The following is a 56,413-nucleotide window of genomic DNA, read 5'->3' as shown; positions in this document are numbered from 1 at the left end:
GACAGCGACGCGATCGTGAACGGCTACGAAGCCTTCGCCGACGAGTTTGCGACGATCCTCAGCCGCCAGTTGGACAGTTAGGCCATGGGCGCGGGTGTCATCAATTCGGGCGACGGAGGGGGCGGCCGCCGCGGGCGGCGCCGGTCCCGTCGCAGCCAGCCCATGTCAGAGATCAATGTCACGCCCTTCGTGGACGTGATGCTGGTCCTCCTGATCATTTTCATGGTGTCCGCTCCCTTGATGGTGGCCGGGATCGAGGTGGACACGCCGGACACCGCCGCCGGGGCCTTGCCCAGCGAACAGGAAGAGCCGCTGGCCGTCACGCTGACCGCCGATGGCCGCCTGATGCTGATGACCACGGAAGTGCCGCGCGGCGAATTGGTGGCGCGGTTGCGTGGGGTGCTGGCGGAACGCGAAAGCGACCGGGTCTTCGTGCGCGCCGATGGCAGCCTGCCTTATGAACAGGTGGCCCAGGTCATGGGCGCGCTGACTGCGGCCGGGATCACCAACATCTCGCTGGTTACCGATAGCGGCGGCCCCGCCCTGGATGATGCGGACGGCTAGGCCACGGGCAACATGAGTGTTGGAACCTACATATCGGGTGCGGGGCATGCGGTGCTGGTCCTCTGGCTGCTGGCCGGATGGGGGCTGGAGTCCGAGCCGCTGGATATGCAGGTGACCGAGGTGTCCGTCGTCTCTGGTGACGAGTTCGAGGCGATGATGCGGGCAGGGCAACCCGATGCCCCGACCGCAGACGTGGCGGCCCCGACGCCGCCCGAGATCGACCCCGAAGAGCCGCCCGCGCCGCAGGAGGACAGCGCGCCGCAAGTGGAGGATGCCCCCGCGCCGGTCGAAACGCCCGATCTCGAAGAGGCCCCAGTGCCGCCGGAACTTGACACACCCGAGGCACAGGTGACGGATACGGTGCCCGACCTGCCCGAGATCGTGGCCGAGCCTGCGCCGCCACCTGCGACCGAGCTGGATGACAGCCCCCGCCCCGTGCCACGCCCCTCGGACCGGATCGCGCCGGAACCTGTCGCGCCCCCGGAGCCCGATGCCCAGATCGACGACCAGGTGGCCGAAGCCACTTCGGACGAGGCCGCGCAGGACGTGGCCGTGGAAGAGGTCGACCAGACCACCGCCCCCGAGGAAGCGGCCCCAGAGATCGTGACCGAGGCCGAAACGCCCTCGGGCGCACCCGAGGTCAGCCTTCGTCCGCAGGCCCGGCCCAACCGTCCCGCGCCGCAGCCGACCGAGACCGCCGAGACCGACACACCGACCGAGGATGCGGTCGCCCAGGCCGTGGCCGAGGCCGCGGCGGAGGCCCCGCCGCAACCGACCGCCGGGGTGGCGGGCGGCGACCTGTCGGATGCCGCCAAGACCAGCTTCCTGCGCCAGATCGGCAATTGCTGGAACGTCGGCAGCGCCTCGACCGGGGCGATGCAGACCAAGGTGACGGTTGCCTTCTCGATGACCGAGGATGGCCGGGTCGATACCGGGTCCATCCGGATGTTGAGCTTCGAGGGTGGCAGTCAGTCCGATGCCGATGTGGCCTACCGCATGGCCCGTTCGGCGCTGGTGCGCTGCCAGAACGATGGTGGACGTTCCGGCTATGACCTGCCCGCCGACAAGTACGACCAATGGCGCGACGTGGAACTGACCTTCAACCCCGAGAACATGCAGTCATGGTAGGGGCGCCAAGCATCCTGCGCGGTCGGCGGAGTTTTTCCCCCCGACACCGCGTCTGTCATGCCGCTATTGCACTGACGGCCGATCCTGAGAGAATGGAGACGATATGATGATCCGGTTCCTGACCTTCCTGTTGGCGGTGCTTTTCGCCACGGTGGCCCATGCGCAAGATCCGCTGCGGCTGGAGCTCACCGATGGCGTGATCGAGCCTCTGCCCTTCGCCCTGCCGGGGTTCCACGCCGAAACCGCAGGCAGCGAGCAGGTCGCCGGAAGTATCACGCAGGTTGTGGCACAGGACCTGATGGGAACCGGGCTGTTCCGGCAGATCCCGCGTTCCGCCTTCATTTCCACCCCGGCCAGTTTTTCCGACCCTGTCGCCTTTGCCGATTGGCGGGCAATCAACGCGCAGGCGCTGATCCGGGGCGCGGTGGCGGTCACCGGGAGCCAGGTCAGTGTGAAGTTCCGGGTTTATGACGTCTTCTCGGGTTCCGAGATGGGCGAGGGCCTGCAATTCACCGGCACCACGGACGGCTGGCGCCGGATGGCGCACAAGGTGGCCGACGCGGTCTATTCCCGGATCACCGGCGAGGCGGGCTATTTCGACAGCCGCGTGGTGTTCGTGGCCGAGACCGGCCCCAAGGACAACCGCGCCAAGCGCCTGGCGGTGATGGATTACGACGGTGCCAACGTGCAATACCTGACGGACAGCAGCACCATTGTGCTGGCTCCGCGGTTCAGCCCCAACGGCGACCGGGTGCTCTATACCAGCTACGAAAGCGGGTTTCCGCGCATCAATGTGCTGGACGTGTCCACCGTGGGGCGTCAGCAACTGACCACCCAGCAGGGCGAGATGGCCTTCAGTCCCCGTTTCAGCCGCGACGGACAGCAGGTGATCTACAGCCTGGCCAATGGCGGCAATACCGATATCTGGCGCACCGACCTGCGCTCCGGCCAGCATACCCGCCTGACCAGCGCGCCTTCGATCGAGACCGCGCCCTCCTTCAGTCCCGATGGCAGCCAGATCGTTTTTGAAAGCGACCGGTCCGGCACCCAACAGCTTTATATCATGAGTGCGAATGGCGGTGAGGCGCGGCGGATTTCCTTTGGAGAAGGGCGCTACGGCACTCCGGTCTGGTCGCCGCGCGGAGACCTGATCGCCTTCACCAAGCAGAATGCCGGACGATTCCACATCGGCGTCATGCGCACCGATGGCAGCCAGGAACGCCTGCTGACCGCCTCGTTCCTCGACGAGGGGCCGACCTGGGCGCCCAACGGCCGTGTCATCATGTTCAGCCGCGAGACCCAGGGCGCCGGGGGCACATCCAGCCTGTTCTCGGTCGATATAACCGGGCGCAACCTCCAGCGCGTATCCACGCCCGCCGGTGCCTCGGATCCATCCTGGGGGCCGCTGCAACGCTGACGTTTTGGTGATTCCTATGACCCGCGCGCCATGCTATGCTGACCGCAACGAGCATAACCAAGAATGACAGGACCGAATTCATGACCCACGCACTCAAGGCGGCCTTACTTATCGGTGCCCTGGCGCTGAGCGCCTGCACCAATGCCGACCGTTTCGACAATCCCGACGCGGTAAACCTCAATGACCAGGCCGGGATCGGCCAGACTGGGCTGGGTGCCGCGGGCAATCCCGACAGCCCGGAATACTTCAACCAGACGATCGGTGATCGCGTGCTGTTCGCGGTGGACCAGTCCACCCTCAGCCCGCAGGCGCAATCGGTTCTGGCTGGCCAGGCCCAGTGGCTGATGACCAATTCCGACTACCTTGCGGTGATCGAGGGCCATGCCGACGAACAGGGCACCCGCGAATACAACCTCGCGCTGGGCGCGCGCCGGGCCAATGCGGTGCGCGACTACCTCGTGTCGCAAGGCGTCGCGGCCAACCGCATCCGAACCGTCAGCTACGGTAAGGAACGTCCGCTCGCGGTCTGTTCCGATGAAAGCTGCTATTCGCAGAACCGCCGCGCCGTGACCGTGATCTCGATCGGCGTGACGAGCTGATCGGAAAAAGGGGCAGGGGGTGACCATGCTGCGCAAGTTGCTTGTTTCCGCGGGTCTGGCCCTCGCCCTGTCGGGTTCGGCCGGGGCGCAAGAGGACGAGACGCTCGCCGATATCCGGTCCGAACTGTCCGCACTCTACACCGATCTGCAATCTCTGCGGCAGGAACTGACGGCCAGCGGGCAGGGGACGCAGGGGGTTGCAGGGGCGACACCCCTCGACCGTCTGAACGCGATTGAGGCAGAGCTGACCCGCCTGACGGCCAAGACCGAACAGCTTGAGTTTCGCATCGACCGGGTGGTCAGCGACGGAACCAACCGGGTCGGTGATCTGGAATTCCGCCTCTGCGAGCTGGAGCCGGGCTGCGATATCGGCAATCTCGGCAGCACACCGACCTTGGGCGGTGATGCAGCCGCCCCTGTCGGCCCCGCCCCGGCCGAGCCTTCGGCTGGTCCGGCCCTCGCCGTCGCCGAGCGCGAGGATTACGAGCGTGCCCAGGCCGCCATGAACGAAGGCGATTTCCAGACCGCCGCCGATCTGCTGGCCAGTTTCAGTGAGACCTATCCCGGCTCTCCCGTCGCGGCCCAGGTGCACTTGCTGCGCGGTCAGGCCCATGAACAGCTGGGCGAGACGACGAATGCAGCGCGCGGTTATCTCGAAAGCTTTTCCGCCGCGCCTGAAGGCCCCGTTGCGCCCGAGGCGCTGACGCGGCTGGGCACGACGTTGGGGGCACTTGGGCAGCAGCAGGATGCCTGCATCACCCTGGGTGAAGTGTCGGTGCGCTTCCCGGACAGCGACCAGGTGGACGTGGCCCGACAGGCGATGCAAACGCTCGGATGCAGCTAGATCCCGACTGGCTGATGGCGCAGGGCGAGGATGCCATGCTCCTGCATCGCGTCGATACGGCCTTTCCCGAGACACATCAGCCCGACACGGTCGGGATCGCGGTCTCTGGCGGTGGCGATTCCATGGCCCTTCTGCACCTGTTCTGGCGCTGGTCCGTTCAATCCGGCCGGCCGATTGCGGCTGTGACGGTGAACCACGGTTTGCGGCCCGAAGCGGCCGAGGAAGCGGCGCATGTGGCGGCTTTTTGCGCCGTTCATGGCATTCCCCACGAGACTCTGAACTGGTCCGGGGGCGGGGATGCGGGGAACCTGCAAGCCAATGCCCGCAACGCCCGCTATCGCCTGATAGGGAACTGGGCGCGGGCGAATGCGATTGGTGGCGTCGCCCTCGGGCATACGGCCGATGACGTGGCCGAAACCTTCCTTTTGCGGCTGGCTCGGAAATCCGGGCTGGATGGCCTTGCGGCCATGGATCAACGGTTCCAGCGCGATGGCGTCTTCTGGACGCGTCCGCTGTGGCAAGTCGGCCGGGCAGAGTTGCGGGATTACCTGAAAAGGCACAAGATTCGCTGGTGCGACGATCCGTCGAACGAGGATCATCGCTTTGACAGGGTTCGGGCCCGCAAGGCGCTGCAGGCGCTGGCGCCTTTGGGCATTGACGCGGAAACGATCATGGACTCGGCCCTTAATCTGCAGGTGGCGCGCAACACGCTCGATCATTTCACCCGTGAGGCTGCGCGGACCCGCGTTGTCGAGGATCGCGGCGACCTGTTGTTGCAAACAGGTGGTGATGCCGGATCGCTGCGTCCTGAAATCAAGCGCCGCCTCCTGACTGCGGCGATGCGCTGGTGCTCCGGGGCGGAATATGCGCCCCGCTACACCGCCATGCTGGAGATGGACGCCACGCTGGCCACGGCAAGAAAGCACACGCTGTCGGGCTGTCTTCTGACCCGGGACGACACCGCTATCCGGGTCACACGGGAATATAATGCAGTGCGTGCGGCGACCTGCCCAACGACCGAGGTTTGGGATGGGCGCTGGCAGCTGGATGGGCCGCATGCCGACGACCTGCATATCGCGGCGCTGGGCGTGGCGGTGAAAGACTGTCCCGACTGGCGTGAAACGGGCCTGCCACGCGCGTCGCTCTTGGCGTCGCCGGCGGTCTGGCAGGATGGGGCGCTGATCGCGGCGCCCCTTGCAGGGTACAATCCGGATTGGACTGCGCGGATTGTCACGTCTTTTGCATCTTACCTGCTTTCGCATTGAAGAACCGGTCACAGTCTCTATTTTAGACCAATGACCAAGGCGCCCGGGGCGCCCGTCACCGAAATCACGAGGAGTGTCGCCGTGGGAAACGCGCGCAATCTGGCCTTCTGGGTCGTGCTGTTCATCATCATTCTCGCCCTGTTCCAGCTGTTCGGCGGGGATCAGGCGACAAGCAGCAGCAGTTCCAGAAGCTATTCGCAATTCGTCCAGTCCGTGGAATCCGGCACCGTGACAGAGGTCACGATGGACGGGGAAAAGCTGTATTATCGCGGCTCGGATGACCGCAGCTACGTGACCATCGCTCCGTCGGATGCCGAGGTCACCAACCTGTTGATCGACAACGGTGTCGCTGTCGAGGCGCGTCCGCAGGAGCAATCCGGTTTCGCGACTTTCCTGCTTGGCCTCTTGCCGTTCCTGCTGCTGATCGGTGTCTGGATCTACTTCATGAACCGGATGCAGGGCGGCGGCAAAGGCGGGGCCATGGGGTTCGGCAAGTCCAAGGCCAAGTTGCTGACCGAAAAGCACGGCCGCGTCACCTTTGACGAGGTTGCTGGTATCGACGAGGCCAAGGAAGAGCTGGAAGAAATTGTCGAATTCCTGCGCAACCCGCAGAAATTCAGCCGCCTCGGCGGCAAGATCCCCAAAGGCGCCCTGCTGGTGGGTCCTCCGGGTACCGGTAAAACGCTTCTGGCGCGCGCCATCGCGGGTGAGGCGGGTGTGCCCTTCTTCACCATCTCGGGCTCCGACTTTGTCGAGATGTTCGTGGGTGTTGGCGCCAGCCGTGTCCGCGATATGTTCGAACAGGCCAAGAAGAATGCGCCCTGCATCGTCTTCATCGACGAGATCGACGCCGTGGGCCGGTCCCGTGGCGTGGGCTATGGCGGCGGCAATGACGAACGCGAACAGACGCTGAACCAGCTTCTGGTGGAAATGGACGGGTTCGAGGCCAACGAAGGCATCATCATCGTGGCCGCGACCAACCGTCCCGACGTTCTGGACCCGGCGCTGCTGCGCCCGGGCCGCTTCGACCGTCAGGTGCAGGTGCCCAACCCCGACATCAAGGGCCGCGAGAAGATCCTCGGCGTGCATGCCCGCAAGGTGCCGCTGGGGCCGGATGTGGACCTGCGCATCATCGCCCGTGGCACGCCTGGTTTCTCGGGCGCCGACCTCGCCAACCTGGTGAACGAGGCCGCGCTGATGGCGGCGCGGGTCGGTCGACGTTTCGTGACGATGATCGATTTCGAGAACGCCAAGGACAAGGTCATGATGGGCAGCGAACGCCGCTCCATGGTCATGACCGAAGAGGAAAAGCAGCTGACTGCCTATCACGAGGCGGGCCATGCCATCGTCGGGCTGAACGTCCCGCAGCATGACCCGATCCACAAGGCCACGATCATTCCGCGTGGCCGGGCGCTGGGCCTTGTCCTGTCGCTGCCCGAACGTGATCAGCTGTCCGTGACCTTCCGCAAGTACAAGTCCAAGATCGCCATGGCGATGGGCGGCAAGGTGGCCGAAGAGCTGAAGTTCGGCCCCGACAACGTGACCTCCGGGGCGACCTCGGACATCCAGCAGGTGTCCAAGATCGCGCGCGCCATGGTCACGCAGTTCGGCTATGATCAGGAACTGGGCCACGTGGACTATGCCAACGAACAGGAATCCTACCTGGGCGCCTATGGCGGTGGCACCAATCACAGCCCCGAAACCCAGAAGATCATCGACCAGAAGGTCAAGGAACTGATCGACGAGGGCTACGAGACAGCCAAGCGCATCCTTACCGAGCACAAGGATGAGTGGGAACGCCTGGCTCAGGGCTTGCTGGAATACGAGACCCTGACCGGCGACGAGATCACCAAGGTCATCAATGGCGAACCGCTCAACCGGGATGACGATGCGGATGACACGCCGCCCACCAGCGGCAGTTCCGTCACCGCCATTCCCAAGACCAAGGGCCGCAAGCCCAAGGGCCCGGAGCCTGAACCCGAGCCCTCGGCCTGACCCTATGCGAAAGCCCCGCCAATCCGGCGGGGCTTTTCATTTACCGGGCTTGCGCCGGGGCCAATTACGGCTGACGATGCCGTAAACGAGACCACCGAAGGCTTTGCCATGCCGGCCCTTATCCCGACAGACCATCACGCCACGATCACCTGGCTGGGCCATATGTCCGAGCGCACGGAAGCCGCCGTCAGCGGCGTGGCCCGCGACCGGTTGGAATTGGGTTTTGAGGGGCTGCTGGACGATGTGCCCTATGCCGGGCGCACCCGGCCTTCGTGCAGCCGCGTCACGGCGCAACACCCCAAAGGCACCGAGATCGCCAATACCCGTCAGCTTAGCCTTGTCAGCGCCGAAGAGCTTGACGCGATCGCCGCCGAGATCGGGCTGGACGCGCTGGACCCGACCTTGCTCGGCGCGACGGTGGTGGTCGAGGGGCTTGCGGATTTCAGCCATTTGCCGCCGTCCTCGCGGCTGCAGGCGGAAAACGGCACGACGCTGGTCATCGACATGCAGAACCGTCCCTGCCACCAGCCCGGGCTGAGCATCGAGCGCGCGCATCCCGGCCATGGCAAGGCCTTCAAGACCGCGGCCAAGGGCCGGCGCGGGGTGACCGCATGGGTCGAACGGCCGGGGGTGCTTGGCCTTGGAGACCGGTTGCGCCTGCATATCCCCGATCAGCGGGCCTGGGCCCCCTGAGAGGCGCAAAAGCGTTCCTATCGGAAACAGCCATTTCCCCGACCGACGATTCCGGGTGCGAAAATGTCGCAATCGCGGCGCAACGACCTCCCATGTCGTGATTAGGGTGTGCCAACACGTGACCAAGCGCCCCGCCGGGGCCGACCATAGGGAAGAGACCGCACCAATGGCATTCAAGACCGACATCGAAATCGCCCGCGAGGCCAACAAGAAACCGATCCAGGAGATCGGCGCCAAGCTGGGCATCGACAGCGACCACCTGCTGCCATACGGCCACGACAAGGCCAAGGTCAGCCAGGAGTTCATCAACTCCGTCAAGGGCAATGCCAAGGGCAAGCTGATCCTCGTCACCGCCATCAACCCGACCCCGGCGGGCGAGGGCAAGACCACCACCACGGTGGGTCTGGGCGACGGTCTGAACCGGATCGGCAAGAAGGCCGCGATCTGTATCCGCGAGGCGTCCCTGGGGCCGAACTTCGGCATGAAGGGCGGCGCGGCCGGGGGCGGCAAGGCGCAGGTCGTTCCGATGGAAGACATGAACCTGCACTTCACCGGTGACTTCCACGCCATCACCGCCGCGCATAACCTGCTCTCGGCGATGATCGACAACCACATCTACTGGGGCAACGAGCTGGAGATCGACGAGCGCCGGGTCAGCTGGCGCCGGGTCATGGACATGAACGACCGCGCCCTGCGCGACACGGTGACGTCTCTGGGTGGCGTGGCCAACGGCTTCCCGCGCCAGACCGGTTTCGACATCACCGTGGCCTCGGAAGTCATGGCGATCCTGTGCCTGGCGACGGACCTCAATGACCTTGAGAAACGTCTGGGTGACATGATTGTCGCCTATCGCCGTGACAAGTCGCCGATCTACTGCCGCGACATCAAGGCGGATGGTGCCATGACCGTGCTGCTGAAGGACGCGATGCAGCCGAACCTGGTGCAGACGTTGGAAAACAACCCCGCCTTCGTGCATGGCGGGCCGTTCGCCAACATCGCCCATGGCTGCAACTCGGTCATCGCGACGACGACGGCGCTGAACATCGCCGATTACGTCGTGACCGAAGCCGGGTTCGGCGCCGATCTCGGGGCCGAGAAGTTCATGAACATCAAGTGCCGCAAGGCGGGCCTCTCGCCCGACGCGGTGGTGCTGGTCGCCACGGTGCGCGCGATGAAGATGAACGGCGGCGTGGCCAAGGCCGATCTGGGTGAGGAAAACGTCGAGGCGGTGAAGGAAGGCTGCGCCAACCTTGGCCGTCACATCGGGAACCTCAAGCAGTTCGGCGTGCCGGTTGTCGTGGCCATCAACCACTTCGTCACCGACACCGATGCCGAGATCCAGGCCGTGAAGGACTACGTGGAAACCCAGGGTTCCGAAGCGGTGCTGTCGCGCCACTGGGAGCTGGGTTCGGAAGGCTCCGAAGATCTGGCCCGTAAGGTGGCCGAGATCGCCGATAGTGGCGCCAGCCAGTTCGCACCGCTCTACCGCGATGACCTCGGCCTGTTCGAGAAGATCGAGCGTGTCGCCACCGCGATCTACCGCGCCGACGAGGTGCTGGCCGATGCCAAGATCCGCAACCAGCTGAAGGAATGGGAAGAGGCCGGATATGGCAACCTGCCGGTCTGCATGGCAAAGACCCAGTATTCGTTCACCACCGACCCCAACCGCCGTGGCGCGCCCACCGGTCATTCGGTGCCGGTGCGCGAGGTTCGGCTATCGGCCGGGGCCGGCTTCATCGTCGTCATCTGCGGCGAGATCATGACCATGCCGGGCCTGCCCCGCGTGCCGGCCTCGGAGAACATCCGTCTGAACGAAGAAGGCCTGATCGAAGGCCTGTTCTGATCCGGCGTGACGACCCTGTTGCCTCCCCCCTGGCGGGGGAGGCAATGCGCCCCGCCCACCGTCCCTTTGAGAGGGTTTCATGACATCCACCCATCGCGCTGCCCTGATTGATGGCAAGTCCATCGCCGTTAAGATGCGGGCAGAGATTGCGCAAGAGGCCGGGGCGTTGGCCGCCGAGGGCTGGCAGCCGCGGCTGGTCTCGATTTCCGTTGGCGACACCGCCGCGGCCGAGCTCTATGTCCGCAACCAGCAGCGCAGCGCGGAAAGCGCCGGGGTGCAGTTCGAGGCGCGCAACTACGACGCCTCGATTTCCATGGAGCAGCTGGTGGGTGTGCTTCAGGGGCTGAACGCCGACCCGCGCGTCAACGGCATCATCATCCAGCGGCCATTGCCGGACCACATCCCGGTCAAAGCGTTGCAAAAGGCCGTGCATCCGCTGAAGGATGTGGAAGGGATGCATCCCGCGTCCATCGGCAACATCGTCTATAACGACCTGGCCCTTGGGCCCTGCACAGCCGTCGCGGCGGTGGAAATCCTCAAGACCCTGCCGCTGACGCTGGAAGGGCTGGACGTGACCGTGATCGGCCATTCCGAGATCGTCGGTAAACCCATCGCCTTCCTGCTGATGGGGCTGGGGGCGACGGTCACGGTCTGTCACCACATGACCCGCTCGGTTGCCATGCACAGCCGCGCCTCGGACGCGGTTTTCGTGGCCGTGGGCAAGCCGGGGTTGGTGACCGGCGACATGTTGAAGCCCGGTGCCGCCCTCATTGATATCGGCATCAACCGGGTGGACACGCCTGATGGCCCACGCACGGTGGGCGACGCCGATTTCCAAAGCTGCGCCGAGGTTGCGGGCTGGATCACGCCGGTGCCCGGCGGGGTCGGCCCGGTGACCGTGGCGATCCTGATGCAGAACGCGGTGCTTGCGACGCGGCTCCAGAAAGAGCACTACGCAGCCCAATACGCCAATACGGAGGTATGAGATGACGGCCAAGGTGATCGACGGCAAGGCTTTCGCGGCCACGGTGCGCGAGAAGGTGGCGGGCCATGTGGCACGCCTGAAGGAAGAACACGGGATCACCCCGGGCCTCGCCGTGGTGCTTGTGGGGGAAGACCCTGCCAGCCAGGTCTATGTCCGGTCCAAGGGCAAGCAGACGGTCGAGGTTGGCATGAACAGCTTCGAGCACAAGTTGGAAGCCGATACCTCCGAGGCCGATCTTCTGGCCCTGATCGACCAGCTGAACAATGACCCCAGCGTGCATGGCATCCTCGTGCAATTGCCGCTGCCGGGTCACCTCAACGAGGATCTGGTCATCAATTCCATCGACCCGGCCAAGGACGTCGATGGGTTCCATATCTCCAATGTCGGGCTGTTGGGCACGGGGCAGAAAAGCATGGTTCCCTGCACGCCGTTGGGCTGTCTGATGATGCTGCGCGACCACCACGGCAGCCTGTCGGGGATGAATGCGGTTGTCGTCGGTCGGTCGAACATCGTCGGCAAACCGATGGCGCAGTTGCTTCTGGGCGACAGCTGCACCGTGACGATCGCCCATTCCCGCACCAAGGACCTGCCCGGCGTCGTGCGCGGCGCCGATATTGTCGTCGCGGCTGTCGGACGGCCCGAAATGGTGCCGGGTGACTGGATCAAGCCCGGCGCAATGGTGATCGACGTGGGCATCAACCGCCTGCCGCCCGAGGAAGAGGGCGGAAAGGGCAGGCTGGTGGGCGATTGCCACTATGACAGCTGTGCCGAGGTGGCCGGTGCGATCACGCCCGTGCCCGGCGGGGTTGGACCCATGACCATTGCCTGCTTGCTGGCCAATACGGTGACCGCCTGCTGCCGTGCCAATGGCCTGGCCGAGCCCGAGGGCCTTACGGCCTGAGCGGCAGCATCGTGCCTTGCAGAAGGGCGACGAGGGTTTCCTTGTCGCCCGTGACTGCCTCGACCCGCGCGGTCACGACCATCAGCCGCCGTCCGGGCTTCTCGACCCGGCCCCGTGCGCGCAGGTAGTCGCCCTTGGCCGGAGCAACCAGGTTGATTTTCATCTCGGTTGTCAGAACCTCTTCGTCGGGCTGCAAGAGCGAAAGGGCCGCGTAGCCTGCCGCGCTGTCGCCGATGGAGAAGGTCAGCCCGGCATGGCCAAAACCCGCCTGCTGACGAACGCCGGGGCCGATCGGGGCCGTGATCTCGGCCATGCCATCCGCGGCCTGCTGCAATGTCGCGCCAAGGGTTTCCATCATGGATTGGGCGGCAAAGCTGCGTGCGACATGATGCACGACTTTTCCTGAACCTGAGGATTTGCTCATCTTGATGACCCGGTCTAACTTGGCGGCGGAATGGCATCGATATCATTCGATTGTTGAGTAGAGTGTGCAAGGGGCGGTTATGTTCATGCGTCATGTTTGGCGCGATTTTTGTCGCGAAATTACTGGTCTTCTGTCCGAAACCCGGCCGTCTTGGGGCATATCTTTCGGGCTTGTTATTCTGGCCCTTCTCGCCGACCCTTTCACTGCCATCTCGGAGTTCCCGACACTGCAAAAGGTCATCACATGGTGCCTTCTTGTGGGGGGTGGCGCGGTGCTGGCCATTCTTTTCCGCGGTTGTCTGAGGCTGATCCCCCGGGACATCAGCCAAGGACAGGAAACCGTCTTGGTTTCCGCGCTGCTGGGCATGTTGTATGCGCCGTTGATCTACCTGTGGCTTGCCTCGCTCGGGATGCCGCCGAACCCGGTCTATACGACAACCCTGGTCGTTGCCTCGGCGTTAATGGTGTCAAGTCTGCGGCAGGCCATCACGGAAACGTCTCCGGCCCCAATGCCGCGCCGCGACCGCTTCTATGATCGTTTGCCGAATGTCGGTGACGCCCATGTGATCCGTCTCAGTTCCGCGGACCATCATGTCATGGTCCGATTGTCGGACGGCCAGAGCCTGCGGTTGCGCATGCGGCTGCGTGATGCCGTTGCCGAGATGGACGAAACGCGGGGATTCTGTGTCCATCGTTCGCATTGGGTCGCCCTGCGGGATATCAAAGGGGTCCAGATCAGCGGGGCGCGCGAACGGGTGGTGCTGTATTCCGGGGACACCTTACCTGTTGGGCCGAAATACCGACCCAATCTCGTGAATGCCGGTTTCCTTCCAGACTAGCGCCGCCCCGTTCCCAGCGCTGCCATCGGCACGGGCAAGGCGCGTTGGCCCGTAAGCACAGCGATCGCATCGGCCTGCATCATCGTGGCGAGGACCGGGTCTGTAACACGCAGACCGCCGGTATAGGCGCCGAACGCGGGCAGGATCAGGCGGGTCTTGTCGGCAAGGAAGCAGGGTCGCGCCGAGACCATGCCCGATACCCGTGCCTTGGGATGGTAATGGCCGGAAATCTCGGGCACCGCCGGGGTGGCGATATGGCGAAAGGCAAGTCCGCCAATGGCCAGTTCCGACAGGTGCGTTCCGCCGAGATCGATCGGGCCGGGGTCGTGGTTGCCTTCGATCCATATCCAGTCCCGCCCGGCCTGAAGGCGCGACAGATGCAACCGCGCATCCTCGGCCAGACCCGAAGCCGCATCGAGATCATCGAAACTGTCCCCAAGGCAGATCACGCAGGACGGGTCATTCTCGCTTATTGCTCGGTCCAGACGTGCGAGGGTTTCTTGGGTTTCGTAGGGCGGGAACAGGCCACCACCACGACGCGCGATGCGTTCGGACTTTCCAAGATGCAGGTCCGAGACACAAAGCAGGCCCTGGTCGGGCCAGAACAGGCTGCCATCCGCGCAGGCATGCAGGGTTTGGCCTGCCAATACGAGAACATGGTGTGACATGGCGCCCGACTTGGCCCAACCCGGCCTGGCCCGCAAGGTCATAGTGCGCTCAAGCCCGCCTCGGCCATCAGTCGTTCGGTTTCAGCGGCCATCAACCGCTCGCGGCCCTCTCCGACGATCGGCACCTTGCCCGGTTCCAGGAACAAAGGTGCAGCGAGCGGTGAAACACGGGACAACCGCCTGTGGTCAATCCCGGCGATACGCGCCAGCATGTCCTCGATCCGTCCGAAATCCACCAGCCCATGCAGGGCTTCGTCCCGGGTGATGCGCATCAAGAGGTGCTCTGGATCGTATTTCGCCAGCGTGTCGTAAAGGATATCCGAGGAAAACGTCGCCTGCCGCCCGGTTTTCTTCGGGCCGGGGATGTTTTTTTCGATCAAGCCCGCAATGGTGGCCACACCGCGAAAGCTGCGTTTCATCACCGCATTGCCCTGCAACCACTGATCAAGCCCGGCACGCATATCCGTCGGGTCCAGCAATGCGGCGGGATCGTCCACGGGTTCGAGCCCCCAGATCAGCAGCGCGTAATCGGTCACGACGAAGCCCAGCGGCGAAAGCCCCGCCGCCTCCATACGCTGGGTCAGGATCAGGCCCAACGTGCGATGCGCGTTCTGCCCGGCAAAACCGTATAGGCACAGATGCTCCCGGCCCTCATGGGGAAAGGTCTCGATCAGCAGGCGGTCGGCCGATGGAATCTGGCTGACCTCGCCTTGCAGCATCAGCCATTCGGCAGTGTGACCCGGCAGGTTGGGCCAGCTGCCCTGGTTGAGAAGGCGCAGGATACGCGACGAGAGCTGCGTGGAGGTCGCAAATTTCGTTCCCGAGAACACGGCGACCTTTGGCTCGCGTCCCGGCGTGCGGCTGACCTCGACGGTCAGTTCCTTCAACCCCTCATAGCGCACCACCTCGCCGCCGATCAGGAACCGGTCGCCCGGCGTCAAGGACGCGGCAAAGCCTTCCTCCACCTCGCCCAGCACCCGGTTGCCCCGCCGCATCCGCACTTTCAGAAGGTCGGCATCCTGGATCGTACCGATGTTCATCCGGATGCGCTGCGCCGCACGCGGGTCGCGCAAGTGCCATAAGCCATCGGTCTGCTTCAGCCGCTGCCACTTGTCATAGGCCCGAAAGGCATAGCCCCCCGTGGCACAGAACGACAGGCAATCGTCGAAAGCGGCGCGCGACAGCCCGGCATAGGCCCCGACCGTACGGACCTCGGCAAACAGCTGATCGGCGTCGAACGGACCGGCACAGGCGCGGATCAGGATATGCTGGCACAACACGTCCAGCGGGCCGGGCCCACGCGGGTCTCCGTCAAGGTCATGGTCGCGCGCGGCCTCCAGCGCGGCGACGCATTCCACCACCTCGAAGCGGTTGGCCGGCACAAGCAGCGCCTTCGAGGGCGCGTTGTAGCGGTGATTGGCGCGTCCGATCCGCTGCACCAGCCGCTTGACGTTCTTGGGCGCCCCCACCTGGATCACCAGGTCCACATCCCCCCAATCGATCCCCAGATCCAGACTGCCGGTGCAGACGATGGCGCGCAGCTCGCCCGCCACCATCGCCGCCTCGACCCGTTCGCGCTGATCCCGGCTGAGGCTGCCATGATGGATGCCGATGGGCAGGTCGTCCTCGTTTTCCAGCCAGAGCCGGTGAAAGAAGATCTCGGCCTGCGCACGCGTGTTGTGAAAGATAAGCGTGGTCCTATGTGCCCTGACCTGTTCCAGGACCTCTCCAATGGCATATTGCGCCCCGCCGCCGGACCAGGGCGGGCGGGTCTCGGTCACGAGCATCTCGATCTGTGGATCGGGGCCGGGATCGGCCTGCAGAACGGGGCAGGGGTCGGGGTGCCGTGCGAGAGTCGCCGCGATCGCCTGTGGGTCATCCACGGTCGCGGAGAGGCCCACGCGCCGCAGCCCCGGCGCGAGCTGATCCAGCCGCGACAGGGCCAGCATCAGCTGGTCGCCCCGCTTGCTGTCGGCCAGGGCGTGAATCTCATCGACGATCACCCGTTGCAGCCCCGCGAATATCCGTGGCGCATCCTCGTAGCTGGTCAGAAGCGCCAGCGACTCCGGCGTCGTCAAAAGGATATGTGGCGGATCGGCCCGCTGGCGCCGCTTGGCGGTATAGCTGGTGTCGCCGGTCCGGTCTTCGATCCGGATCGGCAGACCCATTTCCTGCACAGGCGTCGTCAGGTTGCGCTTGATATCCGCAGCCAGCGCCTTGAGCGGTGATACGTAAAGCGTGTGCAGCCCGGCATGTCCACCGCCGACCAACTCGACCAGGCTGGGCAGGAATCCGGCCAACGTCTTGCCGCCCCCGGTGGGCGCGATCAGAAGCGTGGCGGGCGCGGCGCTGCGGTCCAGCATGTCCTGCTGGTGGGGATGCAGGGCCCATCCCCGGGTCTTGAACCAGTCAGCAATGATCGGGGGCAGGGCGGTCATGATCCGAAGCTAGTCCGCCGCGCCGGCCTTCGCCAGCGCGCCCGGCTTCTTTGGGTCAAAAATACCGCGGGGGGAGTCGCGCGGCCCGCGCGACGGGGGGCAGCGCCCCCCGCTTGATCGGACGGGCAACGCCCGTCCGATCCGAAAGTCAGTGCACGATTTCCTCTTCCTTGACGAACATGTTCGCCCAGGCCCGGTCGATGAGGTCCGGGCGCATCTGGTAGGGGATGCCCTCGAACTCGCAGATCGAAATGATCTGGTCGATCAGGAAGATCGGCTGGTAGTTGGCGTAGACGTTGTCGATGGTCGGATATTTTTCCTGCAACAGGTAGACCAGAGATTCCTCGTCCAGCGGCATGCCCTTCTTGCGGGCGACCAGGGCGAAAATCTTCAGGAAATCCTCCTGGCTGGGGCCGTCGATCTTGATCTTGAAGAAGATCCGGCGCAACGCCGCCTTGTCGAAGATGTCGTTGGGGTGGAAGTTGGTCGAGAAGATCACCAGCGTGTCGAAGGGCACCTCGAACTTTTCGCCCGACTGCAGGGCCAGGATGTCGCGGCTTTCTTCCAGCGGCACGATCCAGCGGTTGACCAGTTTCTGCGGCGGCTCTTCCTGGCGGCCAAGGTCGTCCACGATGAAAACCCCGCCAGAGGACTTCAGCTGCAAAGGCGCCTGGTAGGTCCGGGCGGTGGGGTTGTAGACAAGGTCCAGCATCGACAGCGATAGTTCACCGCCGGTGATCACGGTCGGCCGCTCGCAGCGCACGTAGCGTGTATCGAACCGCCCCGAGGTGCGGCGCAGGGAATTGGGGTCGTCCACCTCTTCCTCGGCGGCGGAATGCACGATCGGGTCATAGACGGTGATGACCTGGCCGGCATATTCGATGGCGCGGGGGATGTAGATCTTGTCCCCCAGCGCGTCACGGATTCCGTTCGAGATCGAGGATTTCCCGTTGCCCGGCGGGCCATACATCAGGATCGACCGGCCCGAGGACACCGCCGGCCCAAGCTGGTCCAGCAGGTCCGGTGGCAGGATCAGATGTCCCATGGCCGAGGTCAACTGGTCGCGGGTGACCTGGATGTTGCGGATCGACTGGCGCTTGACCTGTTCGGCATAGACTTCAAGCGGGACAGGCATGGCACCGTAATATTCGGACTGTGCCAGCGCATCCAGCGCGCGCGCCTTGCCCGCATCGGTCAGCTGGTAGCCCATCTCGCCGCCCGAGTTGGCATGGAGCGTGCCGGTCGATTCCAGAAGTTTCTGGCTGCGCGCAAGGTCCACAAGTTCTTGCGTCACCGGGATCGGCAGGCAGATGGCGCGGGAAAGAACCGATACCGTGTCCGCGTTCTTGCGGAACATGGTTTTCAGGACGATATCCCGCATCATGACCAGCGGCAGGCGCATCGCTTCGAGCGATTTCGGCGCAGGCGGGGCGACAACGTTGGGGTTTTGCATGTTCATGGCGGTCTGCTCGCATTCCCGTTGCATTTGTGGCCCATAGGCCGCGCTGGCCGGTTATTCCGGCATCTGGCCGCCAAGGGGCTATGATCGGCTTTGTGCCGCAGTATTGTGGCGAAAAAAGGGACAAACAGGTTCCAGAGGCAGGCATGAGCAGACCCAATCCAGTCGTTTTGACGGCGTTTCTCATGGGTATCTTGGTTCTCTTGGGCGGCGCGGCGCTGCTCAAGGGGGGACTCTATATCGGCAAGCATGAGGGCGACACGCTGCACCTGATGCAAATCGTCTTCCGTATGGCCGACGGGCAACTCCCGCATCTCGATTTCATGACGCCCATCGGCGCGCTGGCCTTCTGGCCCATCGCTCTGCTGGTCGAGGCCGGGCTGGGGGTCGGGATGGCGATCCTCTGGTCCCAGGTCATCGTGGCCGCGGTGTTCCTGCCCATCGTGGTCTGGGTTGCGTCCAGCCGGCTCAGCCCAAACACCGCGCTGCTTTTCGGGGCGGTCGTCATGGTGCTTCTTCTGGCGCTTGTCCATGGCGAGGCGCAGCGCAGTGTTTCCATCTCCATGCATTACAACCGGTTGGCCTGGGCCGCGGCCTTCGTGGCCATTCTGGCCGCCCTGATCCCTCCGGTGCATCCGCGCTCCGGCCTCGTCGATGGCGTGATCATCGGCCTGATGATGGTGATCATGGTGATGATCAAGGTCACCTATTTCGCGGCCTTCGCGCTGCCCGTGGTGGTGGCGCTGCTGCTGACCGAACAGCGCCGCGCGCTGGGCTGGGCCGTTTTGACAGGCGCATTTGCCGCCCTGGTCATTACCGCCTTCGTCGGTTTTGATTTCTGGCTGGCCTATCTGGGTGATCTGGCAACCGTGGCCGGGTCCGAGATCCGTGCCGCTCCGGGCGACCCCCTGACCGCCATCATGGGTGCCCCGGCCTATATCGGTGGATCGCTTCTGGCCGTCGCGGGCGTGATCCTGTTACGGCAGGCCCGGGTCGACACCGGAGGCCTGGTCCTGCTGCTGCTGTTGCCGGGGTTCATTTATGTCACCTATCAGAATTTCGGCAACGACCCGCAGTGGCTGATACTTCTGGCGGTGCTGCTTCTGGCGTTGCGGCCGGGGGCCGACAAGGTCATGCGCAATGGTTTTGGCTGGCCACTTCGAGAGGCTCTGGCTGTGACAGCCGCAATGGCGCTGGCCCTGTCGGCGCCGTCCTTCTTCAACCTGGCTTACAGTCCCCTGCGCCATTTCAAGCTCGACACGGCGGACTACACGCCGCTCCTGCCGCGGGGCGGGGTGCATTCCGACCTGCATTCCACCAAGCTGAGGGTGGAGCGTGTCTTTGCGCGGGTGGCATTGGACGGGCCCGGAACGATGCTGGAAAGGACCCGCCCGCCCGAAGATGACACCGCCCTCCCCAGGTTCCGGGGTGAGACCTTCGATCATTGCTCGGTCGAACTGGGCCTGCCGTCGGTCATGGACGCAATTGTGCGTGACCTCGAAGAGGCCGGGTTGGCCGCGGGCAAGAGCCTCTTCGCGGCCGACATTTTCAGCTCTCATTGGCTATTCGGCGACTTGGAACCGATGCAGGGCGGGGCGCCGTGGTATTACGGCGGCTTGCCCGGATGGGCCGATGCCGATTACCTGCTTATCCCGCTTTGCCCGGTCGTGCCCGATGTGCAGGCCCGTATCCTGAGCCAGATCGAGGAACAGGGCGCCGAGGATCTGGTCGAGATCCGGCGGACACCCCTCTACATCCTCTATTCGAAGGGCTGACCGGCTAGCCCTGGATCAACGGGTGAGCGAGGTACAGGATCAGCGTCACGCCCAGCGGGAACCCCATGGGAAAGCGTCGCTTTTCCGTCCAGCTTTGCCAATCGGGAACCAGGTTGCGAATGGCGGGGATGGCCCGGCAAAGGCGATGCACGGCGAAGGCCGCGATGAAACTGGTCGCCAGCAGGAACAGCACGGCCCAGGCGTCTTGCAGGGCCACGAAGGGCGCGGCCGAGGCGATGAACTTGCTGTCTCCAGCCCCCATTGCGCCGATCGCGTTCAGCGCCATGCCGATGACCAGTACCACCCCGAAATGCGCGAAGCGCATGACGTAGTCGGGCCAGAACGGCATCAGGAAGATGCCCACCACAACGAAGATGAGCGCCAGCAGGTCCGTGGACCAGGTGGGGATTTTCATCGCGCGCAGGTCGTTCCAGGCGACATAGAGGCACACGGGCGCGACGAAAGGCAGGAACCAGGCGGCCTGGGTCGCGGTCAGGGATGTCTCGACCACGAGATCAGTTCGTCACGTTGTCTTCGAGCGCCCGAAGCGACCGCGCCGCGGCCTCGAAATGCTGCGGGTGGGTGTCGATCGCCTCGCGCAGCAGGCCGCGCCCGATCGTCACGTCGTTCTGCTTGATCGCTGTCAGGGCCATCGTGTGCAGAAGTTGCGCCCGTTCGATCTGGGTCATGGGAATGACGGGCAGATCGTAATTGCGCTGCGCGCCGCGGGCCATGACCAGGTTGTTCTTGGCTGTGAACAGGTCCCGGTCGTTCTGGATGGCATCCAGGAACAGCTCTTCGGCCCCGGAATAGTCGCCGCGAGTCAGCTTGGAAAACCCCCAGTTGTTCAGAACACCAGCCGGGCGGGTCGTCAGGCCTGCAGCGGTTTCGTAGAAGCTGTCGGCGTTGTCCCATTCTTCGTTGCTGTCAGCGACCATCGCTTCAAGGCGGTAGCGTTCATAGGTCTCGTGCGTGGGCGGGATCGCGTCCAGAACCTGTTCGGCCCGGTCCCACTGGTTCGTGCGGATCAGCGCATCGGCCAGGTCGACCTGGTCGTCGAGGCCGCTGTCCTCATGGTCGGTCACGTCCGTCCAAGCGGCCACCGCGCGGTCATAGTCTCGCGCCCGAACGAGGGATTTCGCCAAGCCGCGCATCAGGTCGATCCGGCCGGGATCGTTGGCGCTGGCGCGGGAAAAGTAGTTCACTGCCTCATCGGGGTCGCCGACCGTCAGCATCACATCGTTGAGGTTTGTTTCGTCGACGACATTCACGTCCTGCAGAGCGCGGTTGACCTGGGCCTCGCCGGAACGTTCGCAGGCTGCCAGTGACATCGCTCCCAACAGGGCCGCGGAGAAAAGGATGGGGTGGCGCATGGTTTTGCGTCCTTTTGCTGCTCTTGCCTCTAGGGTTCGCCCAGCAGCAGGTAATCCCCGGTGCCGCGTCGAACCAGTTGGAACTGTTCGTTCTCTTGGACGACAGAATAGCCGGGGTTTTCCAATTTTGCGAGTGCCAAGCGCAAGTTATCCCGAATCAGGTCGGAATCGCCGTTATCCGTTGCATAGGCGCGACGAAAAATCTGGGCCGCCTCGGCAATTTCTCCGCGTTCCATCAGGATGACGCCAAGATTGTTCCATGCGGGGACGAAGCTCGCGTCCTCCTCGACGGCGCGGCGCAAGAGGTCTTCGGCCTGGTTCAGACGGCCCAGACGCAGGTTGGCCGACCCCAGCGCCGACAAGGTGTCCACGTTCAGCCCTTGGCGTCCGGCGGCGCGCGTATAGGCTTGAAGGGCCAGTTCGAATTCGCCCGCGGCCATGAGCCTGTGGCCAACGGTCAGCCCATCGACATCCGCTTCTCCGGCAACGCCGGGCGCGAAGACCCGTTCGCCCGTCGGCGTGAAGCCACGAGGGCCGCATGCCGCGAGGGCGCAGAAAAGGGCGATGATCCAGAGGGCGCGGCGCGTCATGGTGTGGGCTACTTGGCCTGTCTGCTCTTGTCTTCTTGTTGCCCAATGGGTCGCCCAAAGCGCCTGCTTGTTCAAGAAAATATCGGCGTCACGGGAAAACCGCCCGGTGACCGGGCGGTTTTTGCCACGTGTGGCATCCCTCAGAAGTTGGCGTTCGAGAGCGTGATGTAGATGTTGTAGACCGACGGGCCGATCAGGATGATCAAAAGCGGCGGCACGGTCAGCATCATCGTCGCCAGTGTCATCTTGGTGGGCAGGGTGTTCGCCTTTTCCTCGGCCCGCATGACGCGCTTGTCGCGCATCTCGGACGAGAAGACCCGCAGCGCCTCGGCAATCGAGGTGCCGAATTGCTGGGACTGGATCAGCACGGTGACGAAACTGGCGATATCGGGCACGCCCGCGCGTTCGGACATGTCGCGAAGCACTTGGGTCTTGTCCTTGCCGGCTTTCATTTCGTTGGCAACGATCTTGTATTCCTCGGCCAGGGCGGGAAAGCCCGATTCAAGTTCGCGCGACACACGGATGATGGCCTGGTCCAGCGACTGACCCGCCTCGACGCAGACAAGCATCATGTCGAGGCTGTCCGGAAAACCGTTGACCATCTGTTCCTGGCGTTCCTGCTGGCGCCGGTTGACCCAGTATTTGGGCAGCATGTAGCCCACGACGCCCGGCAGAAGGATGGAAAGGATCGTGGTCCTCGTCGTAGGATCGCCCGTCGAGGAGGAGTAGATCGCATACGCCACGCCGAGAACCAGCAGACCGATCCCGAGGGCGAACTGTGCGAAGTGGTACATGCGCACGGCGTTCTTGCTGCGATAGCCTGCCTGGACGAGTTTGAGCTGGATCGAGGAGAATTCCTCCTGGTCCTGGGGTTCAAGGAAGTTGGAATATTTCTCCAGCTTGTCCTTGCCACCGCCCATGCGCAGCTTGGTGCCTTCCTTGGCGACCATGGCGGCCTGGTTGGCGGATTTGAGTTTCTCAAGCGGGTCCTCTTCCTTCTTCAGTAGGGTCGGCAGGACCAGCAGGATCAGCAGGACCCCCAGCATGCCGATGACCATGAGTGGCCCGAACGGGCCCAGCATGTCGATCAGCATTTGGTTGATGGTGTCGAGAATCTGCATGGGGGACCTCAGACCTTGATATTCACGAGCCGGCGCATGACGATCACGTTGGCCACCAGGAAACCGGCCACGACAAGGGCAGCCGGGATGAAGGCCGACGTTTCGCGCACGTCGTCATAGTAGTTGGGCTGGATCACGTTGATCATGACCAGTGCCACGATGGGAAAGCCGGACAGGAACATGCCCGACCATTTCGCCTCGGCGGTGATGGCCTTGACCCGGCGGAACAGCTTGAACCGGGCCCGGATCACCTTGGCCAAGCCGTCCAGGATTTCGGCCAGGTTGCCACCCGCCTGCTGCTGGATCGCGACCGCCACGGCCAGGAAGCGCAAGTCCTGCATGTCGATGCGTTCGGCCATGGCCTTGAGCGTATCGCCCATGTCGCGGCCATAGGCGGCCTCGTCCGAGATCACACCCATTTCCGAGCCCAGCGGATCGGGCACTTCCTTGGCCACGATGGCCACGGCAGAGCTGAACGGGTGACCGACACGCAGGCTGCGCACCATAAGTTCGACCGCGTCCGGAAGCTGCTCTTCCAGCATCGACATCCGTTTCTTGGCCTTGGAATTGATCCACACGTAGACACTGCCCACACCCATGGCGATAGCAACAGCCACACGAACCGGTGCCGCTGCGGTGGTCCCGAAGGTCAGTGCAAAGAACGCCACCCCCGACAGCACGCCCATGAGGATCATCAACTGAGCCGGGGTGAAGGCGATATTGGCTTTCTGCGCCTTGGTCGCCAGCAACGAATAGAGCGGGATCTTCTGGCTCTGCAGGTGCTGGGTCATCTCCTTGCGGAGTTGTTCGAGCACCTCCTCGCGGTTGTTGCCCTTCTCCAGCATTTCCAGCCGGCGATTGACCCGGTTGTTGAGGCTGATCGATTTGCCGAAGGCGACAAGGTAGATGCCGTTCACCAGGACAAGGATCGAGATGAAGATCAGGCCGTAGATTATCGGTTCTGCTGAGATGGTCATGTTACTGCGCCGCCACGGGTTCGAAGATTTGCGCGGGCAGGTCGTAGCCCCAGAGCTTGAAGCGCTCCGAGAAATGCGACCGCACGCCAGTGGCCGTGAAATGGCCGATGATCTTGTTGTCGGGGGTCAGGCCCACCCGCTGATAGCGGAAGATCTCTTGCATGGAGATCACGTCGCCTTCCATGCCGGTCACTTCGGTGATCGACACCATGCGGCGCGACCCGTCCTGAAGGCGGCTGGCCTGCACGATCAGGTGCACAGCGCTGGCGATCTGTGAGCGCACGGCCTTCAGGGGCATCTCGATCCCGGCCATGGCGACCATGTTTTCCAGTCGGCTGACCGCATCGCGTGCGTTGTTGGCGTGGATCGTGGTCATCGATCCGTCATGGCCGGTGTTCATGGCCTGCAGCATGTCGATGACTTCCTCGCCCCGGGTTTCCCCTACGATGATACGGTCGGGACGCATCCGCAGGGCGTTCTTGAGACAGTCCCGCTGGCTGACGCCGCCCTTGCCCTCGACGTTGGGCGGGCGGCTTTCCATCCGGCCCACATGGGTCTGTTGCAGCTGAAGTTCCGCCGTGTCCTCGATGGTGAGGATGCGTTCGCTGTCGTCAATGAAGGACGACAGGGCGTTCAGGGTGGTCGTCTTACCCGAACCGGTCCCGCCGGACACGATCACGTTGAGCCGGGTCGAAACGGCGGCCTGAAGGTAGGCGGCCATTTCCTCGGAAAAGGCGCCGAAGTTCACCAGGTCCTGGATGCCCAGCTTGTCCTTGGTGAATTTCCGGATCGACACCAGCGACCCGTCGACCGCAATCGGCGGAACCATCGCGTTGAAACGCGATCCATCCGCCAGACGGGCGTCGACATAGGGGTTCGACTCGTCCACGCGACGACCCACGGCCGACACGATCTTGTCGATGATGCGCAGCAGGTGACGTTCATCCTTGAACGTGATGTCCGTCAGTTCCAGCTTGCCGCCGCGTTCCACGAAGATCTGCTTGGGACCGTTGACCAGGATATCGTTGACCTTGTCGTCCTGAAGCAGGGTTTCGAGCGGGCCAAGGCCCTTGACCTCGAAATATAGCTCTTGCGTCAGGGTGGTGCGCTCCTCGCGGTTCAGCACCACGCCCATGTCTTCCAGGGTTTCGGTCGCGATCGCGCTGATCTCGGCCTTGAGATCCTTTTCGGTCGCCTGTTCCAGGGCGGCAAGGTTGAGATTGTCCAGCAGCGCCTTGTGCAGTTCCAGCTTGATTTCGCCCAGGCGTTCCTTCCGCTTGACTTCCTTGTCCTTCGGCACCGGCTGCGCGGCGGTTTTGTGCGCCTCCTTCATCAAGGTCGTCTTGACCGCCTCGGGGGCAGGGGGTGCTGTCGGCGCGCTCGTGGCGCTGTCGGGGGCGGGGGCGGCCTTCGGGGCCGGTGCCGTCTTCTTGTATTTCGAAAACATCTGGCGGGCTCCTTATGCGGTTGCCGCGTCCTCGGACACGTTGTGTTCGTGCACCGACGTGGCGAGCTTGAGGATTTCCTTGCGCAACGGGTTCTTCGCGAGGCCTTCGGCGAGGGGCACGCCGTGATCGGCGTTCTGCGCCACGGGTCGGCCGCCATCGGGCAACCGCACCTCGATCGAAATGCCAAGGCTTTCCGACAGTCGCTTGATCCGGCTCTTGCCGTTCAGGTCGGTGAATTTTGGTGCGCGGTTCAGAACGAAACGCAGCTTCTCGAAGGGCAGCTGTTCCGCCTGTAGCGCGCGCTTGACCCGGAGCGTGTTCTGGGCCGAGCGCATGTCCAGCTCCAGCGTCGCGAAGAAGACATGCGCCGCGTTCAACACGGTCTCGGTCCACTCCACAAAGGTCTTGGGCATGTCGATCACGACGTAGTCGAAATTCACCCGGGCGGTCTCGATCAGCCGGTTGATATCCTCGGAGGTGACAAGGTCCAGCGGGATCAGGTCCGTCGGCGCGGTCAGGACATGCAGCTTTTCCTCGAAACCCAGCAGGGCCTGCATGAAGCTTTCGCTGTCCATGGCCTCGGTGTCCTGCAGTAGCTCGAACACGGATTCGCGGCGCGGCAGGTCAAGGAAAGTCGAGGTGCTGCCGAACTGGAAGTCCAGGTCGATCAGACAGACCCGCGGCGGCTTGTTCTTGTCGGCATTGGCAAGCTCCCAGGCCAGGTTGACCGCAAGTGTGGTGGCTCCGGTTCCGCCGGCCATGCCCTGGATCGGGATCACGACGCCGCTTCGGTCGTCGGTTGCCTTGAGAACGGGCGTGTTTTCGGGCGCGGGCGGTTCCGGCGGGGCGAGAACCCGCTCAATCGCCTGGGCCAATTCGCCTTCGGGAAGCGGGTAGGGAACGAACTCGTCGCCGCCCTCGCGCAGCAGCATGTGCAAGGATGCCGGCGAGACCTCTTCGCCGATGATGATGATGATACGGATCGAACGGGTCTTGGCGGCCCGGACGATATCGACGATGAGGCCGATATCGCCTTCATCCTCCTCGTCGAGAGCGATGGCCAGGAACTCCAGTTCGTCGGCTTCGGGTTGTTCGAGGAAGGCCAGAGCGTCTTCGAAGCCCAGGTCGCCCCAGCTTTCGCCCATGCAGCTTTCCATATCCTCGATGAGCAGGTCGAAATTCTGCACGTCACGACTCACGGTGCATGCCGTGATCGGTTGTGGGTCTGGCTGCAGCATTGCACTACTCATGCCTGGTTCCGTCCTTCTTTACCTTGCCCGTCTCATTTCACTGCGCGGGGCCGATTGCTCGTAATCTTCGGGCCCTGTCTCAAGACGCACTCGGGGCCGTGATCGCGTTGAAATTCACCGAGAAACATGTCGAGAATTGGGCCGAATTTCCGCCATTGTGCGAAATCATGCGACGATCACGGCAGAGGGCGATCTCTGTTTCCGAGGCTTTGCAACGAAAAAGGGGCCGCTGGGGCCCCTTCTTGATGATGCTTCTTCGCGTTCTGTGCCGGCAAATCAGTTGCCGCCGCCACCGCCACCGCCCGTCGGCAGATTCGTCGAATGACCAAGGCCCGCCGGGTTGGCGTCACCCAGGCTTCCGGAAACGCCGGTCGATACGTAATCACGGAAGATCACGGCGGCATATTCACCATTCAGGACGGTCGGGTGATTCTGAACGAAGCCCGTCACCTCGGTGACCGTGCGGCGATTGCGGCGTTCGCGCCCCTCGGTCACGATCAGAGGCTGCGTTTCGCCTTGGCTGACCACGGCCTCGAGTCGGCCGCGATCTACGCCTTGGCTGACCAGGTAGGCCACGGCCGCCTGGGCCCGGCGCAGACCCAATCCGCGGTTATAGGCGCGCGATCCGACCAGGTCGGTATGGCCATAGACCTTGAAGCGGACCTCGGGGAACTGGTTGATCCAGGTCGCCTGTTGGCGCAAGATCTGCCGGGCTTGCTGGTCCAGCGCGGTCGAGTTGAAGGCAAAGTTGATCGTCGGCTGAACCTCGTTCGAGAAACGCTGGTTCAGGTTGATCACGTAATTCGCCTGTCCGGTTCCGACGAGCACATTGTTCATCGTCGCGTTGCCGAAATAGCCGGTGTCGAGCTGCGCGCCCGCCTCGCGGGTGTTGAAGTCACGCCATTCGCCGGCACAGCCGCTCAGAGCGATCAGGCCGGAGGCCGCGATGAAGGTGAGGGGTCGTTTCATGGCCTCGCTCCTCAATTGTCCATGACGTAGCCGTAGGACCCGCTGAAGTCCTGGCGTGCCACTTCACCTGCGCCGCCCGATGTGGGGGCGTTTTCCGATGCGACCCGGCCGAACAGGAACAGGTCGCGTTCCGAAGGCGGGCGGACCCGATCCGTCGGCAGGGCCAGCGCCTCGCCGCGGGTCGGTGTCACCAGATGAGGCGTGACGATGATGACCAGCTCGGTCTGCTGACGCGAATATTCGGCGCTGCGGAACAGGGCGCCCAGCACCGGGATATCACCCAGCCACGGCACCTGGCCGTTCAGGTCGGTGAAGTCATCCGACAGCAGCCCGGCAATGGCGAAGCTTTCGCCGTCGCGCATCTCGACCGTGGTCGAGGTTTCGCGGGTGCTGAAAGCGTCGATGGAAAAACCGTTCTGGTTGAAACCGTTGGTCGGATCGATCGCGCTGACCGACGCGTTGAGTTCCAGGTTGATCACGTCGCCGTCGATGACCCGCGGGATGAAGTTCAGCTCGATGCCGAAGGGCTTGTATTCCACGGTGATCGTGTCGTCGTCCTGGGCGATCGGGATCGGGTATTCGCCGCCCGCCAGGAACCGCGCCTCCTGGCCCGACAGGGCGGTCAGGTTCGGTTCGGCCAGGGTGCGGACCACGCCGCGCTGCTCCAGGGCCTCCATCAGGATACCGACTTCGAGGCCGCCGGCGTTGAACCCGAAGAGCATGGCGCCCTGGTTGTCGTTCGATCCCGGAAGCGCGCCGCTCAGAGCGCCGGTGCGACCACCCTCGGTGACGGCGGCACCGGTGCCGCCGGCCGTGCCGAGGTCGCCGCCCAGAAGATCGCCGCCGATGGCGAGGGAAGAACTCAGCTGCTTCGAAACCGAACGCTGCATCTCGGCAAAGCGCACGCGCAGCATGACCTGCTGCGTGCCGCCGACGCTCATGAGGTTGGACACCCGCCCGGCTGCGTAGCGTTCGGCCAGTTGCAGGGCCCGGTCCAGCCGTGCCGACGAGCTGACCGTGCCGGACAGCACGATACCGTCATTGGCGGTGCGCACCTCGATCGGTTCACCGGGCAGGATCTGTTCCAGCCGTTCCTTGAATTCCGCGATATCGGGGGTGACATGAATCTCAACGTTGGTGATCAGCCGCCCGTCGCCGCCCAGGAGGGTAAGTGTGGTGCGGCCCGGCTCCTTGCCCAGAACGTAGATCGTGCGCTCCGACAGGGACGAAATGTCGGCGATCCCGGGGTTGGCGATCGACAATTCGCTGAAGGGGACGTCGCTTTCGACAACGACGGCCCGGTTCATCGGCACGTTCAACGCACGCGAGGGCGAGCCTGTCATGACCCGCAGGGTTTCGGCTGGCGCGATAGATGGCGCTGCCATTATTGTAAGGGAAAGCCCGGCAAGGGCTGCCTTGATGAGTGTCTTGATTTTCATGTGACCTGCCTCTCGATCACGCCCAGTGAAGGGCATTTTTTGCCCGTTATTGTCGAGACCGTGCACCGAAACGGCTTTTTTTGCAAGAATCAATGCTGTGGGTGCGCTTGTTCATGTGGATAACCAGCAACATCCGAAGAAATGCGAACGCCCGGCTCCAAGCGGGACCGGGCGCGACGCGGTGAAGGCTTCTGGTCAGTTCGTGCAGGGAATGACCACTTCGATCTGCTCGGTCCCGCGGTTCTGGCGGATGGTGCAGACACGTTCCTGTTCGACCGGTTCAGGCGCTTCGCGCGGCGTGATGCCGAGCAGGGTGGCCTGGTTCACCTCGATCTGGCTGGTAAGGTCCGAGGGAGCATCGTCGCCCACCAGGGCCAGCGACAATTCTCCGGACCCTTGTGCGGTGGCGAGCGCGGCCACCTGCGCACTGTCGGCTTCGACAGTGACGGTCCGCACTCTGTCCGATGCCGAGGAACGGCCGCTGTCGGTGCTCTGGTCAACGGCAACGATGGTCAAGCCGCTTTGGATCAGACGGGTCGTCACGCCGTTCGTGCCGCCCATCTCGCCAAGGTTGACCTGGCCGGTCCAGTAGACGTCGACCCGGTCGCCGGGCCGCAGGAAGCCGGACACGGCCGAGCGCACGTTCACGTCGATCGCGTAGGCCTGCATTCCGGGCGTCAGAAGGGCATTGATGCCGGCGCTTTCGCCCGGTGCGGTGACCTTGATGGCCATAAGCGGTTCGTTCGGTTCCATCTGGCGCACGGCCACACGCAGCTTCTCGGGACCATCGGGGAAGAACTCTTCCTGGGTGCGGAAGACGCCCTCGGGCAAGAAGGGTTCGGCGTGCTTGATGATGACGACATCCTCGGGATTGATCTGTTCGCCGTATTCGACGGTCCGGTTCACGGCCAGCACATCGACCGTGGGAACATTCTGAGCCATCGCAGCGCGCTGTGCCGCGAGCTGGGCGTTCTGCTGTTCGAAATAGCCCTGAACCATGTAGATGGCCGCGCCTGCCAGGCCGACCCCGATGATCAGGACAAGACCAAATACTGCTCGCATCGTCTTTCCTTTCGGTTTTGGTGCCCCTGCGGCACCCACTCACTCACGACCTTAGATGCCTGACGAATACGGCTTTTTTTTGCCGCCTTGGTGGTCGCTTCGGGACAAATGCCGGTTCGCGGTGAGCGGGCGCGATAGGTCGCGCGATCAGAAGCTCTGGATCGACTGGTTGCTCAGGTGGGCGCCGAGCCCGGTGGACTTGTCAGTCGCGCCCTGGCCAATCACCGCGATGACGCCGACGCCAAGTCCGACCAGCGCCGCGGTCAGAACGACCCAATCGACTGTCACAGCGCCGCTTTCGTCGCGGCGGTATTTCTTGAAAATTCGGGTCATCCAGGTCTCCCAGGTCAAATTGGATTTCCCCCATTGCCTATAGAGGGAATGTGGCGGCTTGTGGTCGCAACAATGGTGTTTCAGAGATCAATCAAACGGCGCAGACGCGCCAAATGAAAAGGGCCACCCGCGATACGGGCGACCCTTTTGTAGGATCCGGTCGCGATTAGTAGGTCGCGATGGTCTGTGCGCTCAGCTGCGCTTCGATCTTGTCGGCCAGGTCGGCGGTGCCACCACCCACGGAAGCCAGCACGGCGATGCCGAGGCCAACGATGGCGGCGGTCAGCACGACCCAGTCGACGGTCACGGCGCCGTCTTCGTCACGGCGGAAGTTCTTGATGAAGTTCAACATGGAGTTACTCCGTTCTTCAACTCTTCAACGGGTATCGCGATTAGTAGGTCGCGATGGTCTGTGCGCTCAGCTGCGCTTCGATCTTGTCGGCCAGATCGGCGGTGCCACCACCCACGGAAGCCAGCACGGCGATGCCGAGGCCAACGATGGCGGCGGTCAGCACGACCCAGTCGACGGTCACGGCGCCGTCTTCGTCACGGCGGAAGTTCTTGATAAAGTTCAGCATTGTATGTCCCTCCTCAGGGGTATCGCTCAGTTTCTGTTCCCGTTGCGGATCTACCTGCGCCGGCCTCTCAATGGCACAGTCCCCGTTTCGGATGGGCCAATATGGCCATTGGATTGGGGCAAGATTTGGACGCCTTTCGTGCATTTTTGCATCCGATTAACTTTTTGCCTGGTGGGAGTTTAAAGTTCTGAAAACAAATCAAAAAAACTTTCTTTTTCTTTGACCGACACCACACTTTGTTGATCTTGGCGCGCCAATTCGACAACACAGCTGCTGACTGTTCACGCGAATACTGGCCAGCTTGCGGCCGACGCGATAGAGTTTCTGAAAACCCGAGGCAGGCGGAGACCGCACCAATGCGGCGCAGTATGATTTTGGCGGGGCTGTTCGGCCTGGCGACGACCGGCATGGCCGGTGCCGAGCAGGACAGGCTGCAAGAGGATTTCACCTTCAAGAGGATCGGTGTGCCGCCCGCCGGCGCCACGAACCGTATTACGGTGCAGATCGCCCCGGGTCGGCCCACCACCCCTTCTGCGCCGCCGTCGGCGGGACAGGCCGCCGCCACCACCCCCGGTGCATCGGCCATTGCCGGACTGGCACCGGCACCTTCAGACGTGGCGTGGTTCTGGGACGCGGTCTCGCCAAGTCTGGACCTGTCCAGCCCGGCCAGTTTCGTGACCGCTGAAAACGCGCTGCTCAATGCACCTGACGATGCGGCGGTGCCCCAACCCAGGTTACAGGCCATGAGCGAGCTGGCCGCGCGCTACGGCGTCGATATCCTGGCGGCCTCCGTCGGAAAGGACGTGTCGCCGGCGCTGGTCCTTGCCGTGATCTCGGTGGAAAGCGCGGGGAAATCCGATGCGGTGAGCCGCGCGGGCGCACGCGGGCTGATGCAATTGATGCCCGCCACCGCAGACCGCTTCGGCGTGCGCGACAGTTTCGACCCCAAGGACAACATTGCCGGCGGCGTTGCCTACCTGGACTGGTTGATGAAGGAATTCGACCGCGACCTGCTGATGGTTCTGGCCGGATACAATGCCGGTGAAGGGTCCGTGCGCGAGAACAACGGCGTCCCGCCCTTCGCCGAAACGCGGGCCTATGTGCCCAAGGTGCTTGCCGCCTGGCAGGTGGCGCGGGGGCTGTGCGTCACGCCGCCGGAGCTGCCGACCGATGGCTGTGTCTTCAACGTGAATGCGGAGGGCTGAGATGTCCGACAAGCCGCTTGTCGTGGATGCGGATGGGACCTTGTTGCGCACCGACATGTTGCTCGAATGCGCCTGGAAGGGGTTGGGAACCGATCCGCAGGGAACCTTGCGGGCGATACGCCATCTTCCGGACAGGGCAGCTTTCAAAGCTGCACTTGCCCGGATCGCACCGCTGCGGATCGACCTGTTGCCGGTCCATGAGGAAATCGTTGCGCTTGTCGAACAGGCCAAGGCGCAGGGCCGCGAAGTGGTTCTGGCGTCGGCTTCGGACAGGTCGCTGGTGGACCCGCTGGCGCAGCGGTTCGGCTTCGACAGGGTTTTTGCCTCGGACGGCGGGAAGAACCTGAAAGGTGCCGCCAAGGCGCGTGCGCTGGTCGATGCCTATGGCGAACAGGGGTTTGACTACGCGGGCAACGATGCCTCTGACATGGAAATCTGGAGACATGCCGATCGTGCCATCGTCGTGGGCCGGGCCGCCGGGGCCGTGCACAAGCTGGACGATCCGGTCCGGATCGCAGGCGGCTGGTCGCCGCGGGCCCTGATCAAGGCATTGCGTCCGCATCAATGGGTCAAGAATGTCCTGCTGTTCCTGCCGATGATCGCGGCGCACGCCTTCCATTTCGACACCTTCCTGCGGGTCTGTCTCGGGATCGTGGCGTTCTCGGCGGCGGCTTCGACGATCTATATCGTCAACGATCTTCTGGATATCGAGGCCGACCGGTTGCACGCTACCAAGAAAAGGCGCCCTTTCGCCGCCGGAACCGTGCCCATACCCGTCGGCATGGCCGCCTGCCTATTGCTCGCCATTGTGGCGCTGGGGGTCGGTGCGGCCCTGTCGTGGCAGATGTTCGGGGTTGTGGCGTTCTATATGGCGCTGTCACTGGCCTATTCCATGCGGCTCAAGCGGCTGCGCTGGATCGATATCGCGACACTGGCCTCGCTCTACACGCTGCGGGTTGTGGCCGGTGCAGCGGCGAGCGAGGTCTATGCCTCGGTCTTCATGCTGATTTTCATATTCCCGATCTTCCTGACGCTGGGCTGCGTCAAACGCATGACCGAACTGGCCCTGGCCGCCGACGACAAGCCGCTGCCCGGCCGCGGCTATGCGCGGGGCGACCGGGGGGATCTGCTCAACATGGCGGTGCTGGGCATGGTGGGCGCTTTGGTGATCTTCTTTCTGTATTCCTGGTCGGATCAGGCGCGGATCCTCTATCCCGATCAATGGCTGCTCTGGGTGGCTTTGCTTCCCATCGCGGCCTGGCTCTACCGGATGATCCGGCTGGGCTATTTCGGCAAGCAGGACTACGATCCCATCGTGTTCGCCCTCCGCGACATTCGCGGCATCGGTTACCTGCTGATCACCCTGTCCCTCATGTTCTATGCGGCCGGTCTGTGGACCGAGTGGTATTTCAGGCTGGTGGGCTAGATCGACATCTTCTTGAAGACAGGTTCGGGGATCGCCCGGATCACGGTCATGATCGGCCACCAGATGCGCCGGGTGTAAAGCACGTTCTTGCCACGCTTGAGACCGGCGAGGATGTCGTCGGCCACGGCGTCTGGCGTCGTCATGAAGGGCAGGTCGTCCATGCCTTGGGTCATGGCGGTGTCCACGGGCCCGGGCTTGACCGTCATGACATGGACGCCTTCACGGCCCAGTCTGTTCCGCAGCCCTGACAGGTAGGTGGCGAAACCGCCCTTTGCCCCGCCATAGACGTAGTTCCCGATCCGGCCCCGGTCGCCCGCGACCGAGCCGACGCCGACAATGCTGCCCGATCCACGCGCCTCAAGGTGCGGCGCCAGCATCTGCAGGAACCGCGCGGGGCCGGTGAAACTGTCTGCGATTACACCATCGAGCATGGCGGGGTCTGCGTCGATCTCTTCCTGCGGGGGCATGGAGCCGACGAAAACCGCGCAATTGATCTGGCCGGCCTGTTTCAGGGCCAGATCGATCACGGGCTGGAAGGTGCCGGGATCGCGCGCATCGAAAGCGATAGGCTCTGCCATGGATGCACCCCGGGCCAGCGCATCGCTGGCGTTGGTCTTCAAATCATCCATCCGCCGCCCGGCCAGGATCAGCCCCGCGCCCTGTTCGGCCAGTTTCTGCATGAAGGCCCGCGCCATGGTCGAGCTTGCCCCCAGAATGATCCAGGTCTGTTCCATCATAACCTCCGCAGGTCCAATCGGCGGACCATATCCGTTGCCAGTTTTCCATCTGGATCCGCCTTCATGACCTGCGCGACCCATTCGGGATGTTCGGGATACATGGCCTTGACGCTCGGGCCCTTGGCCAGCCCGTCCTTGGCCAAATAGATGCGTCCTCTGGCGGCGATCGCCTGATTCTCCAGTCGGGCGATCAGGTCACGTGCGGACTCCCGGTTGGGGAAGTCTACCGCCAGGGTATAGCCGGGCATCGGGAATGACAGGTAACCGGCGCGGCCATCGCCCATGCGTTTGAGCACGGCCAGCGGCGAGGCAAGGCCGCTCTCGGCGATCTCCGCCAGCATTGCCCGCAAGGTATCGGCCCTGTCCAGCGGCACGACGCATTGGAACTGGTGAAAACCGCGCTTGCCGTATAGCCGGTTCCAGTCGTGGATCTTGTCCAGCGGAAAGAAGAAGTCCTCGAAGGCGCGCACCACCGTCCGGCCCGTTGCCGGGACCCTGTGGTAGTAGACGCTGTTGAAGGCCCGCACGACCGGGCCGGACAAGGCCCAGCTTGGTGCGTCCAGCGGCACGCTGCGCCGCTTGGGGCGGGCCGGGGCAAGTCCGGAACCGATCTCGGCCTCTTCCAGGATGCCACGTCCCAGCTTGGGGCCGGTCGCGGTCGCGTCGATCCAACCGACGCAATAGGTCGCGTCCGAAGCATCGAGATGGGCGATATGCTCGGCCCAGTCCTCGACCCGTCGCTCCGTGACGACCATGACCTCACCGGGACAGCGCTTAAGCTGGATGGTGACTTGCGTGATGATGCCGGTCTGACCCAGCCCGCCGCAGGTCGCCGCCCAAAGCCGCTTGTCGCGGTCGGGCGTGATCTTGCGCCGCTTGCCGTTCTGCAAAAGGGTCAGGGCGGTCACGTGCTGGCAAAAGCTGCCCGTATTGTGGTGGTTCTTGCCATGCACATCCATCGCCACCGCCCCGCCCACGGTGGCGATGCCGGTGCCGGGCATCACCGGGGGCAACCAGCCCTGCGGCGGCAGGATGCGGGCCAGCGCCCCGATGGTTACGCCGGCCTCCACGGTGATCAGGCCGGTCTTGCGGTCAAAGGCGAGGATCCGGTCCTGCGCGGTCATGTCCAGCACTGCGCCGCCATCGTTGAGCGGGGCATCGCCATAGGATCGCCGGTTGCCGAAGGCCGGCGCGATGGTGTCGATCTCCTGCTCCGTGACAGGGCGCGCGACGCGGCCCGAGGCGGTCAGCGCCCGCCCCCAGCCGGTATAGGCGATGTCCTTGCGCCAGCGCATCGCGATCATCCCCGGGCTCGCGCGGCGCAGCGTTCGGCCAATGGAAAGACCGCCAGCCCTATGCCGATGGCGAACCACAGCGTGGTCAGCCGGATCACGGCGGTGGCGGGGATCGAAACCTCCAGCGGGACGCCTTCGATGGACAAGAGCGCGACCATCGCCGCCTCGGCCCCGCCGACGCCGCCCGGTGCGCCGGTCAATCCGCCCGCAAGTGTGGCGAAGGTGAAGATACCCATCGCCGTCCAGAGGCCGATATCCGCCCCCATCCAGCCCAGAAGGAGGTGAAACGCGTAGCCTTCCGCGCCCCAGCCGATAAGCCCCAGCAGGATCGACAGCGACAGGGTCGGTCCGGTCGAGAAAACTGCCAAGGACCGTGCTGCACCCCGCACGCGCCCCATCAGGCGCGGCAGAAAGCCAGTGAGCCGGTAGGCCCATGTGACGCCCCCGGCCAACAGCCGCGGCCGGGTCGCGATCCATGCCGCGGCAAGGGCCAGAAGAGCAACCGGGATGGCCAGTGTCGCACCCCCGGCCGAAAGGCCCACGGACAGCGCAAGGATCAAGGCCATTGCGGCGAGGTCCGAGGCGCGATCAACCAGCACCAGAGGCGCTGTGCGTTCTACGGACCAGCCGGTTTCCCGTTTGAGCCACCGCATGCGGATCAGTTCGCCCACCCGGCCCGGTGTCACCGACATGGCGAAGCCGCCGAGGAAGTGCCGGATGTCCTGCACAGGACCCGTCGGCAGGCCCAGCCGCTGGGTGAAAAGGTGCCAACGCGCGCCGCGAAAAAGGTAGTTCACCAGGCTCAGGGCCAACAGGATCGCAACCTGCGCGACGGTCAGGCGCATCAACTGGTCTCGGGTCTCGGCCCAGCCGGTGGCGGCGGCCAGCCCGGCCAGCCCGGCGATGACGACGGCAAAGAGCCCTGCCAGCAGGGCGATATCGCGCCAGCGGCGGGCGGCGGGGCGCGACGGACCGGTTGGTGCCGCCGCGGCGTTTGGATAAACGGACAAGCTCATTACCGGCCCATCTAGACACAGATTGGGGCGATATTATGAAACCGTTTCGCAAACCGAAACGGTTTTGACGGGTTTATGGGCGACGGTTACGCCTTCTTGCGACCCTTGCCCTTCTTGGCGGATTTCTCGGCAATCCATTGCACCGCCTGGTCCATGGTCACATCGGCGGGCTCGGTCCCCTTGGGGATCGTCGCATTGACCTTGCCCCATTTGACATAAGGGCCGTAGCGGCCATCCATCACGTTGACCGGCCCACCCTCGGACGGGTGTTCGCCCAGCTCCTTGAGGGGTTTGGCGGCCGCGCTTCGGCCCCGGCCGGGATTGGCCCGCTTCTCGGCCAGCATTTCCACCGCACGGTTCATGCCGATCTGGAACACGTCATCGGGGTCCTTGAGGTTGACATAGACCGGCTTGGCCTCATCCGGCAGCTGGTGCATGACATAAGGACCAAAGCGCCCGAAATTGGACTTGATCTCGCCGCCCTCGGGGTGAGTGCCGATCTCGCGCGGAAGGCTGAGCAGGGTCAGGGCCTTTTCGAGGTCCATCGCGTCCTTGTCCCAGCCCTTGGGCAATGAGGCGCGCGGCGGCTTCTTGTTTTCCGGCGTCGGTTCGCCGCGTTGGACGTAAGGTCCGAAACGGCCCGATTTCAGCCAGATCTCATCGCCCTGATCCTCGCCCAGGACTCGTTCGTCGCCATCCGCGCCTTCACCGGCGATGGGCCGGGTATAGGTGCATTCGGGGTAATTGCCGCACCCCACGAACCCACCTGTGCGCGAGGTCTTGAGGTGCAAACGCCCCTCGCCGCATTTGGGGCAGATGCGCGGGTCGGACCCGTCCTCGCGGGGGGGATACAATTGCGGTGCCAGAACGTCGTCGAGCACGTCCAGCACCTCGGTGATCCGCAGTTCCGAGGTTTCCTCGATCGCCTTGTGGAAGTCCCGCCAGAAGCCCGAAAGAACCTCTTTCCAGTCGCGCTGCCCGGCCGAGACATCGTCCAGCATCTCTTCGAGATTCGCGGTGAATTCGTAGCCCACATATTTGCGGAAGAAATTCAGCAGGAAGACCGTCACGATCCGGCCCTTGTCCTCGGGGATCAGGCGGTTCTTTTCCTTGCGGACATATTCGCGATCCTGGATGGTGGTGATCACGCTGGCATAGGTCGAAGGCCGTCCGATCCCGAGCTCTTCCATCCGCTTGACCAGTGTTGCCTCGGTATAGCGGGGCGGGGGCTGGGTGAAATGTTGCTCGGGGCTGACGGAGGTCTTCTTCGCCGCGTCGCCTTCGGCCATCTGGGGCAACCGCTTGTCGTCATCATCGACAACGTCATCGCGGCCTTCCTCGTAGACGGCGAGAAAACCGTCGAACAGCACCACCTGGCCATTGGCCCGCAGCACGACCTGTCCATCTGCGCTGCCGATATCGACGCTGGTGCGCTCCAGTTTGGCCGCTTGCATCTGGCTGGCCAGCGTGCGTTTCCAGATCAGGTCATAGAGCTTCTGCTGGTCCTGCTCGCTGATCTTCGCCTCGGCCACGGACTTGCTCATGTCCGTGGGTCGGATGCATTCGTGAGCTTCCTGCGCGTTCTTGGCCTTGTTCTTGTAGACGCGGGCGTCGGCGGGGACGTAATCCTTGCCATAGCGGGTCTCGATCGCGCCCCGCGCGTCTGCCACGGCCTCGGGCGCCATGTCGATCCCGTCGGTCCGCATATAGGTGATCAGGCCGGCCTCGTAGAGGCGCTGGGCGGCGTTCATGCATTGCCGGGCGCCCATGCCGAACTTGCGGCTGGCTTCTTGCTGCAAGGTCGAGGTCATGAAGGGCGGCGAGGGGTTGCGCGTGCTGGGCTTGGCTTCGACCTTGAGCACCGAAAGGTCACGCGACGTCACCGCCTGAACGGCCATTTCGGCCTGGGTCTCGTTCTCGATGTCGAACTTTTCCAGCCGCTTGCCGGCCAGCGTCGTCAGCCGCGCCTCGAAACTCTGGCCGCGCGGGGTTTCCAGCACCGCCTTGACCGACCAGTATTCGCGCGGATTGAAGGCTTCGATTTCCATCTCGCGTTCGACGATCAGCCGCAGGCAGACCGATTGCACCCGCCCGGCACTGCGTGCGCCCGGCAGTTTGCGCCAAAGGACCGGCGAGAGGTTAAAACCGACCAGGTAGTCCAGCGCGCGACGGGCCAGGTAGGCCTCTACCAGGTCTTCATCGACCTGGCGGGGATGCTGCATCGCCTCGGTGATGGCTTCCTTGGTGATCGCGTTGAAGGTCACGCGGCTGACGGCGGTGTCCTTCTTGATCGAGCGCCGCTTGGTCAGGGCCTCTTGCAGGTGCCAGCTGATCGCCTCGCCTTCGCGGTCGGGGTCGGTGGCGAGGATCAGTTCGTTGTCGTTTTTCAGCGCGTCGGCGATGGCCTTGACGTGCTTGCGGCTGTCATTGCCGACCTCCCAGACCATGTCGAATCCGTTGTCCGGGTCGACCGATCCGTTTTTTGCAGGCAGGTCACGGACATGGCCGTAAGAGGCCAGCACGGTGTAGTCGGAGCCCAGATATTTGTTGATTGTCTTGGCCTTGGCCGGGGACTCGACGACGACAACGGGCATGAAAACTCCTTGAAAAAGCAATGGGCCTTGGGCGGCGCATAAAGGCCGTGCACCGCCGGGTTTGTCAATGCGTTGACTTGGGACGGGCGGTCGACCGGGTCAAGTCGCTGGTCGAAATATGATGGCAAGGGGCCGCGGAGTCGGGCGGCCAAGCGGCGTGTTTGGAGGGCGGTGGGCCGTGCTAGACGGCCTTCGACAAGAGGCCGCCGGGCTGGCGCAGGATCTTGCCGTCCAGCTCAAGGTCGACCAGCGCCGGGGCGACCTGGCCCGGTGCGGCGCGCAGGTCGCGGATCAACTGGTCCTCGGCCACGGGACTCGGGCCGAGACGCGCCAGGATGTCCTGGTGCAGGCGCGCCGTGTCGCGCAGGCTGCGGCGTTCGGGGGGCGGCGCGGGCGCAATATCCATTGCCATCTGCACATCATTGTCCAGCGCTGGCCGGTCGATCGCCTCGATGACGTCCTCTGCGCTGCGCACGAGATGCGCCCCATCGCGGATCAGCATGTTGCAGCCTGCTGCGCGGGCATCGAAACGGTGGCCGGGCACAGCCATGACATCGCGGCCCTGGTCCAGCGCGTTGCGGGCGGTGATCAGGCTGCCGGATTTCGCCGCGGCTTCGACAACGATCACGGCACTGACAAGGCCCGAGATGATTCGATTGCGGGCGGGAAAATGCCGGGCTTGGGGCTGCAGGCCCATGGGTTGTTCGGACAGGCGCAGGCCGGTTTCGGCGATCCGACTGGCCAGGGTGGCGTTTTCGGCGGGGTAGATCACATCGACACCGCCTGCCTGCACGGCGATCGTGCCGCTCTGAAGGGTGGCGTCGTGGGCCACGGCGTCAATCCCGCGCGCCAGGCCCGAAACCACGCAAAACCCCGCGTCTCCCAGTTTGGCGGCCAGTTTGCGGGTCATGCGGGTGCCCAGGGAAGAGGCATTGCGCGCGCCCACAAGGGCGACTTTCGGGCGGCCCAGCAGGGATGCGTCGCCAAGCAGCCAGAGGGCGACCGGCGCATCGGCGATTTCGGCCAGGTCGGTCGGGTAGGCCGGATCGCCTTGAAATGTCAGCTGTGCCCCGGCAGAGGCGCCGGCTTTCATTTCGTTGACGATCACGCCCTCGGGGCAGGGTTCGTAATTGTCCACGCCGGCGGCGCGGGCAATTTGTGGCAAGGCGGCGAGTGCCCCGGTCGCATCCCCGTGTTCGGCCAGCAGTCGACGATAGGTCGATGGCCCCACGCGGCGCGAGCGCAACAGGCGAAGGGCGCTGAACCGTTCGTCTTCCGTGGTGGGTGGGAGTGGGGGGTGAGTGGAAGAGCGTGTATCCCCGGTCATCCTGTCCTCCGCCTGTTGCGGGATCAGGTTTAGACCGCCAAGGGTTAACCGCGGGTAAAGGAAAATGCCGATCTGTTGGGTTTCGCCGGAACGCTCAGCTGCTTTGCCGACCGGCCCGCAGGCGCGGTTCGAGCAGCCAGGCACCGGTCCAGAACAAAAGTGCAAACGGCATTGCCGCAACCGACCAGAGATACATGATATACAGTCCGCCGTTCAGGAAGCCGGCCGTGCCGAAGAAAACCGCCGCCGCCACAATCGCCGTGCCCGGGCCGGCCCAGCCGCTGCGCGCGGCGGGAACCGCCAGCAGGCAGGCCGGGACAAGCCCGATCCATGTCACAAGCGGCGACATCAGCATCATGGCCGACATGTTGGTGAATACAGAATCGACAAAACCGGGCGGGCTGGCCGGTGGCGGTGCGGTCAAGATGGCCAGGCCGTGAAAGACTGCACCCAGGACAAGTGCGCCCAGAAGCACCCCCAGAACGCCACCCAAGAGCAGCCGCCAGCTGGTTCCAGCCACGGGCGGGCTGCGAAACAGGTTCATGCCGCGGCGGCCCCGCCCACGGTAAGCCCACCGATCAGAAGGCTGGGCTGTCCAACGCCCACGGGCACCCATTGCCCGGCCTTGCCGCAATTGCCCATGCCTGGGTCGAGGGCCATGTCATTGCCGATGCCGCGGATCTGTTGCAGGGCCGTGGCTCCGTCGCCGATCAGGGTCGCGCCCTTGACCGGCGCACCGACCTTGCCATCCTTCACCCGGTAGGCCTCGGTGCAGGAAAAGACGAACTTGCCGCTGGTGATGTCGACCTGCCCGCCGCCGAACCCCACGGCATAGATGCCGTCCTTCAGGTCGGTGACCAGCGCCTCGGGGTCGGCATCGCCACCCAGCATGTATGTATTGGTCATGCGCGGCATGGGAATATGGGCATAGCTTTCGCGCCGTCCGTTGCCGGTGGGGGTGACTCCCATCAGGCGCGCGTTCTGGCGATCCTGCATGTAGCCCACCAGCGTGCCGTCCTCGATCAGCACGTTCCGGCCCGAGGGCGTGCCCTCGTCATCCACCGTCAGCGACCCGCGCCGGTCGGGGATCGTGCCATCGTCCAGCACTGTCACGCCTTTCGCCGCGACCTGCTGGCCCATCAGCCCTGCAAAGGCGGAAGATCCCTTTCGATTGAAGTCGCCCTCCAACCCGTGGCCAACGGCCTCGTGCAGCAGGATACCGGGCCAGCCGGGGCCAAGGACCACGTCCATCACGCCTGCCGGGGCCGGTTCAGCCACAAGGTTGACAAGCGCAATGCGCAGCGCCTCGCGCAGCTTGGGCTCCCAGCTTTCGCGGGCGATCACCTGTGACAGCCCCAGCCGACCGCCACCACCCGCTGCCCCGCTTTCGCGGCGGCCGTTTTCCTCGACGATGACGGAAACGTTGAGGCGGCTCATGGGCCGCGTGTCGGAGACCACGGTGCCATCCGGTCGCAGGATGACGACTTCCTGGTGCGAGGCGGCAAGGGTCGCGGAGACCTGAACGACACGGGAATCCATCTGGCGTGCGACCGCGTCGATTTCGGCCAGCAGCTCGATCTTGGCGGGGAACGCGGCCTCGGCCATCGGGTCCGCATCGGTATAAAGGTGCCGGTTGGTCCGTGCCGGGCCCTCTGCCATCGTGCCGCCGCCATCGCCGACGGCCAGCCGCGCGGTGGCCACCGCACGCTTTAGCGCCTGTTCGTCGATCCGGGTAGAGTGGGCATAACCGGCGGTCTCGCCACGCACGGCGCGCAGGCCGAAGCCTTCGGACGCGTCGAAACTGGCGGTTTTGACCCGGCCGTCGTCGAAAGAGATCACTTCGGACTTGCGCCGTTCGAGGAAGAGCTCTCCGTCGTCGGCCCCCGCGACGGCGGCCTTGACCTGTGACAAAGCCGTTTCGCGGTCTATATGGGTTTCGAAGGGGCGAAAGGTCGTGTCTGACATGGGACTCCTGTGCTCTGGACTTGATCCAGATCAAAAAAGCGACCGTTTGCCACAATGGCCGCGCTTGAGTTGGTCCTAAGATTATGGGATGACCGCAATCGAATACAACGGGATTCCGTGATCCCATTGTCCGAACTGCTTTAGGGAATGACATGCGACTGAACAATCTTGTCAGCAAGCTGGGCCTTGCCGCCACTTCGGCCACCGCGTTTGCCGGGGCTGCCTCGGCCCAGCAGGCCTTGAACGACCTCGAAATCGTCGGCCGTCCGGTTCAGGGCGGCACGGGGTTCCAACCCGCCGCGACCGAGCTGGCCCGCGATCTGCAATGGCTGGATGGCATGATCCTGGTGATCATCACAGCGATCACCCTGTTCGTCGTCGGCCTGCTGGCCTGGGTCATCCTGCGCTACAACCGGCGCGCCAACAAGGAACCCGCGACCTTCACGCACAACTCGCCGCTCGAAGTGGCCTGGACGGTGATCCCGATCGTGATCCTCGTCTTCATCGGGTCGTTCTCGCTGCCGACGCTGTTCAAGCAGCAGGAAATCCCCGAGGGCGATATCAATATCCTGGTCACCGGTTACCAGTGGTTCTGGTCCTACGAATATACCGACGAGGACATCTTCTTCGAAAGCTACATGATCGGTTACGGCGAGGGGAACCTGAACGACGGCATCCGTGAGCAACTGGTCGAAGCCGGCTATTCCGAGGACGAGTTCCTGCTGGCCACCGATACCGCCGTTGTCGTGCCGACGGGGGCGACCGTTGTCATGACCGTCACCGGCGCCGACGTCATCCATTCCTGGACGGTGCCCGCTTTCGGTGTGAAGCAGGACGCCGTGCCGGGCCGTTTCGCCCAGCTGTGGTTCGAGGCCGAAGAGGAAGGCGTCTATTTCGGCCAGTGTTCGGAGCTTTGCGGCAAGGACCACGCCTACATGCCGATCACGGTCAAGGTGGTCAGCCCCGAGGTCTATGAAGAGTGGCTGGCCTCCGCCAAGGAAGAATTCCCGGCCTGACCGGCCGGGGCGGCCCCTCCGGCCATACCCGGGCGGGCCGCTGCCCCTAACCTGACGGGAAAGAGATGACAGACGTCACGCAACAAACCGGCACATACGAGGCACGGATGGGGGATTACTTCGCCCTCATGAAGCCGCGCGTGATGCAGCTTGTCGTCTTCACGGCTCTGGTCGGGCTGCTCGTCGCGCCGGTGCCCGTTCATCCCTTTATCGGGTTTGTCGGCATTCTGTGCATCGCCGTGGGCGCTGGCGCCTCGGGGGCGCTGAACATGTGGTGGGACGCCGATATCGACGCGGTGATGAAGCGGACGCAATCGCGCCCCATCCCCTCGGGCCGGGTGCAGCCGGGCGAGGCACTTGGAATCGGGCTCGCCCTGTCGGGCTTCTCGGTCATCTTGCTGGCGCTGGCCACCAATCTGCTGGCCGCCGGTCTGCTGGCCTTCACCATCTTTTTCTACGCGGTCATCTACTCGATGTGGCTGAAGCGTTCGACGCCGCAGAATATCGTGATCGGTGGTGCCGCGGGGGCCTTCCCCCCGATGGTGGGCTGGGCCGTGGCGACGGGCGGCATCGCCCCCGAAAGCGTATTGATGTTTGCGCTGATCTTCATGTGGACACCGCCACATTTCTGGGCCTTGGCCCTGTTCGTGAAATCCGATTACGGCAATGCCGACGTGCCGATGCTGACCGAGACCCACGGCCGCCGTGTCACCCGTAACCATATTCTCGGCTACACGATCGCACTTGTGCCGGTGGCGCTGGGGATCGCCTTTACCTCGATCGGCGGTCCGGTCTACCTGGCCGTGGCACTGCTGCTCAATGGATGGTTCCTGAAAGGGGCCGTGGACATCTGGCGTCGCGACGATGCCGACAGCGAGGCCGACCAGCACGCCGTCGAGAAACGGGTGTTCAAGATTTCCCTTTACTACCTGTTCGGCCATTTCGGCGCTCTGCTTGTCGAGGCCGTCCTTCGGACCAATGGGCTGGGGGGCTGGTAAGGCATGGTGATCAAGGTCGAACATGAACTTCACAAGCGCCGCCTGGACCGCAATGTCGGGGTCGGACTGCTGTTGATCGGCTTCGTCGTGATTGTGTTGGTTCTCACCGTGGTGAAGGTGCAGGGCCTCGGTGACATCCGCGAGATGGAGCGCTTCGATCACGTCGCACGTCCCGCTCTTGAGCAGGCGGCAGGCGCATCGGAAGAGGAGGGCACCCAATGAAGCTGTTTTCCCGTATCCAGGACGGCCCCAAGCGCACCGCCGCGCAGGCGGTGACCGTTGTGCTGCTCATGGGTGGCCTGGCCTGGGCCTCGGTTCCGTTCTACGACTGGTTCTGTCGCGTTACCGGTTTTGGCGGGGCGACCGGCGTGGCCGAAGTCGAAAGCGATGAAATTCTCGATCAGACCATTCTGGTCCGGTTCGAGGCGTCGGTCGAACGGGATATGCCCTGGCAGTTCAAGCCTGCGCAGCGCGAAATGGAAGTGCGCATCGGGGAAACCGCGCTGGCCTTCTACGAGGCCACCAACACCAGCGACGTGCCCGTCGCCGGGACCGCCAGCTACAATGTCGCCCCTTACGATGCGGGCGGCTTCTTCGAGAAGATCGACTGTTTCTGCTTCGAGATGCAAGTGCTGCAGCCGGGGCAGACCGTTCAGATGCCGGTCAGCTTTTTCGTGGACCCCGATATCGTGGATGACCGCGAAGGCCAGTATGTGCACACGATCACATTGGGGTATACATTCCACAAGGCGGACCTGCCCGAGGAAGAACAACAGGCATCGCTGGATGCCGAGCTAACAACGCCAGCCTTTCCGGCCGGCTTGAACAAAGACCAATAAAATCGCGCGAGGGAACGCATAAAATGGCGCACGAAAAGAACCACGACTACCACATTCTCAACCCCTCTATCTGGCCCCTCCTGGGCGCGATCGGGGCCTTCGTGATGCTGTTCGGGGCGGTGCTCTGGATGGATGGCTCGGCGCCCTGGATGTTCCTGATCGGCCTTGTTGCCGTTCTTTACACCATGTTCGGCTGGTGGGCCGAGGTCGTCGCCGAAAGCCAGCAGGGCGACCACACGCCGGTTGTCCGGATCGGCCTGCGCTATGGCTTCATCATGTTCATCATGTCCGAAGTCATGTTCTTCGCGGCCTGGTTCTGGAGCTTCTTCAAGCACGCCATGTATCCCATGGGCCCGCAAAGCCCCGCTGTCGATGGTGTCTGGCCCCCGGCCGGGATCGAGACCTTCGACCCCTGGCATCTGCCGCTGATCAACACGCTGATCCTGCTGTGTTCGGGCGCGGCAGCCACCTGGGCGCACCATGCGCTTGTGCATGAGAACAACCGCGAAGACATGAAGCACGGGCTGATCCTGGCCGTACTGCTTGGTGTCATCTTCACCGGCTTCCAGGCCTATGAATACAGCCACGCGGCCTTTGGCCTGGCCGGGAACATCTACGGCGCCAACTTCTTCATGGCGACCGGCTTCCACGGCTTCCACGTGATCATCGGCACCATCTTCCTGCTGGTCTGCCTGATCCGGGTCTACAAGGGGCACTTCACGCCTGAGAAACATGTCGGGTTCGAGGCCGCGGCCTGGTACTGGCACTTCGTCGACGTTGTGTGGCTGTTCCTCTTCGCCGCGGTTTACGTCTGGGGCGGCTAGAACCTTTTCCGGCGCCGGGTCTTGACCCCCGCCTGACGACAGGACAAGACGCGCGGGGTTGAAACGCCCCGCGCGTCTTCATGTTCACCAATGCCGGAGTCACGGATCGCCTGATGCGACAGCTTCTGTTTCCAATCCTGGTCGGACTCGGCGGACTCGCCATCCTCTTGTGGCTGGGCATGTGGCAACTCGACCGGCTGCAATGGAAACAGGAGATCCTTGCGGGGATCGATTCCCGCATGATGGCCGAGCCTGTGCCGCTTCCAGACGCGCCGACGGAAGCCGAGGATGAATACCGGACGGTTCTGCTATCCGGGCGACCCTCGGGCGAAGAGTTGCATGTTCTGGTGTCCGGCACCCAGGCCGGAACGGGGTATCGCGTGATCTCGGCCTTTGAAACCGACACCGGACGCCGCATCTTGCTGGACCAGGGTTTGCTGGACCTCGACGAGAAAGACGCGGAGCCGACCCGTCCGCGAATGGACCTTCGCGGCACGCTTCTCTGGCCCGATGACGTGAACAGCTCGACCCCAGAGCCGGACCTGGCCGAAAACACCTGGTTCGGCCGTGACGTGGCGCGCATGTCCGAGGCGCTGGACACCGAGCCGTTGCTTGTCGTGCTGGCCCAGGCGTCGGATTACGACCCTCGTTTGACGCCCTTGCCCGTCGACACGATCGGCATTCCCAACGACCATCTGGAATATGCGATCACCTGGTTCCTGCTGGCCGTCGTCTGGCTGAGCATGAGCCTCTATTGGGTGATCCGAACCCTTCGCCGCAAGGAAACTGGCGCATGAAATACGTATCGACGCGCGGGGCCGCCCCGGTGCTGACCTTCGAAGAGGCGATGATGACCGGCCTGGCCCGTGATGGCGGGCTTTACGTGCCGGAGGTCATCCCGCAAATGACCGCCGATCAGATCGCCGCACTCGCAGGCAAAACCTATGAAGAGGCCGCTTTCGACGTGATGCGGCCCTTCGTCGGCGACACCTTTTCGGACGAGGAATTCCGGCGCCTGATCGACGCCGCCTATGCGGGCTTCGGCCACGCGGCGCGTGCGCCGCTCAAGCAGCTTGCACCGAACCATTTCCTGCTGGAACTGTTCCACGGCCCCACGCTGGCCTTCAAGGACTTCGCGATGCAGCTGATCGGACAGATGTTCCAGGCTGCGCTGACCCGTTCGGGCAAACGGATCACCATCGTCGGGGCCACTTCTGGCGATACCGGCTCGGCCGCGATCGAGGCCTTCAAGGGGCTGGACAACGTGGATGTCTTCATCCTCTTCCCGCATGGCCGCGTGTCCGAGGTGCAGCGCCGCCAGATGACGACCCCGGCCGAGGCCAATGTCCATGCGCTGGCCGTCGATGGCGATTTCGACGATTGTCAGGCCGCGCTGAAGGACATGTTCAACGATTTCGACTTCCGCGACGAGGTGGGCCTTGCCGGTGTGAACAGCATCAACTGGGGCCGGGTGCTGGCGCAGGTCGTCTACTATTTCACCTCCGCCGTCAGCCTCGGCGCGCCGCACCGCAAGGTCAGTTTCACCGTGCCCACGGGCAATTTCGGGGATATCTTCGCGGGCTATATCGCCAAGCGCATGGGCCTGCCCATCGACCGTCTGGTGATCGCCACGAACCAGAACGATATCCTGCACCGCACCATGGAAACCGGCGCGCAGATCAAGGAAGGGGTCACCCCGTCGATCAGCCCGTCCATGGATATCCAGGTCAGCTCGAACTTCGAGCGCGCCCTGTTCGAGGCCTACGGTCGCGACGGTGCGGTCGTGGCCGCCCAGATGGATGAATTGAAAGACAAGGGTGCCTTCACCATCAGCCAGGGGGCCATCGACTTCCTGCGCGACCAATTCGATAGCGGTCGCGCCTCCGAGGACGAAACCCTTGCCCAGATCAAGGCCGAGATCAGCCGGTCGGGCGAATTGCTATGCCCGCACAGCGCGGTTGGCGTCAAGGTGGCCGACGAGCATCAGGGCGCGACCCCCATGATCACGCTTGCCACCGCGCATCCGGCAAAGTTCCCCGATGCGGTGGAGCAGGCCAGCGGCATCCGCCCGGCGCTGCCGGATCGCATGGCAGACCTCTTCGACCGCCCCGAGCGGGTGACCCGCGTCGCGAACGATCTGGACGCCCTTGAAACCTTGATCCGGGAGCGCCGCGCCAAGTGACTGTCGAGATTCATACGTTGTCGAACGGCTTGCGCGTCGTCTGCGAGGTGATGCCGGGCCTGAAATCCGCCTCGGTCGGGGTTTGGGTCAATGCGGGCGGACGCCATGAACGCGCCGAACAGAACGGCATCGCGCATTTCCTCGAACACATGGCTTTCAAGGGCACCGAGCGGCGCAGCGCGCTGCAGATCGCGGAAGCCATCGAGGATGTGGGCGGCTATATCAACGCCTATACCAGCCGCGAGATGACGGCCTATTACGCCCGTGTGCTGGAACAGGATGTGCCGCTGGCGGTGGACGTGATCGCCGACATCCTGCTGAACCCGGTCTTTGATGAACGCGAGATCGAGGTCGAGCGCGGGGTGATCCTGCAAGAGATCGGGCAGGCGCTGGACACGCCCGACGACATCATCTTCGACTGGCTGCAGGAACAGGCCTACCCCGATCAGCCCATCGGCCGCACCATTCTTGGCCCGGTCGAACGGGTGAATGCCTTTACCCGCGATGATCTGGCGGGGTTCGTGCAGGACCAATATGGCCCGGAACAGATGATCCTTGCCGCAGCCGGTGCGGTCGATCCGGAAGAGTTGCTGAAACTGGCCGAGGCCCAGTTCGGCCATCTTGCCCCGCGCGCCCCGGCCAACACCGCCGCGCCGGCCCGGTTCGGAGGCGGCGAGGCGCGCCATGACAAGGCGCTGGAGCAGGCCCATTTCACCCTGGCCTTTGAAGGGCCGGACTATTGTGCCGATCGGATCTATGCCGCGCAGATCTACGCCATCGCCATGGGGGGCGGCATGTCCTCGCGCCTGTTCCAGGAACTGCGTGAGAACCGGGGCCTGTGCTACACGATCTTTGCCCAGACCGGGGCCTATTCGGATACTGGCATGATGACGGTTTATGCCGGAACGTCGGCCGCCCAGCTGGGCGACCTTGCCAACCTGACCATCGACCAGATGAAGAAGGCGGCCGAGGACATGAGTGCCGAAGAGGTGGCCCGCGCCCGCGCCCAGATGAAGGCCGGTTTGCTGATGGGGCTGGAAAGCCCGTCGAACCGCGCGGAACGGCTGGCAAGGATGCTCTCGATCTGGGGCAAGGTGCCCAGTATCGACGAAACCACCCGGCGCATCGACGCGGTCACCACGGGCGATGTGCGCGATTTCGGGGCGGACATGCTGACCCGGGCGGGCAACGCGATGGCGCTCTATGGCCCCGTGGAACAGGCCCCGACGCTGGAGGCCCTGCGCGAAAGGCTCGCGGCCTGATGCTGCGGCAAAAGCGGAAGGTCCGGCTGGAGACCGAGCGCATGACCCTGCGCCCGCCCCAGCACACGGATTTCCGCGATTGGGTGGCGTTGCGCAAGGCCAGCCGCGAGTTTCTGACTCCGTGGGAGCCCAGCTGGGCGCCCGATCACCTGACCCGCAAGAGTTTCACCAACCGGGTCTACTGGGCGCAGCGCTCCATTTCCAATGGCACCGCCGTGCCCCTGTTCCTGATCCGGCGCGAGGATCAGGTGCTTTTGGGGGCGATCACGCTGGACCATATACGCCGCGGCCCGGCCCAGGCGGGGACCACGGGCTACTGGATCGGCGAGTCGCATGCCCGTCAGGGCTATATGCGCGAGGCGATCGAAGCGCTGGTGCATTACGCCTTTACCACGCTGGACCTGAGCCGGATCGAGGCCGGATGCCTGCCCGAAAACACCGCCTCGCGCCGCTTGCTGGAATGCTGTGGTTACAAATACGAGGGCGTGGCGCAGTCCTATCTTCAGATCAACGGACGCTGGCGCAACCACGTGCTTTACGCCAATCTGCGCCACGACCGGCGCGGCAAGACCGAGGTGGGATAGGCACAAGTCCAGCAGTTGAGGCGCGTGGGTTTAGGCCGGCCATATTGGTCGATACTGACTTTCGCCGTCGTTGCGCTATCCTTTCCTCCAGGAGGGCCTTGTCATGATCCGTCACGTCTTGCTGCTTATCTGTATTATCGTTGGTAGCGCCGCCATGGCGCAGGACCGTATCCCGTCCCATTGCCGCGCCTTCGCGCAAGCGCCGGGTATGGAATACCTGCAACTCGCAAGTTTTCGCGAGCCCGTCGCAAATGACACCGTTCGTATCAGTTACGTGGATCATGCCATGTTCCTGATCCAGTCCGAAACGGTTTCGGCCATGACCGATTTCACCGGCTGGTATGGCAACGTGGAGTTCATCCCCGATGTCGTGACGATGAACAACGCCCATTCCACCCATTTCACCAGCAATCCCGACCCGGCGATTGCCCATGTCCTCGAAGGCTGGACCCTGAATGGCCAGCCCCGCAATCACGAACTTGATCTGGGCGAGATGCTGATCCGCAACGTGCATACCGACATCCGCGCCAGGGGCGGCGACCGGGTGCAAGAGAACGGCAATTCGATTTTCGTTTTCGAAGTGGCCGGGCTGTGTATCGGCCATCTGGGCCACCTGCACCATGAACTCGACGAGACCCATTACGCCATGCTCGGACGGCTTGACGTCGTCATGGCCGCTGTGGATGGCGGTTTGACCCTGCGCCATGAAACGCTGCTGCGCGTGATGGATCGGTTGCGGTCTTCGGTCGTGATCCCGATGCACTGGTTCGGGCGCAGCACGCTGGATGCGTTCCTCGATGATATGGAAACCAGCGGTTACGACGTGGTGCGCGCAGGCAGCCCCCAGATCACGCTGTCGCTGAACAGTCTGCCGTCGCGGCGCACGGTCATGGTGCTAGAGCCGGAATTCCTGGCCGAGTGACTTGCCCCGCCCCGGCCACCATGCTTTGACCCGGCCATGCTGAATGCCGTTAGCCCAGAGTTAGAAGACCGGTTGCGTGCCATGCTGGGGCCAGAGGGCTTGCCAGCGGATGCGGCGAATTTCCTTCAGGAACCGCGCGGGCGCTGGCAGGGCCGGGGGCTTGTCGTCGCGCCCTCGACGACCGAGGAGGTCGCAGAGGTGGTGCGGCTGTGCGCCGATTTCCGCGTGGGCATCATTCCCTATGGCGGTGGCACCGGGCTGGTCGGCGGCCAGATCACCGAAACAGGCCCCGCCCCGGTGATCCTGTCCTTGCACCGCATGTCCGCGATCCGGGCGACCTACCCGCGCGAAAACGCAATGGTGGTCGAGGCAGGAGCGGTTCTGGCTGACATCCAGCAGGCAGCAGGGCGGGTCGAGCGGCTGTTTCCGCTGTCGCTGGCCTCTGAAGGCTCGGCGCGGATCGGAGGATTGCTGGCCACGAATGCGGGCGGGCTGAACGTGATCCGATATGGCACCGCGCGGGCGCAGTGCCTGGGGCTGGAGGTGGTCATGGCCGATGGGACGGTCTGGAACGGGCTGTCCCGGCTGCGCAAGGACAATACCGGCTATGATCTGCGTGACCTGATGATAGGAGCCGAGGGCACGTTGGGTATCATCACCGCCGCGACGCTGAAGCTGATGCCACGCCCGGCCGAGGTGACCACGGCGCTGCTGTCGGTGCAGGATCCGTCGGCGGCCCTGGACCTGTTGGCGCTGGCGGGGGCTCAGCTTGGTGAGACGATCACGGCCTTCGAATTGATCCACCGCCAGGGTTTCGATTTCCTGGCCGAGGCTGAGATCGCGCATGTCCGGCCACTGGACCCGCTGCCCGAATGGTGCGTTCTGGTCGAAATCGGGCTAGGGCAGGGTCAGGATGCCGGGGGCGCCCTCGAGGCGCTGTTCCTGGCCGCACAGGAGGCAGGGCTTTCGAAGGACGGCACAATTGCACAATCCGTTGCCCAAACGCAGGCACTGTGGGCGGTTCGCGAGAATATCCCGGCCGCCAACCGCGCGATCGGAGCGGTCTCGTCCCACGATATTTCGCTTCCGTTGAGCGCGATCCCGGATTTCATAGCGCGGGCCCCCGGCAGGTTGGCCGGTATCGGAGATTTTCGCATCAACTGCTTCGGGCATCTGGGCGACGGCAACCTGCACTACAATGTCTTTCCGCGACCGGGAAGAAGCCGCGCCGATCATGACCACCAGCGCGCTGCGGTGAAACGGGCGGTGCATGATCTGACCCACGAGATGGGCGGATCGGTCAGCGCGGAACACGGGGTGGGGCGGCTGAAGGTCGAGGATCTGGAACGCTATGCCGATCCTGTCAAACTGGCCACCATGCGTGCGCTCAAGGACGCGCTGGACCCGCTGGGCATACTGAACCCGGGGGCGGTTCTGCGGCAGCAGTGACGCTTGCCCTTGTGGCCCCTTGCGCATAAGAGGGCGCGAACAGGAACCAAGGGGCAGATATGCCAGTTCTCGTGATGAAATTCGGCGGCACGAGCGTCGCCACGCTGGATCGCATCCGCCGCGCCGCCAAACGGGTCGGGGTCGAGGTGTCCAAGGGCTATGACGTGATCGTCATCGTGTCTGCCATGGCCGGGGAAACCAACAAGCTGGTGGGGTATGTCGGCGATACCAGCCCACTCTATGATGCCCGTGAATATGACGCCATCGTCAGCTCCGGAGAGAATGTCACCGCTGGTCTTATGGCGCTGACCTTGCAGGAAATGGATGTGCCGGCGCGCAGCTGGCAGGGCTGGCAGGTGCCGGTGAAAACCACCGCCGCACATTCCGCCGCCCGGATCGAGGAAATCCCGACTGACAACATCAACGCCAAGTTCGGCGAGGGCATGCGCGTCGCGGTTGTGGCCGGATTTCAGGGGGTCAGCCCCGAGGGCCGGATCACCACGCTGGGTCGTGGCGGGTCCGACACGACGGCCGTTGCCTTCGCCGCGGCCTTCGGCGCGGAACGCTGCGATATCTACACCGACGTGGACGGCGTCTATACCACGGACCCGCGCATCGCATCGAAGGCCCGCAAGCTGGACCGCATCGCCTTCGAGGAAATGCTGGAACTGGCCAGCCTGGGCGCCAAGGTGCTGCAGACCCGCTCGGTCGAGCTGGCCATGCGCTACAACGTGAAACTGCGGGTGCTCAGCAGTTTCGAGGAACAATCCGACGAGGCCGGCACGCTGGTCTGCGACGAGGAGGACGTGATGGAAAACCGACCCGTATCCGGCATCGCCTATAGCCGCGACGAGGCCAAGATGACCCTGATTTCCGTGGCCGACCGCCCCGGCATCGCCGCCGCCATCTTCGGGCCGTTGTCCGAGGCCGGGGTGAATGTGGACATGATCATTCAGAACATCGCCGAGGAAGGCCGCACCGACATGACCTTCTCCTGCCCCGTCGATCAGGTCGCGCGGGCCGAGAAGGCCCTGAACGAGGCCAAGGCCGCCGGCGATATCAATTATCATGACCTTGTCGCGGATACGGATGTGGCCAAGATCAGCGCCGTGGGCATCGGCATGCGCAGCCAGTCGGGCGTAGCCGCGACCATGTTCAAGACCCTTTCCGACGAAGGCATCAACATCAAGGTCATCGCCACCTCCGAGATCAAGATCAGCGTGCTCGTTGATCGCAAGTACATGGAACTGGCGGTGCAGGCCCTGCATGACGCATTCGAGCTGGAGAAGGCGACCTGACGGGCAGGCCGGTCGGATAAAGGCAAGTCGGTCGCGCAAGTCGGTGATTTTTTGCGCTCATTGCGTGCAAAGACTGCAATCCTTGGTCAAGCCGTCGACAACGCGGTTCTCTTTCCGGTGGCAGGTCTGCTATACGGGGCCGAACGCCCGGCGGACGTCCGGCAGGGAAGAGGGACATGCCCGAGACCTTTGAAACCGAAAGCCGCAAGCTGCTTGGTCGGTTGCGCGATGCCATGGCCGAGGACAATGCCGGCCAGGAGCGGCTCGATCGGATCGTCGGGCTGATCGCGTCGTCCATGCGGACCGAGGTATGCTCGATCTACCTCTTCCGGGATGCCGACACGCTGGAACTTTGCGCGACCGAAGGCCTTGCCGCCGAGGCGGTGCACCAGACCCGCATGCGGCTGGGCGAGGGCCTGGTCGGGCGTGTCGCCAAGGCCCGCGACGTGGTCAATACCGCCGATGCGCCCGCGGCCAAAGGGTTCCGCTATATGCCGGAAACCGGCGAGGAACGCTTTTCCAGCTTCTGCGGCGTGCCCATCCAACGACTGGGCGACACGATGGGCGTGCTCGTGGTGCAATCCAGAGAGGCGCGGGAATTCACGGCTGACGAGGTCTATGCGCTGGAAGTCGTCGCCATGGTCCTGGCCGAGATGACAGAACTGGGCGCCTTCGTCGGCGAAGGGGCTGCCCTGTCCGCCCGCCATCAGCAGCCGGTCCTGTTCCGCGGCACGGTCGGCCAGGAAGGTGCGGCCGGTGGCAACGTGTTCCTGCACGAGCCGCGCGTCGTCGTCACCAATCCGATCGCCGATGATCCCGAGATCGAGAAGACCCGCCTGACCGAAGCGATCGACAGGCTACGGGTCTCGGTGGACAAGATGCTGGCCCGGAATTCCGGTGCCAGTGCCGATCAGAAGGACGTTTTCGAAGCCTACCGGATGTTCGCCAACTCGCGAAGCTGGCAAAAGCGGATGCTCGATGACATCGACAATGGCCTGTCGGCCGAGGCGGCAGTGGAAAAGGAACAATCCCTGGCCCGCACCCGCATGTCGCAGGCCAAAGACGCCTATTTGCGCGACCGGTTGCACGATCTCGATGACCTGTCGAACCGCCTGCTGCGCATCCTGACCGGGCAGGGCAAGGATACGGGCGCCGAGCTGCCCGAGAACCCGGTGCTCGTCGCGCGCAATATCGGACCGGGCGAGTTGCTGGACTATGGCAAGGTGCTCAAGGCGATCGTTCTGGAAGAAGGCGCCGTGGGCAGCCATGCGGCCGTGGTGGCGCGGGCCTGGGCTATTCCGCTGGTGATCCATGCCAAGAATATCACCACCGAGGCGCTGAATGGCGACCCGATCCTGGTCGATGGCGAACAGGGGGTCGTGCATCTGCGCCCCGATGATACCGTGCGCTCGGCCTTTCGCGACAAGATAGCCATGCAGGCTGCGGCACAGGAACGGTATGCCTCGCTGGTGGACAAGCCGGCCACGACGCGCTGCGGCCAGACCATCGCCCTGAACATGAATGCCGGCCTCATGGCGGATCTGCCCTCGCTGCCCAGCTCGGGGGCCGAGGGGGTGGGCCTGTTCCGCACCGAGCTGCAATTCCTGATCCGCAACCAGATGCCCAAGCGGGCGGAGTTGTCGGCGCTTTATGCGAGGGTCATGGATGCGGCAGATGGAAAGCGGGTGGCCTTCCGCACGCTCGATATCGGGTCGGACAAGGTGCTGACCTACATGAAGCCCAACGACGAGCCCAACCCGGCCATGGGCTGGCGGGCGATCCGCGTGGGTCTGGACAAGCCCGGGGTGCTGCGCATGCAGTTGCAGGCGCTGATCCGCGCTGCGGCGGGGCGCCCCCTTGCCGTCATGTTCCCCTTCGTGGCGCAATTGCAGGAATATCGCGATGCGCGGGCCGAATTCGACAAGGCCATGGAGCGTGAGCGCCGCTTGGGCCACCCCTTGCCGGAAAAGGTCGAGGTCGGGGCGATGCTGGAAACGCCCAGCCTGGCCTTCGCACCGGACAAGTTCTTCGAGGATGTGGATTTCCTGTCCATCGGCGGCAACGACCTCAAGCAGTTCTTCTTCGCGGCCGACCGTGAAAACGAACGGGTGCGGCGGCGCTACGATACGCTGAATGTCAGTTTCCTGGCTTTCCTCGAACAGTTGATCGCACGCTGCGAGGCGCTGGATACGCCTGTGAGCTTTTGCGGCGAGGATGCCGGACGGCCCATCGAGGCGGTCTGTTTCGCGGCCCTGGGCCTGCGGTCGCTGTCCATGCGGCCAGCCTCGATCGGGCCGGTCAAGCATCTGCTGCGTCAGGTGGACCTGGGGCAGGTCAAGGCGGCCATGGACGCGGCGCGCGACCGCGGCGAGCAGAGCGTGCGCCACGCCGTGATCGAGGCGCTGCGGGGCTAAACGCGCAGGGCCGGGCGGCGCAGTCGTGCCAGTTCCTCGTGGAATGCTGACAGAACAACCTCTTCCCCATGGGTTCGGGCGAGG

Annotated in this window: 54 protein-coding genes (2 of these 54 only partly in view); 29 read left to right on the top strand and 25 right to left on the bottom strand. The window is 64.0% G+C overall.

Annotated features, from left to right (window positions below; translation table 11 throughout):
• The 12 genes from tolQ to folD form a co-directional block, all read left to right on the top strand.
• On the top strand, window positions 1-81 hold the final stretch of the coding sequence (tolQ, locus tag DFK10_RS04035) for a protein TolQ (protein WP_217810053.1). It extends 594 nt beyond the left edge of the window; the window shows 81 of its 675 coding nt (coding positions 595-675); its start codon lies beyond the left edge, outside the window; the stop codon is at window positions 79-81.
• Window positions 82-84: 3 nt separating this feature from the next.
• Window positions 85-564, top strand: coding sequence for an ExbD/TolR family protein (locus tag DFK10_RS04030; RefSeq protein WP_109386847.1), 480 nt, complete (start codon window positions 85-87; stop codon window positions 562-564).
• Window positions 565-576: 12 nt separating this feature from the next.
• Window positions 577-1,692 (top strand): cell envelope biogenesis protein TolA, encoded by a 1,116-nt coding sequence (locus DFK10_RS04025; protein ID WP_109386845.1) that lies wholly within the window; start codon window positions 577-579, stop codon window positions 1,690-1,692.
• A 103-nt stretch (window positions 1,693-1,795) separates the two neighbouring features.
• Window positions 1,796-3,109: a Tol-Pal system beta propeller repeat protein TolB gene (tolB, locus tag DFK10_RS04020; protein WP_109386843.1), complete on the top strand. Its 1,314-nt coding sequence runs from the start codon at window positions 1,796-1,798 to the stop codon at window positions 3,107-3,109.
• 80 nt (window positions 3,110-3,189) lie between these two features.
• Window positions 3,190-3,708 carry a peptidoglycan-associated lipoprotein Pal gene (pal, locus tag DFK10_RS04015; RefSeq protein WP_109386841.1) on the top strand — a complete coding sequence of 173 codons (519 nt, stop codon included), beginning with the start codon at window positions 3,190-3,192 and terminating at the stop codon, window positions 3,706-3,708.
• Between the two features lie 25 nt (window positions 3,709-3,733).
• Window positions 3,734-4,552 carry a tol-pal system protein YbgF gene (ybgF, locus tag DFK10_RS04010; protein ID WP_109386839.1) on the top strand — a complete coding sequence of 273 codons (819 nt, stop codon included), beginning with the start codon at window positions 3,734-3,736 and terminating at the stop codon, window positions 4,550-4,552.
• Complete coding sequence (gene tilS, locus DFK10_RS04005) at window positions 4,543-5,817, top strand: tRNA lysidine(34) synthetase TilS (RefSeq protein ID WP_235866760.1); 1,275 nt, start codon at window positions 4,543-4,545, stop codon at window positions 5,815-5,817. Before ybgF ends, tilS begins: the two co-directional genes overlap by 10 nt.
• Before the next feature lie 81 nt (window positions 5,818-5,898).
• Window positions 5,899-7,812 (top strand): ATP-dependent zinc metalloprotease FtsH, encoded by a 1,914-nt coding sequence (gene ftsH, locus DFK10_RS04000; RefSeq protein ID WP_109387123.1) that lies wholly within the window; start codon window positions 5,899-5,901, stop codon window positions 7,810-7,812.
• A 108-nt stretch (window positions 7,813-7,920) separates the two neighbouring features.
• Window positions 7,921-8,505 carry an MOSC domain-containing protein gene (locus tag DFK10_RS03995; RefSeq protein ID WP_109386837.1) on the top strand — a complete coding sequence of 195 codons (585 nt, stop codon included), beginning with the start codon at window positions 7,921-7,923 and terminating at the stop codon, window positions 8,503-8,505.
• Window positions 8,506-8,671: 166 nt separating this feature from the next.
• Window positions 8,672-10,348: a formate--tetrahydrofolate ligase gene (locus tag DFK10_RS03990; RefSeq protein ID WP_109386835.1), complete on the top strand. Its 1,677-nt coding sequence runs from the start codon at window positions 8,672-8,674 to the stop codon at window positions 10,346-10,348.
• Between the two features lie 79 nt (window positions 10,349-10,427).
• Complete coding sequence (locus DFK10_RS03985; RefSeq protein ID WP_109386833.1) at window positions 10,428-11,333, top strand: bifunctional 5,10-methylenetetrahydrofolate dehydrogenase/5,10-methenyltetrahydrofolate cyclohydrolase; 906 nt, start codon at window positions 10,428-10,430, stop codon at window positions 11,331-11,333.
• 1 nt (window position 11,334) lies between these two features.
• On the top strand, window positions 11,335-12,234 hold the full coding sequence (gene folD, locus DFK10_RS03980; protein ID WP_109386831.1) for a bifunctional methylenetetrahydrofolate dehydrogenase/methenyltetrahydrofolate cyclohydrolase FolD: 900 nt from the start codon (window positions 11,335-11,337) through the stop codon (window positions 12,232-12,234).
• Here folD and DFK10_RS03975 read toward each other — a convergent pair.
• Complete coding sequence (locus DFK10_RS03975) at window positions 12,224-12,658, bottom strand: PaaI family thioesterase (protein ID WP_109386829.1); 435 nt, start codon at window positions 12,656-12,658, stop codon at window positions 12,224-12,226. The genes folD and DFK10_RS03975 overlap by 11 nt on opposite strands.
• A gap of 271 nt (window positions 12,659-12,929) precedes the next feature.
• Here DFK10_RS03975 and DFK10_RS03970 point away from each other — a divergent pair, with 271 nt between their 5' ends.
• On the top strand, window positions 12,930-13,496 hold the full coding sequence (locus DFK10_RS03970; RefSeq protein WP_217810051.1) for a LytTR family DNA-binding domain-containing protein: 567 nt from the start codon (window positions 12,930-12,932) through the stop codon (window positions 13,494-13,496).
• On the opposite strand, the gene pdeM is transcribed toward DFK10_RS03970, so the two are convergent.
• From pdeM to DFK10_RS03955, 3 genes are all read right to left on the bottom strand, one after another.
• Window positions 13,493-14,164 (bottom strand): ligase-associated DNA damage response endonuclease PdeM, encoded by a 672-nt coding sequence (gene pdeM, locus DFK10_RS03965; RefSeq protein ID WP_109387121.1) that lies wholly within the window; start codon window positions 14,162-14,164, stop codon window positions 13,493-13,495. The two genes, DFK10_RS03970 and pdeM, sit on opposite strands and share 4 nt — an antisense overlap.
• Window positions 14,165-14,202: 38 nt before the next feature.
• Window positions 14,203-16,602 (bottom strand): ligase-associated DNA damage response DEXH box helicase, encoded by a 2,400-nt coding sequence (locus DFK10_RS03960; protein ID WP_109386825.1) that lies wholly within the window; start codon window positions 16,600-16,602, stop codon window positions 14,203-14,205.
• 148 nt (window positions 16,603-16,750) lie between these two features.
• Window positions 16,751-18,061, bottom strand: a complete 1,311-nt coding sequence (locus DFK10_RS03955) for a P-loop NTPase family protein (RefSeq protein ID WP_109387119.1) — start codon at window positions 18,059-18,061, stop codon at window positions 16,751-16,753.
• 185 nt (window positions 18,062-18,246) lie between these two features.
• Here DFK10_RS03955 and DFK10_RS03950 point away from each other — a divergent pair, with 185 nt between their 5' ends.
• Entirely contained in the window at window positions 18,247-19,836 is a 1,590-nt protein-coding gene (locus tag DFK10_RS03950; protein ID WP_109386823.1) for a hypothetical protein, read from the top strand.
• Between the two features lie 4 nt (window positions 19,837-19,840).
• Here the strand turns inward: DFK10_RS03950 and DFK10_RS03945 are convergent, their stop codons facing one another.
• The 13 genes from DFK10_RS03945 to DFK10_RS03885 form a co-directional block, all read right to left on the bottom strand.
• Window positions 19,841-20,347: a prepilin peptidase gene (locus DFK10_RS03945; protein WP_109386821.1), complete on the bottom strand. Its 507-nt coding sequence runs from the start codon at window positions 20,345-20,347 to the stop codon at window positions 19,841-19,843.
• Window positions 20,348-20,351: 4 nt separating this feature from the next.
• On the bottom strand, window positions 20,352-21,209 hold the full coding sequence (locus tag DFK10_RS03940) for a tetratricopeptide repeat protein (RefSeq protein ID WP_109386819.1): 858 nt from the start codon (window positions 21,207-21,209) through the stop codon (window positions 20,352-20,354).
• 29 nt (window positions 21,210-21,238) lie between these two features.
• The gene (locus DFK10_RS03935) at window positions 21,239-21,799 is read right to left on the bottom strand and encodes a tetratricopeptide repeat protein (protein WP_109386817.1); all 561 of its coding nucleotides are present in this window, start codon (window positions 21,797-21,799) and stop codon (window positions 21,239-21,241) included.
• Window positions 21,800-21,939: 140 nt separating this feature from the next.
• Window positions 21,940-22,920 carry a type II secretion system F family protein gene (locus DFK10_RS03930; RefSeq protein ID WP_109386815.1) on the bottom strand — a complete coding sequence of 327 codons (981 nt, stop codon included), beginning with the start codon at window positions 22,918-22,920 and terminating at the stop codon, window positions 21,940-21,942.
• A gap of 8 nt (window positions 22,921-22,928) precedes the next feature.
• The gene (locus DFK10_RS03925) at window positions 22,929-23,897 is read right to left on the bottom strand and encodes a type II secretion system F family protein (RefSeq protein WP_109386813.1); all 969 of its coding nucleotides are present in this window, start codon (window positions 23,895-23,897) and stop codon (window positions 22,929-22,931) included.
• A gap of 1 nt (window position 23,898) precedes the next feature.
• The gene (locus DFK10_RS03920; RefSeq protein ID WP_109386811.1) at window positions 23,899-25,344 is read right to left on the bottom strand and encodes a CpaF family protein; all 1,446 of its coding nucleotides are present in this window, start codon (window positions 25,342-25,344) and stop codon (window positions 23,899-23,901) included.
• Between the two features lie 12 nt (window positions 25,345-25,356).
• Window positions 25,357-26,595, bottom strand: a complete 1,239-nt coding sequence (locus DFK10_RS03915; protein ID WP_109386809.1) for an AAA family ATPase — start codon at window positions 26,593-26,595, stop codon at window positions 25,357-25,359.
• 276 nt (window positions 26,596-26,871) lie between these two features.
• Window positions 26,872-27,564, bottom strand: coding sequence for an OmpA family protein (locus tag DFK10_RS03910; protein WP_109386807.1), 693 nt, complete (start codon window positions 27,562-27,564; stop codon window positions 26,872-26,874).
• An 11-nt stretch (window positions 27,565-27,575) separates the two neighbouring features.
• Complete coding sequence (locus tag DFK10_RS03905; protein ID WP_109386805.1) at window positions 27,576-29,003, bottom strand: type II and III secretion system protein family protein; 1,428 nt, start codon at window positions 29,001-29,003, stop codon at window positions 27,576-27,578.
• Window positions 29,004-29,198: 195 nt separating this feature from the next.
• A complete protein-coding gene (cpaB, locus tag DFK10_RS03900) occupies window positions 29,199-30,065 on the bottom strand; it encodes a Flp pilus assembly protein CpaB (RefSeq protein ID WP_109386803.1) in 867 nt (288 codons plus the stop codon).
• A gap of 147 nt (window positions 30,066-30,212) precedes the next feature.
• A complete protein-coding gene (locus DFK10_RS03895; RefSeq protein ID WP_109387116.1) occupies window positions 30,213-30,398 on the bottom strand; it encodes a Flp family type IVb pilin in 186 nt (61 codons plus the stop codon).
• A gap of 166 nt (window positions 30,399-30,564) precedes the next feature.
• Complete coding sequence (locus tag DFK10_RS03890; protein ID WP_109386801.1) at window positions 30,565-30,750, bottom strand: Flp family type IVb pilin; 186 nt, start codon at window positions 30,748-30,750, stop codon at window positions 30,565-30,567.
• Window positions 30,751-30,790: 40 nt separating this feature from the next.
• On the bottom strand, window positions 30,791-30,976 hold the full coding sequence (locus tag DFK10_RS03885; RefSeq protein WP_109386801.1) for a Flp family type IVb pilin: 186 nt from the start codon (window positions 30,974-30,976) through the stop codon (window positions 30,791-30,793).
• A gap of 356 nt (window positions 30,977-31,332) precedes the next feature.
• On the opposite strand from DFK10_RS03885, the gene DFK10_RS03880 reads away from it, so the two are divergent.
• Both DFK10_RS03880 and DFK10_RS03875 read left to right on the top strand, forming a co-directional pair.
• Window positions 31,333-32,181, top strand: a complete 849-nt coding sequence (locus DFK10_RS03880; protein ID WP_109386799.1) for a lytic transglycosylase domain-containing protein — start codon at window positions 31,333-31,335, stop codon at window positions 32,179-32,181.
• Between the two features lies 1 nt (window position 32,182).
• Window positions 32,183-33,607, top strand: coding sequence for a UbiA family prenyltransferase (locus tag DFK10_RS03875; RefSeq protein ID WP_109386797.1), 1,425 nt, complete (start codon window positions 32,183-32,185; stop codon window positions 33,605-33,607).
• On the opposite strand, the gene DFK10_RS03870 is transcribed toward DFK10_RS03875, so the two are convergent.
• From DFK10_RS03870 to tldD, 7 genes are all read right to left on the bottom strand, one after another.
• Window positions 33,604-34,341 (bottom strand): SDR family NAD(P)-dependent oxidoreductase, encoded by a 738-nt coding sequence (locus DFK10_RS03870; protein WP_109386795.1) that lies wholly within the window; start codon window positions 34,339-34,341, stop codon window positions 33,604-33,606. The two genes, DFK10_RS03875 and DFK10_RS03870, sit on opposite strands and share 4 nt — an antisense overlap.
• A complete protein-coding gene (locus DFK10_RS03865; protein ID WP_109387114.1) occupies window positions 34,341-35,639 on the bottom strand; it encodes an FAD-binding oxidoreductase in 1,299 nt (432 codons plus the stop codon). Before DFK10_RS03865 ends, DFK10_RS03870 begins: the two co-directional genes overlap by 1 nt.
• Before the next feature lie 5 nt (window positions 35,640-35,644).
• On the bottom strand, window positions 35,645-36,655 hold the full coding sequence (locus tag DFK10_RS03860; protein WP_109386793.1) for a lysylphosphatidylglycerol synthase transmembrane domain-containing protein: 1,011 nt from the start codon (window positions 36,653-36,655) through the stop codon (window positions 35,645-35,647).
• An 86-nt stretch (window positions 36,656-36,741) separates the two neighbouring features.
• Complete coding sequence (topA, locus tag DFK10_RS03855) at window positions 36,742-39,249, bottom strand: type I DNA topoisomerase (protein ID WP_109386791.1); 2,508 nt, start codon at window positions 39,247-39,249, stop codon at window positions 36,742-36,744.
• A 181-nt stretch (window positions 39,250-39,430) separates the two neighbouring features.
• Window positions 39,431-40,576, bottom strand: a complete 1,146-nt coding sequence (gene dprA / locus DFK10_RS03850; protein ID WP_109386789.1) for a DNA-processing protein DprA — start codon at window positions 40,574-40,576, stop codon at window positions 39,431-39,433.
• 94 nt (window positions 40,577-40,670) lie between these two features.
• Window positions 40,671-41,120 carry a hypothetical protein gene (locus tag DFK10_RS03845; protein WP_109386787.1) on the bottom strand — a complete coding sequence of 150 codons (450 nt, stop codon included), beginning with the start codon at window positions 41,118-41,120 and terminating at the stop codon, window positions 40,671-40,673.
• Window positions 41,117-42,541 (bottom strand): metalloprotease TldD, encoded by a 1,425-nt coding sequence (gene tldD / locus DFK10_RS03840; protein WP_109386785.1) that lies wholly within the window; start codon window positions 42,539-42,541, stop codon window positions 41,117-41,119. Before tldD ends, DFK10_RS03845 begins: the two co-directional genes overlap by 4 nt.
• Before the next feature lie 152 nt (window positions 42,542-42,693).
• Between tldD and coxB the strand changes: the two genes are divergently transcribed.
• From coxB to ptsP, 13 genes are all read left to right on the top strand, one after another.
• Window positions 42,694-43,557, top strand: coding sequence for a cytochrome c oxidase subunit II (gene coxB / locus DFK10_RS03835; RefSeq protein WP_109386783.1), 864 nt, complete (start codon window positions 42,694-42,696; stop codon window positions 43,555-43,557).
• Window positions 43,558-43,622: 65 nt separating this feature from the next.
• On the top strand, window positions 43,623-44,555 hold the full coding sequence (cyoE, locus tag DFK10_RS03830) for a heme o synthase (protein WP_109386781.1): 933 nt from the start codon (window positions 43,623-43,625) through the stop codon (window positions 44,553-44,555).
• A gap of 3 nt (window positions 44,556-44,558) precedes the next feature.
• Window positions 44,559-44,777, top strand: coding sequence for a hypothetical protein (locus DFK10_RS03825; protein WP_109386779.1), 219 nt, complete (start codon window positions 44,559-44,561; stop codon window positions 44,775-44,777).
• Window positions 44,774-45,394, top strand: coding sequence for a cytochrome c oxidase assembly protein (locus DFK10_RS03820; protein WP_109386777.1), 621 nt, complete (start codon window positions 44,774-44,776; stop codon window positions 45,392-45,394). Before DFK10_RS03825 ends, DFK10_RS03820 begins: the two co-directional genes overlap by 4 nt.
• Window positions 45,395-45,417: 23 nt before the next feature.
• The gene (locus tag DFK10_RS03815; protein WP_109386775.1) at window positions 45,418-46,218 is read left to right on the top strand and encodes a cytochrome c oxidase subunit 3; all 801 of its coding nucleotides are present in this window, start codon (window positions 45,418-45,420) and stop codon (window positions 46,216-46,218) included.
• An 80-nt stretch (window positions 46,219-46,298) separates the two neighbouring features.
• On the top strand, window positions 46,299-47,015 hold the full coding sequence (locus DFK10_RS03810) for an SURF1 family protein (RefSeq protein WP_235866759.1): 717 nt from the start codon (window positions 46,299-46,301) through the stop codon (window positions 47,013-47,015).
• The gene (gene thrC / locus DFK10_RS03805) at window positions 47,012-48,400 is read left to right on the top strand and encodes a threonine synthase (RefSeq protein ID WP_109386773.1); all 1,389 of its coding nucleotides are present in this window, start codon (window positions 47,012-47,014) and stop codon (window positions 48,398-48,400) included. Before DFK10_RS03810 ends, thrC begins: the two co-directional genes overlap by 4 nt.
• Window positions 48,397-49,662: a M16 family metallopeptidase gene (locus DFK10_RS03800; protein WP_109386771.1), complete on the top strand. Its 1,266-nt coding sequence runs from the start codon at window positions 48,397-48,399 to the stop codon at window positions 49,660-49,662. Before thrC ends, DFK10_RS03800 begins: the two co-directional genes overlap by 4 nt.
• Window positions 49,662-50,246 carry a GNAT family N-acetyltransferase gene (locus DFK10_RS03795; RefSeq protein WP_109386769.1) on the top strand — a complete coding sequence of 195 codons (585 nt, stop codon included), beginning with the start codon at window positions 49,662-49,664 and terminating at the stop codon, window positions 50,244-50,246. Before DFK10_RS03800 ends, DFK10_RS03795 begins: the two co-directional genes overlap by 1 nt.
• A 103-nt stretch (window positions 50,247-50,349) precedes the next feature.
• Complete coding sequence (locus tag DFK10_RS03790) at window positions 50,350-51,168, top strand: MBL fold metallo-hydrolase (RefSeq protein WP_109386767.1); 819 nt, start codon at window positions 50,350-50,352, stop codon at window positions 51,166-51,168.
• 36 nt (window positions 51,169-51,204) lie between these two features.
• Window positions 51,205-52,617, top strand: coding sequence for an FAD-binding oxidoreductase (locus tag DFK10_RS03785; RefSeq protein WP_109386765.1), 1,413 nt, complete (start codon window positions 51,205-51,207; stop codon window positions 52,615-52,617).
• A gap of 59 nt (window positions 52,618-52,676) precedes the next feature.
• Entirely contained in the window at window positions 52,677-53,915 is a 1,239-nt protein-coding gene (locus tag DFK10_RS03780; protein ID WP_109386763.1) for an aspartate kinase, read from the top strand.
• 176 nt (window positions 53,916-54,091) lie between these two features.
• On the top strand, window positions 54,092-56,329 hold the full coding sequence (gene ptsP, locus DFK10_RS03775) for a phosphoenolpyruvate--protein phosphotransferase (protein ID WP_109386761.1): 2,238 nt from the start codon (window positions 54,092-54,094) through the stop codon (window positions 56,327-56,329).
• On the opposite strand, the gene DFK10_RS03770 is transcribed toward ptsP, so the two are convergent.
• Window positions 56,326-56,413 carry the 3' portion of an EcsC family protein gene (locus tag DFK10_RS03770; protein WP_235866758.1) on the bottom strand. Its footprint extends 725 nt past the window's final position, so only the last 88 of its 813 coding nucleotides appear in the window; the start codon falls outside the window, past its right edge — the gene reads right to left on this strand; it ends in the stop codon at window positions 56,326-56,328. The two genes, ptsP and DFK10_RS03770, sit on opposite strands and share 4 nt — an antisense overlap.

Origin of the sequence: Salibaculum griseiflavum (assembly GCF_003129565.1) — a bacterium.
Classification (GTDB): domain Bacteria; phylum Pseudomonadota; class Alphaproteobacteria; order Rhodobacterales; family Rhodobacteraceae; genus Salibaculum; species Salibaculum griseiflavum.
Note: the sequence above shows the minus strand (reverse complement) of the source record. Positions and strands in the feature narration are given on the sequence as shown.

What these genes read in the sequence shown, in the direction of transcription:
- DFK10_RS04030 (WP_109386847.1), top strand. Translation starts at nt 85, where the DNA reads ATGGGCGCGGGTGTCATCAATTCGGGCGACGGAGGGGGCGGCCGCCGC.
- DFK10_RS04025 (WP_109386845.1), top strand. Translation starts at nt 577, where the DNA reads ATGAGTGTTGGAACCTACATATCGGGTGCGGGGCATGCGGTGCTGGTC.
- tolB (WP_109386843.1), top strand. Translation starts at nt 1,796, where the DNA reads ATGATGATCCGGTTCCTGACCTTCCTGTTGGCGGTGCTTTTCGCCACG.
- pal (WP_109386841.1), top strand. Translation starts at nt 3,190, where the DNA reads ATGACCCACGCACTCAAGGCGGCCTTACTTATCGGTGCCCTGGCGCTG.
- ybgF (WP_109386839.1), top strand. Translation starts at nt 3,734, where the DNA reads ATGCTGCGCAAGTTGCTTGTTTCCGCGGGTCTGGCCCTCGCCCTGTCG.
- tilS (WP_235866760.1), top strand. Translation starts at nt 4,543, where the DNA reads ATGCAGCTAGATCCCGACTGGCTGATGGCGCAGGGCGAGGATGCCATG.
- DFK10_RS03995 (WP_109386837.1), top strand. Translation starts at nt 7,921, where the DNA reads ATGCCGGCCCTTATCCCGACAGACCATCACGCCACGATCACCTGGCTG.
- DFK10_RS03990 (WP_109386835.1), top strand. Translation starts at nt 8,672, where the DNA reads ATGGCATTCAAGACCGACATCGAAATCGCCCGCGAGGCCAACAAGAAA.
- DFK10_RS03985 (WP_109386833.1), top strand. Translation starts at nt 10,428, where the DNA reads ATGACATCCACCCATCGCGCTGCCCTGATTGATGGCAAGTCCATCGCC.
- folD (WP_109386831.1), top strand. Translation starts at nt 11,335, where the DNA reads ATGACGGCCAAGGTGATCGACGGCAAGGCTTTCGCGGCCACGGTGCGC.
- DFK10_RS03975 (WP_109386829.1), bottom strand. Translation starts at nt 12,658, where the DNA reads ATGAGCAAATCCTCAGGTTCAGGAAAAGTCGTGCATCATGTCGCACGC.
- pdeM (WP_109387121.1), bottom strand. Translation starts at nt 14,164, where the DNA reads ATGTCACACCATGTTCTCGTATTGGCAGGCCAAACCCTGCATGCCTGC.
- DFK10_RS03960 (WP_109386825.1), bottom strand. Translation starts at nt 16,602, where the DNA reads ATGACCGCCCTGCCCCCGATCATTGCTGACTGGTTCAAGACCCGGGGA.
- DFK10_RS03955 (WP_109387119.1), bottom strand. Translation starts at nt 18,061, where the DNA reads ATGAACATGCAAAACCCCAACGTTGTCGCCCCGCCTGCGCCGAAATCG.
- DFK10_RS03950 (WP_109386823.1), top strand. Translation starts at nt 18,247, where the DNA reads ATGGGTATCTTGGTTCTCTTGGGCGGCGCGGCGCTGCTCAAGGGGGGA.
- DFK10_RS03940 (WP_109386819.1), bottom strand. Translation starts at nt 21,209, where the DNA reads ATGCGCCACCCCATCCTTTTCTCCGCGGCCCTGTTGGGAGCGATGTCA.
- DFK10_RS03935 (WP_109386817.1), bottom strand. Translation starts at nt 21,799, where the DNA reads ATGACGCGCCGCGCCCTCTGGATCATCGCCCTTTTCTGCGCCCTCGCG.
- DFK10_RS03930 (WP_109386815.1), bottom strand. Translation starts at nt 22,920, where the DNA reads ATGCAGATTCTCGACACCATCAACCAAATGCTGATCGACATGCTGGGC.
- DFK10_RS03925 (WP_109386813.1), bottom strand. Translation starts at nt 23,897, where the DNA reads ATGACCATCTCAGCAGAACCGATAATCTACGGCCTGATCTTCATCTCG.
- DFK10_RS03920 (WP_109386811.1), bottom strand. Translation starts at nt 25,344, where the DNA reads ATGTTTTCGAAATACAAGAAGACGGCACCGGCCCCGAAGGCCGCCCCC.
- DFK10_RS03915 (WP_109386809.1), bottom strand. Translation starts at nt 26,595, where the DNA reads ATGAGTAGTGCAATGCTGCAGCCAGACCCACAACCGATCACGGCATGC.
- DFK10_RS03910 (WP_109386807.1), bottom strand. Translation starts at nt 27,564, where the DNA reads ATGAAACGACCCCTCACCTTCATCGCGGCCTCCGGCCTGATCGCTCTG.
- DFK10_RS03905 (WP_109386805.1), bottom strand. Translation starts at nt 29,003, where the DNA reads ATGAAAATCAAGACACTCATCAAGGCAGCCCTTGCCGGGCTTTCCCTT.
- cpaB (WP_109386803.1), bottom strand. Translation starts at nt 30,065, where the DNA reads ATGCGAGCAGTATTTGGTCTTGTCCTGATCATCGGGGTCGGCCTGGCA.
- DFK10_RS03895 (WP_109387116.1), bottom strand. Translation starts at nt 30,398, where the DNA reads ATGACCCGAATTTTCAAGAAATACCGCCGCGACGAAAGCGGCGCTGTG.
- DFK10_RS03890 (WP_109386801.1), bottom strand. Translation starts at nt 30,750, where the DNA reads ATGTTGAACTTCATCAAGAACTTCCGCCGTGACGAAGACGGCGCCGTG.
- DFK10_RS03885 (WP_109386801.1), bottom strand. Translation starts at nt 30,976, where the DNA reads ATGCTGAACTTTATCAAGAACTTCCGCCGTGACGAAGACGGCGCCGTG.
- DFK10_RS03880 (WP_109386799.1), top strand. Translation starts at nt 31,333, where the DNA reads ATGCGGCGCAGTATGATTTTGGCGGGGCTGTTCGGCCTGGCGACGACC.
- DFK10_RS03875 (WP_109386797.1), top strand. Translation starts at nt 32,183, where the DNA reads ATGTCCGACAAGCCGCTTGTCGTGGATGCGGATGGGACCTTGTTGCGC.
- DFK10_RS03870 (WP_109386795.1), bottom strand. Translation starts at nt 34,341, where the DNA reads ATGGAACAGACCTGGATCATTCTGGGGGCAAGCTCGACCATGGCGCGG.
- DFK10_RS03865 (WP_109387114.1), bottom strand. Translation starts at nt 35,639, where the DNA reads ATGCGCTGGCGCAAGGACATCGCCTATACCGGCTGGGGGCGGGCGCTG.
- DFK10_RS03860 (WP_109386793.1), bottom strand. Translation starts at nt 36,655, where the DNA reads ATGAGCTTGTCCGTTTATCCAAACGCCGCGGCGGCACCAACCGGTCCG.
- topA (WP_109386791.1), bottom strand. Translation starts at nt 39,249, where the DNA reads ATGCCCGTTGTCGTCGTCGAGTCCCCGGCCAAGGCCAAGACAATCAAC.
- dprA (WP_109386789.1), bottom strand. Translation starts at nt 40,576, where the DNA reads ATGACCGGGGATACACGCTCTTCCACTCACCCCCCACTCCCACCCACC.
- DFK10_RS03845 (WP_109386787.1), bottom strand. Translation starts at nt 41,120, where the DNA reads ATGAACCTGTTTCGCAGCCCGCCCGTGGCTGGAACCAGCTGGCGGCTG.
- tldD (WP_109386785.1), bottom strand. Translation starts at nt 42,541, where the DNA reads ATGTCAGACACGACCTTTCGCCCCTTCGAAACCCATATAGACCGCGAA.
- coxB (WP_109386783.1), top strand. Translation starts at nt 42,694, where the DNA reads ATGCGACTGAACAATCTTGTCAGCAAGCTGGGCCTTGCCGCCACTTCG.
- cyoE (WP_109386781.1), top strand. Translation starts at nt 43,623, where the DNA reads ATGACAGACGTCACGCAACAAACCGGCACATACGAGGCACGGATGGGG.
- DFK10_RS03825 (WP_109386779.1), top strand. Translation starts at nt 44,559, where the DNA reads ATGGTGATCAAGGTCGAACATGAACTTCACAAGCGCCGCCTGGACCGC.
- DFK10_RS03820 (WP_109386777.1), top strand. Translation starts at nt 44,774, where the DNA reads ATGAAGCTGTTTTCCCGTATCCAGGACGGCCCCAAGCGCACCGCCGCG.
- DFK10_RS03815 (WP_109386775.1), top strand. Translation starts at nt 45,418, where the DNA reads ATGGCGCACGAAAAGAACCACGACTACCACATTCTCAACCCCTCTATC.
- DFK10_RS03810 (WP_235866759.1), top strand. Translation starts at nt 46,299, where the DNA reads ATGTTCACCAATGCCGGAGTCACGGATCGCCTGATGCGACAGCTTCTG.
- thrC (WP_109386773.1), top strand. Translation starts at nt 47,012, where the DNA reads ATGAAATACGTATCGACGCGCGGGGCCGCCCCGGTGCTGACCTTCGAA.
- DFK10_RS03795 (WP_109386769.1), top strand. Translation starts at nt 49,662, where the DNA reads ATGCTGCGGCAAAAGCGGAAGGTCCGGCTGGAGACCGAGCGCATGACC.
- DFK10_RS03790 (WP_109386767.1), top strand. Translation starts at nt 50,350, where the DNA reads ATGATCCGTCACGTCTTGCTGCTTATCTGTATTATCGTTGGTAGCGCC.
- DFK10_RS03785 (WP_109386765.1), top strand. Translation starts at nt 51,205, where the DNA reads ATGCTGAATGCCGTTAGCCCAGAGTTAGAAGACCGGTTGCGTGCCATG.
- DFK10_RS03780 (WP_109386763.1), top strand. Translation starts at nt 52,677, where the DNA reads ATGCCAGTTCTCGTGATGAAATTCGGCGGCACGAGCGTCGCCACGCTG.
- ptsP (WP_109386761.1), top strand. Translation starts at nt 54,092, where the DNA reads ATGCCCGAGACCTTTGAAACCGAAAGCCGCAAGCTGCTTGGTCGGTTG.